Annotated in this window: 55 protein-coding genes (2 of these 55 only partly in view); 25 read left to right on the top strand and 30 right to left on the bottom strand. The window is 62.9% G+C overall.

Annotation, left to right across the window (positions count from 1 at the left end; genetic code table 11):
• The 3 genes from ACP3TE_RS08535 to ACP3TE_RS08525 all read right to left on the bottom strand — a co-directional run.
• Window positions 1–1,849: the 5' portion of a BCCT family transporter gene (locus ACP3TE_RS08535; RefSeq protein ID WP_105662331.1), read on the bottom strand. 23 nt of this gene lie to the left of the window's left edge; only the first 1,849 of its 1,872 coding nucleotides appear in the window; its start codon is at window positions 1,847–1,849; its stop codon lies beyond the left edge, outside the window.
• A 210-nt stretch (window positions 1,850–2,059) separates the two neighbouring features.
• Window positions 2,060–3,274: a formaldehyde dehydrogenase, glutathione-independent gene (gene fdhA / locus ACP3TE_RS08530; protein ID WP_133833949.1), complete on the bottom strand. Its 1,215-nt coding sequence runs from the start codon at window positions 3,272–3,274 to the stop codon at window positions 2,060–2,062.
• A gap of 128 nt (window positions 3,275–3,402) precedes the next feature.
• Complete coding sequence (locus tag ACP3TE_RS08525) at window positions 3,403–4,341, bottom strand: LysR family transcriptional regulator (protein ID WP_400290047.1); 939 nt, start codon at window positions 4,339–4,341, stop codon at window positions 3,403–3,405.
• Window positions 4,342–4,492: 151 nt separating this feature from the next.
• Between ACP3TE_RS08525 and ACP3TE_RS08520 the strand changes: the two genes are divergently transcribed.
• The 5 genes from ACP3TE_RS08520 to ACP3TE_RS08500 all read left to right on the top strand — a co-directional run bounded on the left by ACP3TE_RS08520 (window position 4,493) and on the right by ACP3TE_RS08500 (window position 11,070).
• The gene (locus tag ACP3TE_RS08520) at window positions 4,493–5,797 is read left to right on the top strand and encodes an aromatic ring-hydroxylating oxygenase subunit alpha (protein ID WP_105658918.1); all 1,305 of its coding nucleotides are present in this window, start codon (window positions 4,493–4,495) and stop codon (window positions 5,795–5,797) included.
• On the top strand, window positions 5,794–7,185 hold the full coding sequence (locus ACP3TE_RS08515) for a flavin reductase family protein (RefSeq protein WP_332488080.1): 1,392 nt from the start codon (window positions 5,794–5,796) through the stop codon (window positions 7,183–7,185). Before ACP3TE_RS08520 ends, ACP3TE_RS08515 begins: the two co-directional genes overlap by 4 nt.
• Window positions 7,186–7,227: 42 nt before the next feature.
• The gene (locus ACP3TE_RS08510; RefSeq protein WP_426736034.1) at window positions 7,228–9,747 is read left to right on the top strand and encodes a GcvT family protein; all 2,520 of its coding nucleotides are present in this window, start codon (window positions 7,228–7,230) and stop codon (window positions 9,745–9,747) included.
• 271 nt (window positions 9,748–10,018) lie between these two features.
• The gene (locus ACP3TE_RS08505) at window positions 10,019–10,414 is read left to right on the top strand and encodes a hypothetical protein (RefSeq protein ID WP_426736032.1); all 396 of its coding nucleotides are present in this window, start codon (window positions 10,019–10,021) and stop codon (window positions 10,412–10,414) included.
• Between the two features lie 173 nt (window positions 10,415–10,587).
• On the top strand, window positions 10,588–11,070 hold the full coding sequence (locus tag ACP3TE_RS08500) for a hypothetical protein (RefSeq protein ID WP_332595215.1): 483 nt from the start codon (window positions 10,588–10,590) through the stop codon (window positions 11,068–11,070).
• Between the two features lie 344 nt (window positions 11,071–11,414).
• Here the strand turns inward: ACP3TE_RS08500 and ACP3TE_RS08495 are convergent, their stop codons facing one another.
• The gene (locus ACP3TE_RS08495; protein ID WP_402697664.1) at window positions 11,415–12,302 is read right to left on the bottom strand and encodes a bifunctional 5,10-methylenetetrahydrofolate dehydrogenase/5,10-methenyltetrahydrofolate cyclohydrolase; all 888 of its coding nucleotides are present in this window, start codon (window positions 12,300–12,302) and stop codon (window positions 11,415–11,417) included.
• Complete coding sequence (locus ACP3TE_RS08490) at window positions 12,299–12,949, bottom strand: cyclodeaminase/cyclohydrolase family protein (RefSeq protein ID WP_402697662.1); 651 nt, start codon at window positions 12,947–12,949, stop codon at window positions 12,299–12,301. Before ACP3TE_RS08490 ends, ACP3TE_RS08495 begins: the two co-directional genes overlap by 4 nt.
• A 471-nt stretch (window positions 12,950–13,420) precedes the next feature.
• On the opposite strand from ACP3TE_RS08490, the gene ACP3TE_RS08485 reads away from it, so the two are divergent.
• Entirely contained in the window at window positions 13,421–13,855 is a 435-nt protein-coding gene (locus tag ACP3TE_RS08485; RefSeq protein ID WP_133833942.1) for a MarR family winged helix-turn-helix transcriptional regulator, read from the top strand.
• On the top strand, window positions 13,852–15,249 hold the full coding sequence (locus ACP3TE_RS08480; protein WP_133833941.1) for an MFS transporter: 1,398 nt from the start codon (window positions 13,852–13,854) through the stop codon (window positions 15,247–15,249). The genes ACP3TE_RS08485 and ACP3TE_RS08480 overlap by 4 nt, the downstream gene beginning before the upstream one ends.
• 74 nt (window positions 15,250–15,323) lie before the next feature.
• Here ACP3TE_RS08480 and ACP3TE_RS08475 read toward each other — a convergent pair whose 3' ends face one another.
• From ACP3TE_RS08475 to ACP3TE_RS08415, 13 genes are all read right to left on the bottom strand, one after another.
• Window positions 15,324–15,620, bottom strand: coding sequence for an antibiotic biosynthesis monooxygenase family protein (locus tag ACP3TE_RS08475; protein WP_332488065.1), 297 nt, complete (start codon window positions 15,618–15,620; stop codon window positions 15,324–15,326).
• A gap of 102 nt (window positions 15,621–15,722) precedes the next feature.
• The gene (locus ACP3TE_RS08470; protein ID WP_133833939.1) at window positions 15,723–16,253 is read right to left on the bottom strand and encodes an ASCH domain-containing protein; all 531 of its coding nucleotides are present in this window, start codon (window positions 16,251–16,253) and stop codon (window positions 15,723–15,725) included.
• 71 nt (window positions 16,254–16,324) lie between these two features.
• Entirely contained in the window at window positions 16,325–18,883 is a 2,559-nt protein-coding gene (locus ACP3TE_RS08465) for a sigma-70 family RNA polymerase sigma factor (protein WP_426736029.1), read from the bottom strand.
• A gap of 408 nt (window positions 18,884–19,291) precedes the next feature.
• Entirely contained in the window at window positions 19,292–20,602 is a 1,311-nt protein-coding gene (locus ACP3TE_RS08460) for a hypothetical protein (RefSeq protein WP_133833937.1), read from the bottom strand.
• Window positions 20,599–21,963 carry a glycosyltransferase gene (locus tag ACP3TE_RS08455; RefSeq protein WP_426736027.1) on the bottom strand — a complete coding sequence of 455 codons (1,365 nt, stop codon included), beginning with the start codon at window positions 21,961–21,963 and terminating at the stop codon, window positions 20,599–20,601. Before ACP3TE_RS08455 ends, ACP3TE_RS08460 begins: the two co-directional genes overlap by 4 nt.
• A complete protein-coding gene (locus ACP3TE_RS08450; RefSeq protein WP_133833935.1) occupies window positions 21,960–22,880 on the bottom strand; it encodes an ATP-grasp domain-containing protein in 921 nt (306 codons plus the stop codon). The genes ACP3TE_RS08455 and ACP3TE_RS08450 overlap by 4 nt, the downstream gene beginning before the upstream one ends.
• Window positions 22,880–23,794, bottom strand: coding sequence for a PIG-L deacetylase family protein (locus tag ACP3TE_RS08445; RefSeq protein ID WP_133833934.1), 915 nt, complete (start codon window positions 23,792–23,794; stop codon window positions 22,880–22,882). Before ACP3TE_RS08445 ends, ACP3TE_RS08450 begins: the two co-directional genes overlap by 1 nt.
• 616 nt (window positions 23,795–24,410) lie before the next feature.
• A complete protein-coding gene (locus ACP3TE_RS08440; protein ID WP_426736025.1) occupies window positions 24,411–24,629 on the bottom strand; it encodes an LPXTG cell wall anchor domain-containing protein in 219 nt (72 codons plus the stop codon).
• A gap of 59 nt (window positions 24,630–24,688) precedes the next feature.
• On the bottom strand, window positions 24,689–25,006 hold the full coding sequence (locus ACP3TE_RS08435) for a hypothetical protein (protein WP_133833932.1): 318 nt from the start codon (window positions 25,004–25,006) through the stop codon (window positions 24,689–24,691).
• Between the two features lie 249 nt (window positions 25,007–25,255).
• A complete protein-coding gene (gene allB, locus ACP3TE_RS08430) occupies window positions 25,256–26,638 on the bottom strand; it encodes an allantoinase AllB (protein ID WP_426736023.1) in 1,383 nt (460 codons plus the stop codon).
• A gap of 151 nt (window positions 26,639–26,789) precedes the next feature.
• Window positions 26,790–28,583, bottom strand: a complete 1,794-nt coding sequence (gene gcl / locus ACP3TE_RS08425) for a glyoxylate carboligase (RefSeq protein WP_426736021.1) — start codon at window positions 28,581–28,583, stop codon at window positions 26,790–26,792.
• Between the two features lie 267 nt (window positions 28,584–28,850).
• Complete coding sequence (locus ACP3TE_RS08420) at window positions 28,851–29,762, bottom strand: 2-hydroxy-3-oxopropionate reductase (protein ID WP_426736019.1); 912 nt, start codon at window positions 29,760–29,762, stop codon at window positions 28,851–28,853.
• A gap of 25 nt (window positions 29,763–29,787) precedes the next feature.
• Window positions 29,788–30,591: a hydroxypyruvate isomerase family protein gene (locus ACP3TE_RS08415; protein ID WP_426736017.1), complete on the bottom strand. Its 804-nt coding sequence runs from the start codon at window positions 30,589–30,591 to the stop codon at window positions 29,788–29,790.
• A 365-nt stretch (window positions 30,592–30,956) separates the two neighbouring features.
• On the opposite strand from ACP3TE_RS08415, the gene ACP3TE_RS08410 reads away from it, so the two are divergent.
• From ACP3TE_RS08410 to ACP3TE_RS08400, 3 genes are all read left to right on the top strand, one after another.
• Complete coding sequence (locus ACP3TE_RS08410) at window positions 30,957–31,082, top strand: hypothetical protein (protein WP_286134070.1); 126 nt, start codon at window positions 30,957–30,959, stop codon at window positions 31,080–31,082.
• A 150-nt stretch (window positions 31,083–31,232) separates the two neighbouring features.
• Complete coding sequence (locus tag ACP3TE_RS08405) at window positions 31,233–32,756, top strand: NCS1 family nucleobase:cation symporter-1 (RefSeq protein WP_286134071.1); 1,524 nt, start codon at window positions 31,233–31,235, stop codon at window positions 32,754–32,756.
• Between the two features lie 8 nt (window positions 32,757–32,764).
• Window positions 32,765–33,511, top strand: coding sequence for an aspartate/glutamate racemase family protein (locus ACP3TE_RS08400; RefSeq protein ID WP_105656405.1), 747 nt, complete (start codon window positions 32,765–32,767; stop codon window positions 33,509–33,511).
• Window positions 33,512–33,671: 160 nt separating this feature from the next.
• Here the strand turns inward: ACP3TE_RS08400 and ACP3TE_RS08395 are convergent, their stop codons facing one another.
• Both ACP3TE_RS08395 and ACP3TE_RS08390 read right to left on the bottom strand, forming a co-directional pair.
• Window positions 33,672–34,127, bottom strand: coding sequence for a hypothetical protein (locus ACP3TE_RS08395; protein WP_426736015.1), 456 nt, complete (start codon window positions 34,125–34,127; stop codon window positions 33,672–33,674).
• Between the two features lie 87 nt (window positions 34,128–34,214).
• Window positions 34,215–34,901 carry an SDR family oxidoreductase gene (locus tag ACP3TE_RS08390; RefSeq protein ID WP_426736014.1) on the bottom strand — a complete coding sequence of 229 codons (687 nt, stop codon included), beginning with the start codon at window positions 34,899–34,901 and terminating at the stop codon, window positions 34,215–34,217.
• A gap of 174 nt (window positions 34,902–35,075) precedes the next feature.
• Between ACP3TE_RS08390 and ACP3TE_RS08385 the strand changes: the two genes are divergently transcribed.
• The 6 genes from ACP3TE_RS08385 to ACP3TE_RS08360 all read left to right on the top strand — a co-directional run bounded on the left by ACP3TE_RS08385 (window position 35,076) and on the right by ACP3TE_RS08360 (window position 40,053).
• Entirely contained in the window at window positions 35,076–35,288 is a 213-nt protein-coding gene (locus tag ACP3TE_RS08385; RefSeq protein WP_105656406.1) for a hypothetical protein, read from the top strand.
• Between the two features lie 33 nt (window positions 35,289–35,321).
• Window positions 35,322–35,855, top strand: a complete 534-nt coding sequence (locus ACP3TE_RS08380) for a DUF488 family protein (protein WP_426736013.1) — start codon at window positions 35,322–35,324, stop codon at window positions 35,853–35,855.
• A gap of 347 nt (window positions 35,856–36,202) precedes the next feature.
• Window positions 36,203–37,189 carry a siderophore ABC transporter substrate-binding protein gene (locus tag ACP3TE_RS08375; protein ID WP_332594968.1) on the top strand — a complete coding sequence of 329 codons (987 nt, stop codon included), beginning with the start codon at window positions 36,203–36,205 and terminating at the stop codon, window positions 37,187–37,189.
• Between the two features lie 92 nt (window positions 37,190–37,281).
• Window positions 37,282–38,262 (top strand): ABC transporter permease, encoded by a 981-nt coding sequence (locus ACP3TE_RS08370; RefSeq protein ID WP_181148775.1) that lies wholly within the window; start codon window positions 37,282–37,284, stop codon window positions 38,260–38,262.
• Window positions 38,263–38,266: 4 nt separating this feature from the next.
• Window positions 38,267–39,301, top strand: a complete 1,035-nt coding sequence (locus tag ACP3TE_RS08365; RefSeq protein WP_426736010.1) for an iron chelate uptake ABC transporter family permease subunit — start codon at window positions 38,267–38,269, stop codon at window positions 39,299–39,301.
• On the top strand, window positions 39,298–40,053 hold the full coding sequence (locus ACP3TE_RS08360; RefSeq protein ID WP_105656411.1) for an ABC transporter ATP-binding protein: 756 nt from the start codon (window positions 39,298–39,300) through the stop codon (window positions 40,051–40,053). The genes ACP3TE_RS08365 and ACP3TE_RS08360 overlap by 4 nt, the downstream gene beginning before the upstream one ends.
• Window positions 40,054–40,150: 97 nt before the next feature.
• Here the strand turns inward: ACP3TE_RS08360 and ACP3TE_RS08355 are convergent, their stop codons facing one another.
• From ACP3TE_RS08355 to ACP3TE_RS08320, 8 genes are all read right to left on the bottom strand, one after another.
• Window positions 40,151–40,417, bottom strand: a complete 267-nt coding sequence (locus tag ACP3TE_RS08355; RefSeq protein ID WP_426736008.1) for a hypothetical protein — start codon at window positions 40,415–40,417, stop codon at window positions 40,151–40,153.
• An 86-nt stretch (window positions 40,418–40,503) separates the two neighbouring features.
• Window positions 40,504–41,097 (bottom strand): GNAT family N-acetyltransferase, encoded by a 594-nt coding sequence (locus ACP3TE_RS08350; protein WP_332488720.1) that lies wholly within the window; start codon window positions 41,095–41,097, stop codon window positions 40,504–40,506.
• Between the two features lie 281 nt (window positions 41,098–41,378).
• Entirely contained in the window at window positions 41,379–41,639 is a 261-nt protein-coding gene (locus tag ACP3TE_RS08345; RefSeq protein WP_105656414.1) for a GlsB/YeaQ/YmgE family stress response membrane protein, read from the bottom strand.
• 75 nt (window positions 41,640–41,714) lie between these two features.
• The gene (locus ACP3TE_RS08340; RefSeq protein WP_105656415.1) at window positions 41,715–42,299 is read right to left on the bottom strand and encodes a hypothetical protein; all 585 of its coding nucleotides are present in this window, start codon (window positions 42,297–42,299) and stop codon (window positions 41,715–41,717) included.
• Between the two features lie 2 nt (window positions 42,300–42,301).
• The gene (locus tag ACP3TE_RS08335) at window positions 42,302–42,853 is read right to left on the bottom strand and encodes a DUF6286 domain-containing protein (protein ID WP_332488717.1); all 552 of its coding nucleotides are present in this window, start codon (window positions 42,851–42,853) and stop codon (window positions 42,302–42,304) included.
• Window positions 42,850–43,221 carry an Asp23/Gls24 family envelope stress response protein gene (locus ACP3TE_RS08330; protein ID WP_146112224.1) on the bottom strand — a complete coding sequence of 124 codons (372 nt, stop codon included), beginning with the start codon at window positions 43,219–43,221 and terminating at the stop codon, window positions 42,850–42,852. Before ACP3TE_RS08330 ends, ACP3TE_RS08335 begins: the two co-directional genes overlap by 4 nt.
• Before the next feature lie 5 nt (window positions 43,222–43,226).
• Window positions 43,227–43,403 carry a hypothetical protein gene (locus ACP3TE_RS08325; protein WP_181148776.1) on the bottom strand — a complete coding sequence of 59 codons (177 nt, stop codon included), beginning with the start codon at window positions 43,401–43,403 and terminating at the stop codon, window positions 43,227–43,229.
• A 24-nt stretch (window positions 43,404–43,427) separates the two neighbouring features.
• Entirely contained in the window at window positions 43,428–43,958 is a 531-nt protein-coding gene (locus ACP3TE_RS08320; RefSeq protein ID WP_286134072.1) for an Asp23/Gls24 family envelope stress response protein, read from the bottom strand.
• A gap of 98 nt (window positions 43,959–44,056) precedes the next feature.
• Here ACP3TE_RS08320 and ACP3TE_RS08315 point away from each other — a divergent pair, with 98 nt between their 5' ends.
• The gene (locus tag ACP3TE_RS08315; RefSeq protein ID WP_133833920.1) at window positions 44,057–44,599 is read left to right on the top strand and encodes an RNA polymerase sigma factor; all 543 of its coding nucleotides are present in this window, start codon (window positions 44,057–44,059) and stop codon (window positions 44,597–44,599) included.
• Window positions 44,596–45,171: a hypothetical protein gene (locus ACP3TE_RS08310; RefSeq protein ID WP_332488712.1), complete on the top strand. Its 576-nt coding sequence runs from the start codon at window positions 44,596–44,598 to the stop codon at window positions 45,169–45,171. Before ACP3TE_RS08315 ends, ACP3TE_RS08310 begins: the two co-directional genes overlap by 4 nt.
• Here ACP3TE_RS08310 and ACP3TE_RS08305 read toward each other — a convergent pair.
• Together ACP3TE_RS08305 and ACP3TE_RS08300 are read right to left on the bottom strand one after the other, a co-directional pair.
• Window positions 45,168–46,403, bottom strand: a complete 1,236-nt coding sequence (locus ACP3TE_RS08305; protein WP_332727595.1) for an MFS transporter — start codon at window positions 46,401–46,403, stop codon at window positions 45,168–45,170. The two genes, ACP3TE_RS08310 and ACP3TE_RS08305, sit on opposite strands and share 4 nt — an antisense overlap.
• A gap of 400 nt (window positions 46,404–46,803) precedes the next feature.
• Window positions 46,804–47,586, bottom strand: a complete 783-nt coding sequence (locus ACP3TE_RS08300; RefSeq protein WP_332488708.1) for a carbonic anhydrase — start codon at window positions 47,584–47,586, stop codon at window positions 46,804–46,806.
• A gap of 270 nt (window positions 47,587–47,856) precedes the next feature.
• On the opposite strand from ACP3TE_RS08300, the gene ACP3TE_RS08295 reads away from it, so the two are divergent.
• The 7 genes from ACP3TE_RS08295 to ACP3TE_RS08265 form a co-directional block, all read left to right on the top strand.
• The gene (locus ACP3TE_RS08295) at window positions 47,857–48,492 is read left to right on the top strand and encodes a TetR/AcrR family transcriptional regulator (RefSeq protein ID WP_426736002.1); all 636 of its coding nucleotides are present in this window, start codon (window positions 47,857–47,859) and stop codon (window positions 48,490–48,492) included.
• Window positions 48,493–48,496: 4 nt separating this feature from the next.
• Window positions 48,497–50,101, top strand: a complete 1,605-nt coding sequence (locus ACP3TE_RS08290; RefSeq protein WP_426736000.1) for a carboxyl transferase domain-containing protein — start codon at window positions 48,497–48,499, stop codon at window positions 50,099–50,101.
• Between the two features lie 15 nt (window positions 50,102–50,116).
• On the top strand, window positions 50,117–52,165 hold the full coding sequence (locus ACP3TE_RS08285; RefSeq protein ID WP_426735999.1) for a biotin carboxylase N-terminal domain-containing protein: 2,049 nt from the start codon (window positions 50,117–50,119) through the stop codon (window positions 52,163–52,165).
• The gene (locus ACP3TE_RS08280; RefSeq protein WP_426735997.1) at window positions 52,162–52,686 is read left to right on the top strand and encodes a MaoC family dehydratase; all 525 of its coding nucleotides are present in this window, start codon (window positions 52,162–52,164) and stop codon (window positions 52,684–52,686) included. Before ACP3TE_RS08285 ends, ACP3TE_RS08280 begins: the two co-directional genes overlap by 4 nt.
• The gene (locus tag ACP3TE_RS08275) at window positions 52,679–53,479 is read left to right on the top strand and encodes an HpcH/HpaI aldolase/citrate lyase family protein (RefSeq protein WP_426735995.1); all 801 of its coding nucleotides are present in this window, start codon (window positions 52,679–52,681) and stop codon (window positions 53,477–53,479) included. The genes ACP3TE_RS08280 and ACP3TE_RS08275 overlap by 8 nt, the downstream gene beginning before the upstream one ends.
• Before the next feature lie 66 nt (window positions 53,480–53,545).
• Window positions 53,546–54,049, top strand: coding sequence for a hypothetical protein (locus tag ACP3TE_RS08270; RefSeq protein WP_402697158.1), 504 nt, complete (start codon window positions 53,546–53,548; stop codon window positions 54,047–54,049).
• A 180-nt stretch (window positions 54,050–54,229) separates the two neighbouring features.
• A protein-coding gene (locus ACP3TE_RS08265; RefSeq protein ID WP_332488700.1) for an MFS transporter crosses the window boundary here: on the top strand, window positions 54,230–54,912 show its 5' portion. The gene runs 619 nt beyond the window's last position; only the first 683 of its 1,302 coding nucleotides appear in the window; the start codon lies at window positions 54,230–54,232; its stop codon lies off the right edge, out of view.

Genomic DNA, 54,912 nt, shown 5'->3' with positions numbered 1-54,912 from the left:
CCAGATCAGTTTCGGGCCGCGGCTGCGGTTCGCGCACCGGGGCTTCCAGCTCCTGGGCCACCGGCTCCGGCCGGTCTCCAGCCGGCAGGCCCGACGCGGCCACAATGGAGTTCTCCCTGGTCATCAGGCTGAACTGCTCGCCTTCGTGGCGGTCGATTCCGTCATCCACCGCCTGCTCCAGCACCTCCATCGCCACCTTGCCGCGCAGCACCAGCGGATCACGGCACAGGTCCTTCCACAGCGCCACGCACAGCAGCAGCATCACCAGCACGAAGGGCAGCGCCGAGACGATGGTGATGTTCTTCAGCCCGTTCAGGGCCGCCGCCGGATGGTCCCCGCCGGCCAGCAGCATGACCGCGGCCACCGCTCCCACCGAGACGCCCCAGAAGACCACCGACTTCTTCGAGGGCTCCTGCGCGCCGCGTTCGCTCAGCGCGCCCATCACGATCGAGGCGGAGTCCGCCCCGGTGACGAAGAAGATGGCAATCAGCACCACGGCCAGAGCCATCAGCGCAATGGAGAACCATTCGGGGAATGGCAGTGCGCCCAGCAGCTCGAAGAGCACCGAGTTGAAGTCGATGTCCGGGGCCCCGTCCACCATCTGGGCCAGCGCCTGGCCCATGTCCCCGTTGCGCTCGGCCCGCTCCTGCAGGCCGATGGCGCCGCCGCCGAAGATGGCGAACCAGAACAGCGTGACGGTGGAAGGTACCAGCAGCACCCCGGTGACGAACTGGCGGATGCTGCGCCCGCGCGAGATCCGCGCGATGAACAGGCCCACGAACGGGGTCCAGGAAACCCACCAGGCCCAGTAGAAGATGGTCCAGGAGGAAAGCCAGGCGGCCATGTCGCCGTCCCCGGAAGCCGCGGTCCGCGATGCCATTTCCGGCAAGTCAGCGATGAAGGAGCCCACCGCATTGGGAATCACGTTCAGGATGAACAGCGTGGGCCCGCCGATGAACACGATCAGCGCCAGGATCACCGCCAGCACCATGTTGATATTGGACAGCCACTGGATGCCGCGCTCGATTCCGGAGACGGCCGAGGCCACGAACAAGGCGGTGAGCACCGCAATGATCAGTACCAGGACCCCCGAACCCACCGAGGACAGCAGCCCGGCGGACTGGATGCCGCCGCCGATCTGCAGCGCGCCGAGCCCCAGCGAGCAGGCCGAGCCGAAAAGCGTGGCCAGGATAGCCAGGATGTTGATCGTCTTCCCGCCCCAGCCGTGGACGACCCTTTCTCCGAAGATCGAGGTGAACATCGAGGAGAACAGCTGCGGGCGGCCCAGCCGGAAGCTGCCGTAGGCCATGCCCAGCCCGACAATCGCGTACATGGCCCAGGGGAACAGCGTCCAGTGGAACATGGTGGTGCCCATGGCCGTGCCCACCGCGGCCGAGGTCTGCCCGCCCACGGTTTCCGGCGGCGGAGACATGTAGAAGTACAGCGGTTCGCCCACCCCGTAGAAGACCAGCCCGATGCCCATGCCGGTGGCGAACATCATCGAGATCCAGGAAACCGTGCTGAACTGCGGCTTCTCCCCGTCCTTGCCCAGCGGGATGCGCCCGAAGCTCTTGGCCGCGACCACCAGCACGAACAGGGTGAAAACGGTCGCGGCGATCACGAAGACCCAGCCGGTGTTCGTAATCACCCAGTCGAGGGCCTTCCCGGCCGCGGAGCCCAGCCCTTCGGGCGAAGCGAAGCCCCAGGCGATGAACGCCAGGGCGAGGAGTCCGGCAATGCCGAAGACCCAGTAGTCGGTGCCGGAGGACAGGTATCTTCTGGGCCGGCGCCGGCGAGCCGAGTGCAGCTCGCTGACCAGGTCGTTCACGGGTTGCTCAGTGCGTTTCATTTCGGTTTCCTTCAATAAAGGCAATAGGTGGCGGGCCGGCAGGGGAATGCGGGCGCGCCGAATCAGCCGGGGTCCCGGGGTTGCTCGTGAGTGGTGGCCGGGGCCGGCAAATCGGCCGGGCTCAAGAGCCGGCCGGAAGTGCGCCGTGCAGGCCGGGAATTGTTCCCGGCCGGCACGGCGGGCAGCGGTTAAATGCGCGTCAAGCGCGGGTCAGGCGCTGATCAGCCCGTGCGGGTCGAGCACGAACTTCTGCGCGGCGCCTTCGTCGAAGGCCGCGTAGCCCTGCGGGGCCCGGTCCAAGCCAATGGCCGTGGCGTTGACGTTCTTGGCAATCGAGACCTTGTCCGAGAGGATCGCCTGCATCAGCCCGCGGTGGTACTTCATCACCGGGCACTGGCCCGTGACGAAGGTGTGGGACTTGGCGAAGCCCAGGCCGAAGCGCATGGACAGCGAACCGACCTTGGCCGCTTCGTCCTCGGCGCCCGGATCCCCGGTGACATAGAGCCCCGGGATGCCCAGGCTGCCGCCGGCACGGGTGATTTCCATCAGCGAATTGAGCACCGTGGCAGGCTGTTCCTTGCCAGCGTCGTGCCCGTGCCCGCGCGCCTCGAAGCCCACCGCGTCGATGCCGCAGTCGACCTCGGGCACGCCCAGGATCTGGGCGATCTGCTCGGCCGGGTCGCCCTGCGAGACGTCCACGGTTTCGCAACCGAAGCTGCGCGCCTGAGCCAGCCGGTCGGCGTTCAGGTCCCCGACAATCACGGTGGCCGCACCCAGCAGCTGCGCGGAGGTGGCCGCGGCCAGGCCCACCGGGCCGGCGCCGGCGACGTAGACGGTGGAACCGACGGTGACCCCGGCGCCGATGGCTCCGTGGTAGCCGGTCGGGAAGATGTCCGAGAGCATGGCCAGGTCCAGGATCTTCTCCATGGCCTGGTCGCGGTCGGGGAATTTCAGGGCGTTCCAGTCAGCGTAGGGCACCAGCACGTATTCGGCCTGGCCGCCCACCCAGCCGCCCATGTCCACGTAGCCGTAGGCGGAACCGGGGCGGTCGGGATTGACGTTCAGGCAGATGCCGGTTTGCCCGACCTTGCAGTTGCGGCAGCGGCCGCAGGAGATGTTGAAGGGCACCGAGACGACGTCGCCGACCTTGAGGAATTCCACATCGCGGCCTACTTCCACCACTTCGCCGGTGATCTCGTGGCCCAGCACCAACCCGACGGGCGCGGTGGTGCGGCCGCGGACCATGTGCTGGTCCGAACCGCAGATGTTGGTGGCGATGGTCCGCAGGATGACCCCGTGGTGCACCTGCCGCCCGACGTTTGCCGGGTGGACCCCGGGCCCGTCCTTCAATTCGAATTCGGGGTACGGGGTGTCGATCAGCTCGACCTTGCCTGCCCCGGCGTAGCTTACTGCCAAGTTGCCCATAGCGGACCACTTCCTTGAAATATCAGTTGGATACCAAATCGGATGTGCCCAAGTCTGACCACTGGATGTGATCCATGTCAATAGCCCGGCGAGAAATCCGCCGGGCCCGGCAGCCCGCCAGCGACCGGCTACCCGTCCAGTTCCTCGGCCGAGCGCAGGGAAATGATGTCCTTGGCGGTGCGCTGCAGGATATCCAGGGATTCCTCGATCAGCGGCGAGCCGCGGCTGCCCTTGCGGGTCACCGCCACGATGCGCCGCGAGGGCTTGGCCGCCCCGGAAATCCGGCGGCGCACCACGTTCTGCGCATCGCCCAGGGTGGCCAGCCGGGGCAGCAGCCCCACACCCAGGCCCGCCCCGATGAACGCGATCATGGTTTCCCACTCCACCGCCTCGTGGGCGATATGCGGGGTGACCCCCAGCGAAGTGAAGGCGGCAACGAACAGCGCCCGGTAGACCGACTGCCCGGATTCGGAGATCCACGGGTCATCGGCCAGGTCCTCCAGGGCCACGGACTTGTGCTGCGCCAGCCGGTGCGTGGCGGGCAGCACCACATCCAGCGGGTCATCGAGCAGCACGGTCTGCTCGAACCGGTCCCTGGCGGCAGAACCCGCGGACGTCTGGCTGGCCACGATCACGGCCAGGTCGATCCGCTCCGCGAGCAGCAAGTCCAGGCAGCGCTGCGGCTGCGCTTCGATCAGCTGCACCTCGGTATCGGGCCGAGTGGCTCGCAGGTTCGCGGCCAGCGGGGCAAGCAGCTGCGCGGCAGCGGTGGAGAAACCGCCCAGGCCGAACTGCCCCTGCACCTGCCCGGAGGCGTTGCGCGCGGACGCCGCGAGCAGCTCCCATTGCGTCACAATCCCGTCCAGGCCCGCAACGAAATGCCGGCCCGCGGAGGTCAGCCGCACCCCGCGGCCCTCCTTGGTGATCAGCTTGATGCCCAGGGTGCGCTGCAGTTCGCGCAGCTGCGCGGAGACCGCCGAGGCCGAGTAGCCGGTCAGTTCCGCGGTGCGCGCTACCGAGCCTGTGGAGGAGAAGACCCGCAGGGTGGCGAAGCGTGGATCGATCATGCACCAATTGTGCACGGTTCCGTTCAATTTCTTGCGCTTTTCTTGCCGACTATTTCTTCCTAGTCTCGATTCATGCGGTGACCGGCCTCACATCGGCCCGCGCAACCACAGCCAGAGGACGCCAGCCGCGTCGTGTTCCAAGGAGTAACAGATGACCGCTTCGGTAAGCGCACCGCGCACTACGCGTGGGAAGCTCGCTACGTCGGTGAACCAAGAACAGCTCGCCGAGATCACCGAACTCTTCCGCAACCGGCGCAAGGGCTACTCGCTCGAAGCCCCTCTGTACACCGACCCCTCAGTATTCGATGTCGAAATGCAGGCCATCTTCGGGACCCACTGGCTGTTCGCCGCGAGCATTGCCGAGATCCCCGAGCCCGGGGACTACGTGACCGTGGACTACGGTCCGCATTCGCTGATCGTGCTGCGCACCGAGGAGGGCGGGGTCAACGTGCTGCACAACGTCTGCCGGCACCGCGGCGCCCGCGTGCTCACCGAAGCTTCGGGCAGCACCGGGAACCTGGTCTGCGGCTACCACTCGTGGACCTACTCCCCCGAAGGGGACCTGATCCACGCCTCCGCCCCGGGCGAAGGCAAGTTCGACAAGAGCTGCTTCGCGCTCAAGCGCGCCCACGGCCGGGTCCATGCCGGGCTGGTCTTCGTTTCCCTGGCCCAGGACCCGCCGGCGGACTTCGACGAGGTCGCCGGCATCTTCGAGCCCTACCTGGCCCCGCACGATATCGCCCGCGCCAAGGTCGCCTACCAGCAGGACATCATCGAGGAGGGCAACTGGAAGCTGGTGATGGAGAACAACCGCGAGTGCTACCACTGCGACGGGCACCCCGAGCTGGCCTGCTCGCTGTTCCCCACCTGGGGGCTGAGCGACGACACCGTTCCGCCGCACCTGGAAGAGGTATGGGAACGCAACCAGCAAGCCCAGGCGGCCCTGGAGGAACGCTGCCGCCGCTACGGATTGCCCTACGAGGTCGTGGAGCAGCTGGACACCCGCATCGCCGGCATCCGCATCTCCCGCGAATCCCTGGACGGCGACGGGGAATCCTTCTCCGCCGACGGGCACCGCCTGTCCAAGAAGCTGCTCGGCGAGCTGCGCGACTTCCGGCTGGGCCGCTGCTCCATGCACCTGCAGCCCAACAGCTGGTTCCACTTCCAGTCCGACCACGTAATCACCTTCGCCGCCTTCCCGATCAACGAGCACCAGACCCTGGTGCGCACCACCTGGCTGGTGGCCGATGACGCGGTCGAAGGAGACGACTACGATCTGGAGAAGCTCACCCACACCTGGAAGCAGACCAACCTGCAGGACAAGGCCTTCGTCGAGCTGTGCCAGAAGGGCGCAGCCAGCCCCGCCTACCAGCCGGGCCCGTACATGAAGAGCGAATACCAGGTCGAGGCGTTCATCAACTGGTACACCCAGCGCGTGCTGGAGCACCTGGCATGAGCGCAGGCGCCCAGCTGGCATCGAGCGTAGCGGCCCAGCGCATCCGCGGGCTGGAAATGCCGTGGAACCGGGTCCTCAGTTCCCAGGAAGGCCCGGCGAGCGCGGCCCGCGCGCTGGGACCCTGGCACCCCCAGGAGTTCCTGGCCGAATGCGTGCAGACCATCGAGGAAGCCGGCGGGCTGATGACCTTCGTCTTCCGCCGCGCCGATGGCGCCCCGCTGGCCTTCCGCGCCGGGCAGTACCTGAACATCGCCTTCCCGGTGCATGGCGAAGACCAGGACCCGGTGGACCGCAGCTACTCGATTTCCAGCGCGCCCACCGTGCCCTGGACCTTCAATGTCAGCATCAAGCGCGATCCCAAGGGCCTGGTCTCCTCCTGGGCGCATGAGAACCTGCGTCCGGGCATGGTGCTGGAGATGCTCGGCCCGGTGGGCGCCTTCCACCTGGGCGATTCCGACCGGCGCGCCCGCTACCTGTTCCTTGCGGCCGGAGCCGGGATCACCCCGATCATGTCGATGGTGCGCACCATCCACTCGCTGCCCGGCCAGGCCGATGTGGTGGTGCTCTGCCACGGCACCGTGCCCGGGGACTTCGCTTTCTGGCCCGAGCTGGAATACATTGCGCAGGTCGATTCGCGGATCAAGGTGTTCTACTCGCTGGGCGACCGGGCCAAGCCCAAGAGCTGGAAGGGCTTTGCCGGGCGGCTGACCACGGCGATGATCGACGCGGTGGCCCCGGACGCCAATGGCCGCAAGGTGTTCGCCTGCGGGCCGGAAGGGTACCTGAATTCGGCCACCCAGCTGCTGCGCGAGGCCGGGGTGGATGACACCTCGGTGTTCATGGAGTTCTTCTCCGGGGACCGCAAGACGCTGCTCGAATACCAGGAGGAAATCGCCCTGGCCGGGTCCATCGCCGAGGAGGTGGCCGAATCCGTGGAGGAGTTCTACGAGAGCCAGCCGCCGGAGCTGGGGATGTACGAACCCGAGTACGACCAGAGCGGCACCATCGAGGCCAGCGGCCAGAAGCTGGTGGCGGTCGATTCCAATGCCCCGCTGCCGCCGGCCTCACCGCTGGTTCCCGCGCAGGACTCGCCGGATACCGCTTCCTTCCCCACCGTGGGCGAAGGCGAGCTGACCATGACCTTCCTGCGCACCGCGGTGAATGTCCGGATCAGTTCCCAGGAGCACATCCTGGGTGTCGCCCAGCGGGCCGGGGTGCGCATCGGCGCCAACTGCCAGGAGGGCATGTGCGGCTCGTGCAAGGTCGTCAAGCTCGAAGGCGAGGTGGCGATGAACCACCAGGGCGGCATCCGCGCCCGTGAAATCGCGGCCGGGAAATTCCTGCCCTGCTGCTCCACCGCCCAATCGGATCTGGTCATCGACGCCTAGCGCGCCGGCCACCACCACACCATCAGCTTTCAAGGAGTCCCCATGTCCCGTCTTTCCCCTCGGATCCTCATCATCGGCGCCGGCATCGTCGGCGCCAACCTCGCAGACGAACTGGCCGCGCTGGGCCACACCAATACCCTGGTCATCGAGCAGGGTCCGCTGGATCTTCCCGGCGGCTCCACCTCGCACGCCCCGGGCCTGGTCTTCTCGTCCAACCCGTCCAAGTCCATGACCGAATTCGCGCAGTACACCATCGAGAAGCTCACCGGCCTGGTGGGCGCCGACGGGCGCGGCTCCTTCCTTCCGGTGGGCGGACTGGAAATCGCCACCACCGATGAGCGCCTGGCCGACCTGCATCGCCGTGCCGGCTGGAACCGCTCCTACGGGGTCGACGCCGAAGTCATCGACGCCGCCGCCTGCCTGGCGAAGTTCCCGATGCTCAACCCGGAGAAGGTCCTGGGCGGCCTGTTCACCCCGGGCGACGGGCTGGCCCTGGCCGCCAAGGGCACCGCGCTGGTCATGGAACGCGCCAAGGCCGCGGGAGTCGAGTTCCGCGACCGCACCATCGTCACCGATATCGAGGTCTCCGGCGGCAAGGTCGCCGCGGTCATCTGCGGCGAGGAGCGCTTCGCGGCGGACATCGTGGTCTCCTGCGCAGGCTTCTGGGGACCGAACATCGGCAAGTTGGTGGGCACCTCGATCCCGCTGCTGCCGCTGGGCCACCAGTTCGCCTGGAGCACCCCGGCCCCGTCGCTGGCCGGAGTCAACGAGCTGCCGGCCGGTGCCAGCCGCCCGATCCTGCGCTACCAGGACCGCGACCTCTACTACCGCGAGTGGGGAGATCGCATCGGCATCGGCTCCTACGCCCACCGCCCGATGCCGGTGGACCTGGACACCTTGCAGGCCTACCGCCCGGAAGAGATCACCCACGAGCGGATGCCTTCCTCACTGGAATTCACCCCGCAGGACTTCGCCGCCGAATGGGAAGCCAGCCAGGAGCTGCTGCCGGATCTGCGCAATACCCGGATCCAGCGCGGCTTCAACGGCATCTTCTCCTTCACCCCGGACGGCGGCTCGCTGGTAGGCCAGTCCAGGGAAGTGGACGGCTTCTACGCGGCCGAGGCCGTGTGGGTCACCCACGCGCCGGGCATCGCCAAGGCCGTGGCCGAGCTGATCACCACCGGCACCTCCACGACGGACCTGAGCGACTGCGACCTGAACCGCTTCGAGGACGTGCAAACCACCAAGGAGTACGTCAGCGAGACCTCGCAGCAGAACTTCGTGGAAATCTACGATGTCCGCCACCCGCTGGAACCGCGCACCAAGCCCCGCGCCGTGCGCACCAGCCCGTTCTACTCCCGCCAGCAGAAGCTGGGCGCCTTCTTCCTGGAGGGCACCGGCTGGGAGCGCCCGCACTGGTACGAGGCCAACGCCGCGCTGCTCGATGAATTGCCGGCGGAGTGGGCGGCCCCGGAGCGCGACAGCTGGTCAAGCAAGTTCCACTCGCCGATTGCCGCGGTGGAAGCCTGGAAGACCCGCACCGCGGTGGCCATGTTCGACATGACCCCGCTCAAGCGCGTGGAAGTCACCGGCCCCGGTGCCGGGCCGATGCTCCAGGGCTTGACCACGGCGAATATGCTGCGTGCCCCGGGCATGGTCAGCTACACCCTGCTGCTGGACCATGCCGGCGGCATCACCAGCGACATCACCGTGGCCCGGCTCTCCGAACAGGTCTACCAGGCCGGCATCAACTCCAACGTGGATGTCGCCTACCTGGACCGCGAAGCGCGCAAGTTCAATGAGGCCAACCCGGGCCAGTGGGTGGCAGTTCGCGATATCACCGCCGGGACTTCCTGCATCGGCCTGTGGGGCCCGCTGGCCCCACAGGTCATGGCCAAGATCAGCGACGACGATATGGGCAACGAGGGGCTGAAGTACTTCCGCACCAAGCAGATCTCCATCGCCGGCATCCCGGTCACCGCGATGCGCCTGTCCTACGTGGGCGAATTCGGCTGGGAGCTCTACGCCTCGGCGGATGTCAGCGCCAAGCTCTGGGATGCGATCTTCGAAGCCGGGCAGGAGCACGGCATCATTGCCGGCGGGCGCGAGGCGTTCAACTCCATGCGACTGGAGAAGGGCTTCCGTTCCTTCGGCACCGATATGACCAGCGAGCACGAACCGGAACAGGCCGGTTTGGGCTTCGCGGTGAAAGCCGCCAAGACCGCGGACTTCGTGGGCAAGTCGGCGCTGGCCGAACGTGCCGCGGCGGCCACCAAGCGCCTGCGCTGCCTGACCGTGGATGATGGCGTGTCCATGGTCCTGGGCAAGGAACCGGTCTACGTGGATGGCAAGCCTTCCGGCTACGTCACCAGCGCCGCCTACGGATACACGGTCCGCAAGCCGATCGCCTACGCGTGGCTGCCGATCTCGGTGGAAACCGGTGACCCGGTGGCGATCGAGTACTTCGGCAAGCAGATTGCCGCCACCGTGGTCGATGATCCGCTGTACGATCCGCAGATGGACCGCTTGCGCGGAGTTTCGCTGGCTACTTCGGCCAGCTAGCGGCTAGACGCACATACCCGGGGCCGGGCACCGCTCATGCGAGCGGTGCCCGGCCTGTCGTCGTTAACCTGCGTGGCTGCCTGCACGCCGAGGCGGTACGCCATGCATTCATGCCTCTTAATAGGGATGCCCTGCCGATAGCGGCCGTAGCGCTCTCTGGACTCACTGGCCTCACTGGCCTTCTAGCCGCGTCCGGGAAAAACCAGCTTGTCCATTTGGAGAGAATACATGTAGCCTATCTAATAGTTAGACTTTCTAATTACATTAGGCGATGAAGCAACTCAACACAGCGGAGCAGATGATGAGTGATTCCTTGGCAGTTCCCGCAGAGGCAAGTCCGGTTCACAGCTCAGCCTGGGACACCCGGATCAGCCATGTCGCCGCGCTGGCAACCCGGCTGTGCCAAGAGAAGGATGCAGTCCACTCCGCCTTCTGCAGCATTTCCGGATTCCCGAATGAGCTCATCGTGAATCTGGCCTGCACCGCTACGGGCGAAGAGCATGTCCCAATGATCATGCTCTACGTGAACGACACGTTGCTTCCGCAAATGGAAAGGTCTCTCGGCATCCAGTTCGAGGTGCGAAACCTCCACTTCGCCGTTGCCGGCAGGGAAGTCCATGCTCCCGCAACCGCTGGGTTGAAGGGCTGCTCGCCCACCATGGATTGACTGGACCAGCCATTGACCGAGCCCATCCCTGCCACCTCGAAGGATCCCCGGGGTGCCCACGCGGACCTGACATTGATTTAGCCCCTCCGCCAGTGGAGGAATCCCCTCTCGGGTGGCGATTCCTTCGAGCTTGCTTGTTTTCTTATCCAGCGCAAGAAAAGGAAGTAACTGAAATGGCAGGTCGCATCGCTAGAACCCAAACCGCGCTCAGGGTCGCGGATTTCCTCGCGACGCGCGAGGGCAAAACTCATCTGTCGCAGTACGGATGGGTTCCCGGAATGCCCATCGTGATGACTCGGGCCACAGAATCAGCAGATGACGCCATGGGAATGGTCTCGATCCATGGACGTGCGGCCCTGGTGGCAATGCTCGACCCGCTGACCTCGGAACTGCGGATACTGCATATCACCACCCCGCAGCCTGCACTCAAGAAGGTCCGGGTCTCTCCGGCAGGTCTCACCATGGGGGACTTGTTCGAGCAGCTTGCCTCGACGCTGATCGTCGAATTGCGCGTCAGGTTCTGGAACCACACCGCCGTAGCGCACATCATCCCGTCGTGCCCCGGCATGAAGAATGCGAACGACTCCTGGGGCGCTGCCTTCCCACGGACCCAGCGGCCGCTGGAAACCACTGCCCAGGCAGCTGCCCTCCCCTGATCCGGCGCGACTGCCGGTAACTGGGCGAAGGGATCCAGGAATGGAATCGAAGCCAGTGCGCGCTGGGATCAACTGTGCCTCCTCGCGCTGAATCCCCGCCAGAGAACCTTCCCTGCCCGCCGCGGAACAGCACCCATGGGAAAGCCGCCGCATCATCAACCTCCCAATCGATGATGCGGCGGCGGCACGTGGTGCACCTGGCCGGCGGCAGATCCCAGTTCATGTCCCCGCCGGCGTGCACCGTGCCCGTGGTTCGCTTCGCCATGGCAATTGCGGTTCCGGCATTGAGGGTTCCACTGCCAGCTGGCTTGCCCGCAGCGGAATCCGGAACACCGGCCAGCCAGCTACCGGCGTCCGGCCATGTGCGCTCCCTTCGCCGGGGCCGCCTGCTGGCTTGCCGCCGCGGCCTGCGCGGCATGCAGGACCAGCAACGCCGTCGTCACCGTGCCCACGCCGCCGGGAACCGGGCTCAGGGCCCGCACCAGCGGACGCACCGATGCCGCATGGACGTCCCCCACCAGCTTTCCTTCGGCGTTGACGTTCGTTCCGACATCGATCACCACAGTACTTTCTTCCGCGTCATTGCCGGTGAGCAGGTTCGCCTTGCCCACGGCCATGACAACCACCGCGGCGGACTTCGTGAAATGGGCCAGATCGGCGGTCCTCGAATGGCAGATGCTCACCGTGGCATCGCGCTGCAGCAGCAGCTGGGCCAGCGGCTTGCCCACCACTGCAGAGCGCCCGACCACCGCGACATGCTGCCCGGACAGCGGGATCCGGTAGTGCTCCAGGATCTCGATGACCGAGCGTGCGGTAGCCGGGGCAAAGGCCGGCTGGCCGACACTGAGCCGTCCCAGGCTCAGCGGATTGGCCCCGTCAATGTCCTTGGCCGGGTCGATCAGCGCCACCAGCGCCGCGGCATCCACTCCTGGCGGCAAGGGGGTCTGCAAGATGATTCCGTGCACCGAGCTGTCCTCGTTCAAAGCGGCGATCGCTTCGGACAGCTGCTCCTGGCCGGACCCGGTCAGGTCCACAACCTGGCAGTCCACCCCGAGCTGTGCCGCGGCCCGTTCGATCGAGCGCACATACCAGGCGGTGGCCTCGTTATCGGTGGCCAGCACGACTGCGATCCGGACACTGGTGCCCTCGCTGGCCATGCGCACCACCAGTTCTTCGGTGCGGGCGCGGATCGCTTCAGCCACCGGCTGCCCGGCTAGATTGCGCGCCGTCATGCTGCCACCACCGTATGGGCGTGCGCGCTGAGCTCTTCGGCATGGGCGATCGCCTCGCTGGCCTCGCTGGCCGCCTGGACCAGCCGGTCGCGCTGGGCGACGTCCTTGATTGAGCTGATATTCATTTCCAGGGTGGCCAGCGCGGTAGCCAAGGCCGCCCGGGCAGCTTCGGCCGCGGCGGCCACGTCGCTGAGGACCGATCGGTTGCCAATGGGCAGCAGGCGCTGGCCCAGCTTGATGATCTCAGTGGAGGCCTCAACGGTAGAGACCAGCGGTGCGGCGGCGGCGATGGTGGCGTTTTGGATGGCCGCGCTGCGCTCCGACTTCTGCTCGTCGCTTTCCTTGGGAAGCTTGTACGCGGCACCCAGGGCGCCGAACAGCCTTTCGTCTTCCTCCGCGGCGAAGAGCCCCTGGCGCATCAGCAGCCGGGCATGCTCGGAAATCTGCTGGGCCTGCTCCTGGACGTCCGCGTACCGCGGTCCGGAAGTGAATTCGGCAACCATGGACACCAATGCCGCGGCCTGCGCCGCATGCAGGCCCGCGGCCGCGCCCCCTCCTGGCGTCGGGGCGCCCGAGGCAAGCCGCTCAAGGTAGCTGCTGACAGTTTCATTGGAGATCAATGGGGTTTCCCCTCGTTCGGGACGCATGGAAGTTGATCCCTGCACCGTTCGGCGGGATTTCCGGCGCGCAGGACCACGGTCCAGGCCGCCGGAAACCCTTGGTATCCGACTGGTATATCAGGTTATCTTGAAGCCTAGAGCACCTACCGAACGCGGGTCAAGGGTTTTCTGCCACCCGGAACACCCCGGCATCCAAGCGCCACGCGACCGGATCCCCCACTAGTCCATCTAGGAACTGCACATGCCGGCCAACGGGGCCCGGAAGGCATTTTCCCTGCGGCGCACACGCGGTCCCGGCGAAGGGCCAGGCGTGCGCGGCACGAGCCGGAATCCATCAGGAGTGCACCACAGCGACAACCACTTGCTGCGGTGGCATGCCCGCGAACCGCGGGGCCAAGCGAGCGAGCACCACCTTCTCGCGCCCGATGGATCGGGGCAGTGTCCAGCCTCACGAGCATTCCACAAGAAACTTGTACAAGTTAATTGTATTCTATAGCTATGGAAATTGATCCCGAGCCCGCAGACCTTCCCCAGCAAATGCTCGAGGTGCTTTCACCATTGCTGAGCCTGATACGCACGGCACGATCCATCTCCCCGGGCAAACTGGGAATCCTGCACACCTTGGCCACCGAAGGCCGGGCTAGTGCCGCCCGGATGAGCCAGGCCATCGGGGTCAGCCAGCAGGCCATCTCGCTGACGACCAAGGAACTGGAAGGCCTCGGACTGATCGAGCGGCACCGGGATGAGGCCGACCGCCGCAAGCTCTGGTTCCAGCTCACCGATGACGGCCGCCAAAAGCTGGACCAGGAAATCCTGCTCGGCCGGACCGCGCTGCTCCAAGCCATGGGCGAGAACCTGAGCGAGGAGGACCATTCCCTGATCCGCTCCGCCTTGCCCGCGCTCAAGAAAATCAATACCGCGGTCCGCCCATGAACCGCAACGCACCCAGCCAGAGCCCGCTGGTGCCCACGCTGGTCTTCGCCGCGCTGGCCACGGCAATCGTCTCCTCGCTGGGCATGCTGCTGGTCCCCTCGATTTCCCTGCGGTTCAATGTCGATATTGCCGCCGCCCAGTGGATGCTCACCGTGAATCTGCTGGCCGGCGCCGTGGCAACACCCATCATGGGACGCCTCAGCGATGGACCGCATAAGAAGCGGCTGCTGCTCGTCTCGCTGGCGGCCATGTTCCTGGGTTCTGTCATGGCAGCGTCCGCACCGAGCTTTGGCGTGTTTCTTGCCGGACGCGTGCTCCAGGGATTGTCCTACGGCATTGTTCCGGTCACCATCGCCATCGCCAGGCGCTATGTAGCGCCCGAGCACGTGCAGAACACCATCTCCACCTTGTCGGTGACGGTTGCTTCCGGAATCGGCATCGGCTATCCATTGACCGGCATCATCGCTGGCATTTTCGACTACTCCTACGCGTTCTGGTTCGGTGCGCTATTCGTGCTGGCCACCATCTGCGTGGTGTGGAAAGTTGTTCCTGCAGGCCCCGATACCCAGGCCGAGCAACGCCCCTTCGACTACACCGGCTCCGGCTTGCTGGCCCTGGGGCTCACCTCCCTGCTGCTGGCCATATCCGAGGGCCCCAAGTGGGGCTGGGCTTCACCTGCCACCCTTGTTTTGGGCGGTTTCTCGGTCATCGTGCTGATCATCTGGGTGAGGGTAGAAAACAGCCTTGGCCACCCGCTGATTAATCTGCGCACGCTCAAGCAGGGCGAAGTCCTCCTGGCCAATATCTCGGCCATCGCCCTGGGCGCCGCACTGTATATCGGCATGTCCGTATCATCACTGGTAGCCCAGGCAGATGCGGCAACGGGCTACGGGCTGAGCCTGCCGGTCTTCTGGGCAGGATTTGTCATCTTCCCGCTCTCGGTAGGCAGCTTGGCTGCCAACCGCGTGGTGCGCATACTTGCAAAACGCGTTGGCATCCAGGTCATGCTTCCCATTGGAGCGATCATCATGGCCGCAGCAGGCACCATGCTCTGGCTGCTCCACTCGGCGCTCTGGGAGATCTTGCTGAGCATGCTGGTCTTCGGCATCGGCATGGGCGCAAGCTATGCGGCCATGCCGGCATTGATCGCCCGCAGCGTAGCGACCAAGGAGCTAGGCAGCTCGGTAAGTTTCAACCAGGTGCTGCGTACTGTAGGTTCTTCCTTCGGCACGGCGATTTCCGCGGCCATTATCGCCACCCACCCCGGACTCAATGGCGAGGCCAGCCCGGAAGGCATCGACATGACCTTCTTGATCGGCGCACTGCTTTGCATCGCCTTGGGTGCTGCGTTGCTGGCCGATTCGGCACGGCGCAAGTTCAAGGGACGCAGGTAGGCGAAAGGGTCCTGGATGCAGATAACGCCCCGATACCACGAAGGCATCGGGGCGTTGCCCGCAGGCTGCTGCGCCTAGAATTCGACGATCTCGAATTCGAGAAGTTCAGCGCCGCTGGCCACTGGCTTCTTGGCATCGTTGCCAGCATGGGCCGCATCAGCGCGCTGGGTACGCCAGTTCTCGAAGTCCTCGCGGGTTGCCCACTGGGTGTACACGAAGTACTTGTCTCCACCATTGACCGGACGCAGCAACTTGAACCCTTCGAACCCCGGTGAAGAATCCACTGAATGCTTGCGAGCAGCAAAACGCTTCTCCAGTTCCGGTCCAGCTTCGCCGGGAACCGATAGGGCATTGATGACGACAATCGACATGTTCAACCTTTCTTTTCCGGGCTTCTTTCACGGGAAACCCTCTGTCTCCACCCTACGCCCGCGCGTTCTCGACCGCAGGCCAGCGTGACGAAGTTCGACCGGCTAGTCGGCATGCTCCTGCGGCCAGCAAATTTCAAAGCGTTCCAAGACCAGCTCTCCCCCGGCTTTGGCGGTGTCTTCAGGGTTCCAGTCGATTCCTATGGATTTCTGCGTTCGGCGCCAGAATTTTTCATGTTCTGCGCGCCAGTATTCCAGCGAGAGATCCCCTTCGCCCTCGGCCGCGGCAAACTGCGCGTCTACCTCGAAGAACGAGGAACGCTCGACGGAAAGTACTCGCAAAATTGCTCGCGGCTGCCCTTGCCCATCGCAGACAATGCAGTGGTCTTCAGGTTGCGGGACACGTTCGTTGTAATAGGCATAATCGCTAGCCAGAGATGAAGTCGCTCGCTTGGTTCCGTGCAGCATTTCATCCAGAAGCTCATCGGCAAGCGCAGGATGATCACCGAACGATTCGGCGACATAGTGCGGTGCCTCGGTCCGCGGAATCCCCTTGCTCACCAGGTACGCAGACCACATCTGTTCAGCAGCTTCTGCATTGACAGGCGGCAACACTGGAAGAGATTTTTCAGTCATGGAACGATCCTAGCCGCGAAGCACATTCCGGATGGCCCTGGAATGGCAATGGAAGGACGATTGGGCTGCGTCTAGAGTCCTGGAATCTTGAATTCGAACTTCTCCTTCGAGTTCCCTTGGCTTTCAAATGCAATAGTCCGGCCCCCAAGGAAGTAGAACTGCTTCAGCTTTATAGTCATTGGGCCTTCGCAGCTTAGCCTGAACGAATTAGCTCGCATGTTCGAGGGAACGCAGTTCCCCTTGTACGTCATGTTATCCACCCAAAGCCAGTTGAGCCGCACCTCGAAACTTATTGGATCGCTTTCAGAAGCTCCGCTGATATCGAAGGTGTAATTCGCAAAGAATCCACCTTCCTCTTGTGCCATGATGACCTGGAATCCAGACCCGTCTTGGTCGTCTTCCGGCTCAACTGTTGGTTCCGAGGTTGGTTCCGAGGTTGGTTCCGCAGTCGGCTCCACCGTTGGCTCCGGGGTCGGTTCTGCAGTCGGCTCGACTGAAGGCTCCACCGTAGGATCCACCGTTGGTTCCGGGGTTGGTTCAGGAGTCGGTTCCGAGGTCGGTTCTGCAGTCGGCTCCACCGTTGGTTCCGGGGTTGGTTCAGGAGTCGGTTCCGGAGTTGGTTCCGGAGTTGCTTCCGGAGTCGGCTCCACCGTTGGTTCCGGAGTTGGTTCAGGAGTCGGCTCCACCGTTGGTTCCGGAGTCGGCTCGACTGTAGGCTCCACCGTTGGTTCCGGAGTCGGTTCCGGAGTTGGTTCCGGAGTCGGCTCCACCGTTGGTTCAGGAGTCGGCTCCACCGTTGGTTCCGGAGTCGGCTCGACTGTAGGCTCCACCGTTGGTTCCGGAGTCGGTTCCGGAGTTGGTTCCGGAGTCGGCTCCACCGTTGGTTCCGGAGTTGGTTCAGGAGTCGGCTCCACCGTTGGTTCCGGAGTCGGCTCGACTGTAGGCTCCACCGTTGGTTCCGGAGTCGGTTCCGGAGTTGGTTCCGGAGTCGGCTCCACCGTTGGTTCCGGGGTTGGTTCAGGAGTCGGTTCCGGAGTTGGTTCCGGAGTCGGCTCCACCGTTGGTTCCGGAGTTGGTTCCGGAGTCGGCTCCACCGTTGGTTCCGGAGTCGGGTCGACTGTAGGCTCCACCGTTGGTTCCGGAGTCGGTTCCGGAGTTGGTTCCGGAGTCGGCTCCACCGTTGGTTCCGGAGTTGGTTCCGCAGTCGGCTCCACCGTTGGTTCCGGAGTTGGTTCAGGAGTCGGTTCCGGAGTCGGTTCCGGGGTTGGTTCAGGAGTCGGGTCCGCAGTCGGTTCCACTGTTGGTTCCGGAGTCGGTTCAGGAGTCGGCTCGATTGAAGGCTCCACCGTTGGCTCCGCAGTCGGCTCAAAAGTAGATTCAGAGGTCGCTTCAGGCGACGGTCTTGCCGCTGGCATATGTGACAGCGGGAAAAACGGCTTCGTGGATGGCGATTCCACTTGGTTTGTGAATTCTAATTCGTCTTTCGCATCAGGAACAGTTCGTCCAGTCAGGTCCCGCAAGAACATGGCACGGCTCATGACGGCAGATGGCTCGGCCCCAACAATCGGGGCTTCGACTCCTTCCAGCTGGGGCTGGACTGCGCTTTCGGGTGCGGCCCATTCTCTTTCATCATGCACGATCAGTTTCGGTATCAGACCGATGGCGGACGCTGTTACGGCGACACCCACCAAGCCAACGCCTAAAGTAACTGCCAGGCTACTACCTCCTGCAATACTCACACCGGCCCCCGAAGCAACAGAAGCTGCTGTCCCGGCAGTAGCTCCACCAGCAGCCGTTGCCGTGGCTGCCGAAGCTCCCATTCCTGCAATACCTCCCGAGGCAGGAATCCCCAGCGCAGTAATCCCTCCAACGACCAGAGGAAGGACGAAAGCACGCAAAGTAGCACCGATTTCGTCCAGTTCCCCGAACACTACTGCGCAATTCGCGCACGACTTCAAGTGCACCTTGACTCCACGCTCGTTCCGGCTCCCCAGCGTTCCACGGATAAAGGCCGGCAGATGTTCACGAATATCGGAACAACTTGCGGGCAACCCTGACTGGCCATTCATATGCGCAGCCAAGTAGGCTTCGCGCAGTCCCTCTCGCGCACGTACTGCCAATGCGGAAACCGCATTGGGTGTCATGCCGAGCATTGGCGCAACGTCTCTCGGCGGCAGTTCCTCTACTTCGGTGAGCCACAGGACCGTCTTCCAGCGCTCGGTCAAGGCCTTGAACGCGAGGATGGCAAAGGTGGATTCATGGCGTTCCATCGCCTCGTCCGCGTGCGCATCGCCTGGCAGGAAGTCCTGGACGTCTTCGACGGTAATCTGCTTTGAGGCTGATTTGTTCCTGGAAAAGGCTTCGCGCGATACCGCAGTCAGTAAATAGGCGCGGAAGAACTCATCAGGCCCTGCCCCACGTTCGATGATACGGAAGACCCGCAGGAAAGCTTCGGAGACGACATCCTCGGCATCGGAAGGAGAGTTCGTATGCCTAAACGCTACGTTCAGCGCCACTTGCCTGTGCCGTCGATACAGGTGGTCCTGGGCCTCGCTGCTTCCGTTCCTAACGCCACGAATTAAATCTGCATCGCTGACGTCAGCAAAGCGTGCCCCAGAATCTATTGTCATTACGTCCCCATAACGTTTCACGCGACAGCGCCGGTACCCGCCGCCGATCGCCCCAAGGATTCCCCAATCCCCGGAGCCGGCAATCGGCAACCAATGCCCCGTCGACAATGCCGCCCGACTTTGGACGGCATTTTCATCCTTTAGAACCTATCAGGATTTTTCCAATATCTCTATGAAATGGGTTCGAAAATCCTGAAAGGTGGGCGAGCTCCATCCCCCAAGCTTGCAACTCGCCCACCCGTCAGCATCTTCCCCATAAGACAACTGGACGTCTCGAAACCTCATAATTCCTTGTTGCCCAGTTCAGCGCGTACATCACTTAGATACGCGGAAAAGGGAATCATGACGCAAGAATCCGGATTAATCTGAAATTTTTTCTTCGAGCCGGAATTCGCATAGATTCCGCGATTAGTCCGCACCCGGGCGAGTAGCAGGAACCTGGCTCCAAGCACCCTCCAATGCGGACCATATGCTGTCGTCCATTAACGAAGTGGGGGTAACGGAGACATGCAGCAATGAATGGTCCTCGGCATTCAGCAGTTCCTTGCTCACGGAACTGCTGTCCATGGAGCCTGCGCCTTCCCAAAGCCCGATTTCCAAGGAATACTTTTCAGGTTCCTGCTTCATGTACCGCTGTACCAATTCGTCTGTCGAAACCCGATTGGACGATGCGATGCCCCGAAAATTCCAGATGTTCAGGCGGTCAACCACGTTCAGAAGCTGCCCGTAGTCTTGGCCGGAATCAGGGCGTCCCCTTGGATCTCCGTTGGCAGGTGATCGCACATCCATGGTGAGCACCGGACCGGTTTCGTCCAGACTTCCAGCCACTTTCTTCATGATCGAGGTGACTGCGTTTGACCGCCATAGGTAGATTTGCTCTGACGTGGAATCAATCGTTCCGTCAGCAGACCTCGGCCAATCAGGGCGCTCGCTGAACTTCGCAAAGTTCTCCAAGTCATCCTCGCCGAACGTGTAGCTGGGAAACATCAGCTCCGTGACGTTGATGCCATCGGGTGCATAGCGCCGAACGGCTTCACTAACCAGCTCGACAAGCCTGGTATCAAGTCCATCCTCTTTCCACGCCGAGATACTTGCCCAGTTCTTGGAAGGATGCCCCTCGGAGTTGATTCCTGCTAGCGATGGACGGCGCTCCAGCTCTCTGCCCAGCAACGTATCGATATTCAAGTAGATTGTTCGAGGTCTACCCTGCTCATCGCAGCGGAAGGCACTAATCGCTTCAGCAACATAGTCCCGCCCGGTTTGCGTGACTTCGCTGGATTCGACATCGCGTTGGGCTGGCCAGGGGAAAGCCACCCAGTCGAGACGTCCAATGGAGAGCGATACTCCTGTCGCCCTGACCGAATTTAATCGACGGGCAATTTCCGGGATACGGGCAGGATCTTCGGCGGTAATATCTTCAAAACCGACGTTCACAACTCTGGAAAATCGGGGAAGTTGGGTGTCTGTCTTGGAGTGGCGCATGCCGAGGTTGTCTCCTGGGGAACTGGTGCCCTCTGCGCGAGGGGAATCTTGGCAGGCATGCTGCGGAGGCATCGGCTCGACCACCGTGGGGTCCGGCGTCGGGGTCGGTTGATGCGCTGCAGAAGTGGGGAATCTGGTCATGTAGCAAGCAGCCGCCAGCAAAAGAAAAGTCACCAAGCCCGCTATGGCTGCCATTGCCAGTTTCCGGCGTTGACGCTGCATCTTGGCCGCGCTCATGATCCGCTTCCAAGAATGGCAGAGAACTCACCGCTGGAAATGACACCGGTTCTTTGCAGCTTGTTCCATTTGGCGGGCCTCCCGCGGATCTCAAACGCTACCGCTGCGAGCATGGTGAGCCCCATCCCCGTGGCATAGAACGGCCATAGCGGTAGGGTCCACAGGTTCGCCAAATCCCTCCATGCAGTGTTCAGCGCAATGCCAAGAACCACCGAAGCCAGCGTGATTCCGATGCCAATCCAACCGACCACCATCGCGGTGCGACCAATTAAGGTTGCTTCTTCTTCGCCGCCGAAGGTAATCAGCCCGGCCGGGATGAAATAGAGCAATCCGGCAAGCACCAGGATCTGAGCCAGTGGCACCACCACCATCGTGAGAAAATTGAACAGCAGGAACACTCCGAACGGCCCGAACCGGGGGTTGCCGTGCATCCGCCAATGTATCTTGATCGATTGCAGCAGGCCCCGTGCCCAGCGGACTCGTTGCTTCCACAGCGCCTGCAGCGTAGAAGGTGACTCCGCCAAGACAATCGCGCGTGGTTCAAAAGCCACACGATACCCGGCACCATAGAAGCGCCAGGTCAATTCCAAGTCCTCTCCAACCGTATCGGTGCGGAACCCGCCAAGATCCCTGACCAGATCAGCACGGAATGCACCTATATTCCCGGAAACTACCGGCAAGCAATGAATCAGGGACAACGCCCGCCGAACAACCCCCGTTCCCAGATGCGAAAGGACCGAAAGCATCTTGGTCAGCACCCTATCCAGGTTTACAGGCCGGTCGTCACCGCAAACCGCCCCCACCTTCACATCGCGGAATCCAGTGAGCAACCACGGAATAGTCACCGGCGAAAAAATTCCGTCGGCATCGACAAAAACCAGTATCTCTCCAGTCGCGAGGGCAATTCCACGATTAAGTGCCGCGCCTTTGCCGGCATTCTCCTGGCTGATGGCCTGCACCAGGCGATGCTCTTGAGCTAGCTCACGCATCAGCCGTGCGGTGCCATCGGTGGATCCGTCATCGACAATCACCACTTCAGCGAGGTTTCCCTTGCTTCGGACAATTGATTCAACGCAGGCGCGCAATACCACTTCCTCGTTATAGGCCGGGATGATTACCGATACCCTGTAGTCCGGGATCTGCCCGAAATGCCTCGACGCCCGGGTTCGACGGCGGGGCCGCAGAATAGTGTTTGCCGGGCTGCCAGGAGGCACTGACGACAGCTTCCCGTAGCGGGTGAAAAGCAGACCCCGGCGGCATTCGAAAAGCAACGCCAAGGGGATCAACCCCAGCTTGAGCACACCGACGGAAAGGATGACTGCGGTCAGTGTGTAATAGCCAAGAACGAGTGCCGAACTCATGCACAGCCAACTTGCGCTGTGGACGCCACCCCGAGCAAGCGCAATGCAGCATCCAGCAGTTCCGGCGCGGACTGGCTATTGGCTCCGAAACGGGCATTGACCTCGAGCACCACCGGTTGCCCATCGCCACCCAGGCGCACGTCCATGTCTACCGGCCCGACCAGCTCCAGCGACTGCACTGCATTCTTGGCCACCCACGCAACATGAGCGGCTATTGGATCATTCGACTCGCAGCGGCGCACCGATACTGCGTTGCCCACGAGCCCCTCGCGCAGCTCGGTCTTCTCCACCACCACGCAGACCTCGATCTCCCCGGAATCAGGGTTCCTGAAGATCATCGGCGCGAATTCGCGTCCGGGGGCAAAGCGCTGCACAAGATCCCGCGTACCAGCCGGTACGCGGCCTGCCCCGAGGTCTCCTGCCGTAGCCAAGCGGACGCCCCGTCCTCCGCGCGATACGCGTGGCTTGATGATGATCTGCTCTTCCGGGCTGAACTGCGCCAAGGCTTCGCCACTGCCAGCGTTGATCCGGGCAAAATCGGGGACGGGCACGTTATCCCCTCGCAAAGTCAGCATCGTGTAGTACTTGTCGTCGCTGATCAGCACGGATTCTTTCGAGGAAATCAATAATCGGGCTCCGGCCGATTCCAGCAGCTCTCGGATACTCTCTGCCGAAAGCACCGGGAGTTCTTCGCTGACGGTCGGGATAACCAGTTCAGCTGAGTGCTGGAGAACAATCTCTTGAAGCCGAGTGGGGTACTGCTGGTGACCGGCTGCTGGCACCTGGTGGAAGGCGTCGAGCAGCGGATCAGTTATTGGCACCATGTCAGCGCCGATGACGCTATGTCCTCGCGCGTGCAGCTGGCGCGCAAGCGAGCTTCCTGCTGGACCTCCGACCCCGGTGACTAGGATCTTCATTAGAAATCTCCCACTGTGGTTGATACGAGGCGCATTACTTCAAATCCTTCGGCCCGCTGCTGCTTGACCTGGTTGCCACGGAAAGTAGCCATGGACTCGATCCGCGCACGGGTCATATAGGGCTTGTTCCGCTGATCGGCATGTAGCTTGATGGCTTCGACCTTGACGTCGGTGTAGTTCTCGACGTCAACGAAGAAGCTTGGAGAGAAATCATTGCCCACCGAGGGGCTCTCGAAGCAGAGTATGGAGGGCAGTCGCCTCCCGGCGCGCATTACTGCACGGTGCACCGCCTCATGGTCTTGGTGGATATCAGTAGCAGAATGAGTCAGCACGACATCCGGTCCGAAAGCAGCGATTTCCTCCTCGATCGCTGCAACCATCAGGTTGGAATTCTCCGACAGCCGCGTATCGCAAAAGGACCGCACCGTATGGGACTGGGCACCCAGGTAACCGGCTCCGCGTCGGGCTTCTTGAATCCTGCGAGGAGCATGTCCGCCACTTTCACCCTGCGACATGACCACGATACGAACATCATGGCCGGCATCCACCAATTTCGCGATGGTCGCACCGCAAGCCAGCTCGACATCATCAGGATGTGCTCCGACTGCCAGGAAGCGTCTCGGACGGGTGTTGTTCTGAGGCCTTCGTTGCAGCGTCAACATGGACAGGCAGAAAATCAACAATGAGATGGCCATCATTATGGCCACGACTGCCCCGATGTCCGACTGCCCTTGGAAGAGAAGATGCCAGCAGGCCGCGGCTACGAACACCAAGTTGCCAGCAATCCAAGCAACAAGGATGGTCTTGTAGTGCGTAAAGTCACGCACCAGCCATCGTCGTCCCCGCCGGCTCAATGCACTGAAGATCGCGGTTATAGAGGCCACAATGCCGAAGATTGCGAGTGACATACTCATGACGTTCTCTTTCTATGGAGCGTTCAGAAGCGGATCCTTTGCGTTCTTGGCTCTGGTCCTCCTGATAGCGAAGAAAGCCGCATCCCCATGCTGCGCCCGGATTGCTGGGAGATTCCTAAAGCGCATGCTTTCATGCCATCAACGAGTGTCCATTCGATGGATCCATAGAGTTAGAGGGCGCCTGGGTTCACTTCGTGACGGCACTTTCGCAGGAAATCCGAAACTGCGTGTCGGCGAGCAAGCAATACCGATGGCAGTGAGAGCTACAACTGTTAGCTCACTAATGGTTTCAACCGAGGTCCTAGATTCTGGTGACTCATCGCTGCAGGTTCACAGTGCGGAGGGAACCAGACCGGCGAAGTTCAGATGAGAACACCGGGCGGAGAGGCCATCAGCAACGCACCAAATAATCCGGCCGGTTGAGTCAAGCTCAGGACGGTCTGAAACAGCTGCCCGTTTTTTGCACATCGTCCAGATACGCAAAACGCCCGACCGGAAAATTAATTCCAGTCGGGCGTATGCGCGAACTATCTGCAAGAGCCTAGACGATCGGTCCTACGACGATCGCAAGAGCCTGCTCCGCGAACAGTTCACAGCCTCATTCGAATCCTAGGCTTTAGCCATGTCGGCGGTTGCTGCGCCGAGAAATCAGCACACCAGCAGCTGCCAAAAGGAGTCCAGCGATCAACACGTACATCGCAGTGAAACCTGTGTCCGCAAGCTTGTCATCCTTTTCAGATGGCGGCGGAGCTTCGGCTGAGCCTTCAGCCGGAGCTGCCCTCTGAACGAGATCTTCCTCGGCTTCATCGGATTCAGTAAGTTCCGTAGGATCCACAGTCGGCTCAGTCAGGTCAACTGGCTCAGTCGGGTCAACAGTCGGTTCCGAAGGCTACCTCATCTGCTGTCCTCTAAACCGCGGTTCAAGGCCCCGGTCCGGCGCAGGTCCCCGAGCGCCGAAAGCACTTCAATCCGCGGTGCTGGGAGTTGACGGGTACCGCTTGCTGGACTCGGAGCCTCATCACGCTCGGCCGGACGCTGATCAGCTGGAGAACCGTTGGCATGCCGGCGCCAATGGGCATAGGTCTTGAGCCCGAAGGCAAGGAGCACAGCCATGAGGATTGCGCCGAAGACCAGCGACACCTGGACCACTTCGCCCAACGCCAGATCGTCGACTTCTTTGCTCATAATCGAAGCAGCAGTAATCGCGTTCATACCCATTTCCTGTATTCAGAGTGACGGCTGCTCTATCCCCATAGTGCTGACAGTCTATGAGCTGGGCAGCCCAATCCTTTAACGCCACATCCAATCGATACCTGTTTGTTATGCGCCAGGGAAATAGCCTGCGTACCACCGGTGAATACGCTGCGAATCTGCGGTAGCCAAAGCACGCCGGGGCTATCATTGCCCACGGCGCGGCAGAGCCCCCGTCCTGCGGACAGGGGCTCTGCGAGGTACCGGTTCCTAGCTCTCGCGGCGGATCAGCTGACCCGTTGGATTCTGGAAGTCCACGTCGGTCCCGGCAATGATGGACCGGCGGACTACGCCGTTCAGGGTCTTGCCCTGGTACGGGGAAATCGGGTTCTTGTGGTGCAGCTTCTGGACATCCACCTCGAAGGTGTCCTCCGGAGCGAAGACCGCGAAGTCCGCGTCCTTGCCTACCTCGATGCTGCCCTTGGCGCCCAGTCCGGCAAGCTTCGAGGGATTCACGCCCATCCACTGCACAACCTGTTCCAGCTTCAGTCCGCGCTTCTTCGCCTCGCTCCAGATCAGGGGCAGGCCCAGCTGCAGCGAGGCCACCCCGCCCCAGGCCACGCCGAAGTCGCCGTTCTCCACATCCTTCAGATCGATGGTCGATGGGGAATGATCCGAAACGATGCAGTCGATGACGCCTTCCTCCAGGCCCCGCCACAGCAGCTCGCGGTTGTCGTTCTCGCGGATCGGCGGGCAGCATTTGAAGGCGGTGGCGCCGTCGGGGATTTCCTCGGCCAGCAAGGTCAGGTAGTGCGGGCAGGTTTCCACGGTGAGCAACACGCCCTCGGCCTTCGCTTCGCGGATCATCTGGAGCGCATCCGAGCTGGACAGGTGCAGCACGTGGGCGCGCACTCCGGTGGTGCGGGCGCGTTCGATCACCTGCGCGATGGCGGTGTTCTCGGCATCGCGCGGGCGCGAGTCCAGGAAGCCGGCGTACTTGCCGCCCACCGGCTGCGGGGAGTTGCCGATAATATCGGAGTCCTCGGCGTGCACGATCATCAGCGAGTCGAAGGAGGCCAATTCGGCCATGTCCTCTTCCATCTCGCCAACACTCAGGGACGGGAACTCGTCAACTCCAGAATGCAGCAGGAAGCATTTGAAGCCGAAGACTCCGGCTTCGTGCAGCTCGCGCAGATCCTTCTTGTTGCCCGGGATGGCACCGCCCCAGAAGCCGACGTTGACATAGGCGTTCTTGGAAGCGGCCGCGCGCTTGATTTCCAGCGCTTCGAGGTTCACCGTGGGCGGGATGGAGTTCAGCGGCATGTCCACGATGGTGGTCACCCCGCCGGCAGCGGCGGCCTTGGTCGCCGACTCGAACCCTTCCCATTCGGTGCGTCCTGGCTCGTTCACGTGCACATGGGTATCAACGAGTCCGGGCAGCAGGACCTCGTCGGAGGCCACCTCGATGACGCGCTCTGCGGCCAGTCCGGCACCCAATTCCTGCACGGCGACGATCTTTCCGTCGCGCACGCCGATTTCGCGCGGGCCAATGCCCTGCGCGGTCAGCACTTGCTGGCCACGCAGCACCAGGTCATAGGTGGTTCCGGTGGCGGTCGGGGACGATGTGCGGCCAACAGCTTCGTTGATGCTCATGAGGTGTTCCTACTCGTTAATTGCTAGGTGCTCTTGGGGCTCGGCAGCTCTATGCCAAGTCTAGGTTGTTGTGGCGCGGGGCACACCCGTATTGGTGAACCGGTGCCCCGCGCCAAACTTTGCGGGTTGCAGGTCAGCGACGACTGCCCTTTCACGCACCCACGGTGGCCGAGGCTGCCATCGGCACCAACGCGGTTGGTGCATCGGCGGCGTCCAAAGCCAGGTCTTCGAATTCATTGACGGCATCCAGCTGCGCGCCCATGGCGATGTTGGTGACCTTTTCCAGGATCACTTCCACCACAACTGGCACCTGGTGCTCTTCGGCCAGCGCATTGGCCTGCGCGAATCCGGCAGCCAGCTGGCTCGGATCCTCGACGCGCACGGCCTTGCAGCCCAGGCCCTCGGCGACCTTCACATGGTCCACGCCGTAGCCGTTGGTTTCCGGGGAGTTGATGTTATCGAAGCCCAGGGACACGTGGTAATCCATCTCGAAGGCGCGCTGCGATTGGCGGATCAGTCCGAGGTAGGAGTTGTTGACCACCACGTGCACGTACGGCAGCTTGAACTGGGCGCCGACGGCCAGCTCCTCGATCATGAACTGGAAATCGTAGTCTCCGGAGAGGGCCACGACCTTTTCCCCCGGCTTGCCGCGCACGACGCCCAGGGCGGCCGGTCCGGTCCAGCCCAGCGGGCCGGCCTGTCCGGCGTTGATCCAGTTGCGCGGCTTGTAGACATGCAGCATCTGCGCACCGGCGATCTGGCTGAGCCCGATGGTGGACACGTAGGTAGTGCCCTGGCCGAAGGCGGCGTTCATTTCCTGGTAGACGCGCTGCGGCTTGATCGGCACGTTCTCGAAGTTGGTCTTGCGGTGCCCGGTGGACTTGCGGGCGGTGGCCTCGTTGGCCCAGGCCGAGTAGTCCGGCAGGGTGCCGGCGGCCTTGCGCTCGCGCACGACTTCCAGGATGGCCTCGATGGCGGCCCCGGCATCCGAGGTGATTCCCAGGTCCGGGGAGAACACCCGGCCGATCTGCGTGCCTTCGATATCCACGTGGATGAATTTGCGTCCGGCGCGGTAGGTGGCCAGATCCCCGGTGTGGCGGTTGGCCCAGCGGTTGCCCAGGCCCAGCACCATATCCGATTCCAGGAAGGTCTGGTTGCCGTACTTGGTGTGCGTCTGGATGCCGACCATGCCCGACTGCAGGCGGTGGTCATCCGGGATGGCGCCCCAGCCCATCAGGGTCGGGGAGACCGGGATGCCCAGTTCCTCGGCGAGTTCGACCAGCTGCGCGCTGGCGTTGGCGTTGATCACGCCGCCGCCGGCAATGATGATCGGCTTGCTTCCGGAGAGAAGCAGGTCCACGATCTTCTCGGCCTGGCCGCGCGTGGCCTTCGGCTTCTGGACCGGCAACGGCTCATAGGCATCGATGTCGAAGTCGATCTCGGCCATCTGCACGTTGATCGGCAGGTCGATCAGGGCCGGGCCCGGGCGGCCCGAGCGCATGATCTGGAAGGCCTTGGCGAAGGTGCCCGGAACCAGTCCCGGCTCCAGCACGGTCGAGGCGTACTTGGTCACCGGCTTGGCGATGGACTCGATGTCCACGGCCTGGAAGTCCTCCTTGTGCAGCACATTGGTCGGGGCCTGCCCGGTGATGCACAGCATCGGGATGGAGTCGGCGATCGCGGCGTACAAGCCGGTGATCATGTCGGTGCCGGCAGGACCGGAGGTGCCCAGGCACAGGCCGATCTTGCCAGTGGCCCGCGAGTAGCCGTCGGCGGCGTGGCTGGCCCCCTCGACGTGGCGGTGCAGGGTGTGGCGGATGCCGCCGTGAGCCTTCATGGCCGAGTACAGCGGGTTGATCGCGGCTCCTGGCAGGCCGAACGCCTCGGTGGCGCCCTCCTTGGCCAGGATCTGGACGACGGCGTCGATTGCGCGCATCTTAGGCATGGGAATACGTCCTTTGGAACGAGAAGAAGAAAAGAAGGATACCTACGGCGGGAAGCCAAGGTGCATGAGTCACCACAACTCCGCTCCCTTGAGCACCAGCTAGCGGCGATGAACTGGAACAAAGCCCATTGCGCAGCGGATACGGCGCGTCGGGCCCCTGCCGTGTACCAGGGGTCCGGCGGCACCGGAGCGTAGCCGGTATTGCGCGGCCGCTAGCTGAAGAAGCGGGTTACCTAGTTGTCCCCGCCGTAGGAAGATTTGGCGACGCTAGGCCGGGACCGGGGCCTCGATTTTGCCGGCCAGGCGCTGCACCCCGCGGAAGAGGCCCGAATGGTCCAGCGCCCCGTCGCCGGAAGCCACGGTGGAGGTGACCAGCTGGGCGACCAGTGCGCCCAGGGGCAGCACGACACCGGCTTCGCGGGCCGCGGAGGTCACGATGCCCATGTCCTTGTTGTGCAGGGCCAGGCGGAAGCCCGGGGCGAATTCGCGGTCCAGGATCTTCTGGGCCTTCTGGTCAAGCACCTTGGAGCCGGCCAGGCCGCCGCCGAGGACCTTGATGGCCGCGTCGGTGTCCACGCCATAGGCTTCGAGGAAGAGCACCGCTTCGGACAGGGCCTGGATGTTGGCCGCGACGATCAGCTGGTTGGCCGCCTTGACGGTCTGCCCGGAGCCCGAAGGACCCACCAGCACGATGGTCTTGCCCACCGCTTCGAGCACCGGCTTGGCCGCCTCGAAGTCAGCTTGCTCGCCGCCGGCCATAATGGACAGCACGCCCTCGATGGCGCCGGCCTCGCCGCCGGAGACCGGGGCATCGAGCGGGCGCAGTCCGGCGTCGCGGGCCGCGGCCGCAAGCTCGACGGCCACGTCGGGACGGATCGAGGAGTTGTCGATCCACAGCGCTCCGGCCTTCGCGTTGGCGAAGACGCCCTCTGCGCCGAGGGTGACGGCTTGGACGTCCGGGGAATCCGGGACCATGGTGATGACCACGTCCGCATTGGCCACGGCTTGCGCGATGGAGGCGGCCTTGGTTCCGCCAGCGGCGGCCAGCTCATTGCCGGCCTTGTCGCTGCGGTTGTAGCCGGTGACGTGATAGCCGGCGTTGACCAGGTTCTTGGCCATCGGCAGGCCCATGATGCCCAGTCCGATGAAGGCGATGTTCTGCGACATGTGATTCTCCAAAAATTCTTGTGCGAAAAGGTGTTCTCTAGACTGCGGCGCTGCTGCTGGCGCTCTGGAGCCAGTCGAAGGCGGTGGCCGCTTCCTGCTTGTACTCCAGGGCGACCTTGCCGGTGTAGCCCAACTCGCGCGAGCGCTTGATCCAGTCCTGCAGCGGCAGGTCCCCGGTGCCCGGAGCTCCGCGGCCCGGCGCATCGGCGATCTGGATATGGCCGAAGTCCTTGGCATGCGCTTCAATGACGGCGGCGACGTCATCGCCGTTGACTGACAGGTGGTAGAAGTCGGCCAGCAGCGCGATGTTCCCTTCGCCCTGGACCTTGACAGCCTCGATGACCGCAAGCGCCTGGGCCGCAGTTTTCAGCGGGTAGGCTTCCGTGCCGGAGACCGGCTCGATCAGCACGGTGCCGCCGACCTTGGCCACACCCTGGGCCGCGGCCACCAGGTTCTCCAAGGCCAGCGCATCCTGGGCCGCCGGGTCGGCGCCTTCGATGCGGTTGCCGTACAGGGCGTTGAAGGCCTTGCAGCCGGTAGCTTCGGCGATCGCCACTACCGCGTCGACATTGTCCTTGAATTCGGACTCGCGCCCCAGCCATGAAACCAGTCCGCGGTCGCCTGCCGGCATGTCTCCGGCGAAGAAGTTCAGTCCGTCCAGCTGGACGCCGGCGTTGGCCAGCGAGGCGAGAAATTCGTCGACCTGCTTGCCGGAGGGGGCGGCTTCGCCAAATGGCCACCAGAATTCGACGCTGTCGAAACCCGCCTGCTTGGCGGCATCCGCGCGCTGCAGCAGCGGCAACTCGGTGAGGAGGATCGAGCAGTTCAGAGTGTAGGACACTGGATTTCCCTTCAAGAACACCTTCCAAAGATTCCGCTTTATGGAAGTTAGCTTTTGCTTTATGAAAACTCTAGGACGAGACGCCAATCACTGTCAAGAAGGTTTCGGGACGAAGTGCCGATGCGCGCAGAGTCGCACAGAAGGGCGCTGCAGTGGCATCAGGACAGGAATGGCGCCCGGTGCGATCCTGATAAAAGCAGGCTCATCAGCGGATTCCGAGAATGGAATAAAAGGCTCCGGAATCCGGCCAAAATACCATCTGGTGAAATTATCATTTTCTATTGCGGGAATGTGATCCAGTGCATACAGTGGTGGTTACTCACCTGGCACATATCTCGGAGTGACTTCCTAGCTCAGGAGCAGCCATGCTTTTTCCACCGTGCATCACGCACAGCGCACAGCGGCTTGCCGTTGCGCCGCGCCCGGCCATGCCGCTTCTCGGCTCGCCGGCCGAGTTCTACGTTAATTTCGGACAGCCGATCTACCCGTAAGCGGGCCCGCCTACCTGTCCTGCGTCCCCGCAGGCAGGCACGGGCCGTTCCCCTGAACGCTCCGCTTCCCCAGATCTGTCATCTTCCCCTGCCGCAGTGCGCCCGAATGCGCCTGCCCGGATGCATGACCCTTTGACAAGGATGTCCATCATGTCGCAAAAGACCCCTGAAATGGTGCCCGAGGCCGCACCGCAGGAAAACCGGCCCGCTATCGACCGGGCCAATCCCTTCGAGTTGAGCGCGTCGCTCTACAACCAGGACCTGGCACCAACCACCCGCTCCGGGCGCACCTGGAGCTCTTACAGCATCTTCACCCTGTGGGCCAACGACGTGCACTCGCTGGGCAACTACACCTTCGCCATCGGGCTCTTCGCGCTGGGCATGAGCGGCTGGCAGATCCTCGGCGCGCTGGGCATTGGAGCGGTCCTGCTCTTCGCGCTGCTGAACTTCTCGGGGTTCATGGGCGAGAAAACCGGTGTCCCTTTCCCGGTGATGAGCCGCATCGCCTTCGGCATCAACGGCGCCCAGATTCCCGCGCTGCTGCGCGGGGCCGTGGCCATTGCCTGGTTCGGCATCCAGACCTACCTCGCCGCCCAGGTCCTCGCCGTCATGGTGATTGCCGTGGCCCCGGGGTCCGCAGCCCTGGAGCAGACCAGCTTCCTGGGACTGAACGCCCTGGGCTGGATCTGCTTCGTCGCCCTCTGGGCGGTGCAGCTGGTCATCGTCAGCTACGGCATGGAGATGATCCGCAAGTACGAGGCCTTCGCTGGCCCGGTCATCCTGGCCACCTTCCTGGGCCTGGCCATCTGGATGCTCTTCGAATCGGGTTTCAACGTCTCGATGAGCACCGGCGAATCGAAGACCGGCATCGAGATGTGGACCGCGATGTTCGGCGCAGCCGCCCTGTGGGTCTCGATCTACGGCACCTTCGTCCTGAACTTCTGCGACTTCACCCGTGGCGCATCCTCCAAGAAGGCGATCGTGAAGGGCAACTTCTTCGGCATCCCGCTGAACATGATGTTCTTCGGCGCCATCGTGGTGGTCCTGACCGGTACGCAGTTCTCCATCAACGGCCAGGTCATCACCTCGCCGTCGGATATTGTGGGCGCGATCCCGAACACCTTGCTGCTATTGCTGGCCTCCGCCGCCCTGCTGGTGCTGACCATCGCGGTGAACCTGATGGCCAATTTCGTGGCACCGACCTACGCATTGACCAACCTGCTCCCGAAGAAGCTGAACTTCCGCACCGCCGCACTGATCTCCGGAGTCATCGGCCTGGTCATCCTGCCCTGGAACTTGTACAACTCCCCCGAGATCATCAACTACTTCCTGGGCGGCCTGGGCGCGCTGCTTGGCCCGCTGTTCGGCATCATCATGGCCGACTACTGGCTGATCCGCAAAGCCCGGATCAACGTCATGGACTTGTACCGCTCGGATGCCGAAGGCACCTACTACTTCACCCGCGGCGTGAACTACCGGGCCGTCGGGGCACTGGTGATCAGCTCGGTGATCGCACTGGTGCTGGCCTTCGTCCCCGCCTTGCACGTGGTCGGCCCGTTTGCCTGGTTCCTGGGTTCGGGCGCCGGTGCCCTGGCCTACTTGGCCTTGGCCAAGCGCCAGCACGATCTGGCAGACATCGATGGCGAGCCGATCGCCGTGGCACCAACCCACTAGGACAACTCATGCGCATTCTGATCCTGAACGTCAACACCACGCAGTCCATGACCCGCGCCATCGGGGATTCCGCACGGCAGGTCGCCTCGCCCGGCACCGAGATCGTCGAGCTGACCCCGGATTTCGGGGCGGACTCCTGCGAAGGCAATTTCGAAAGCTATCTGGCGGCCATCGCCGTAATGGACAAGGTGGTCCGCTACACCGAGCCATTCGACGCGGTCATCCAAGCAGGCTACGGCGAGCACGGCCGCGAGGGCCTGCAGGAACTGCTGGATGTCCCGGTCGTGGACATTACCGAAGCCGCCGCCTCCACGGCGCAATTCCTCGGCCACAAGTATTCGGTGGTCACCACGCTGGACCGCACGGTGCCGCTGATCGAGGACCGGCTGAAACTGGCCGGCCTGACCGACCGGCTCGCCTCGGTGCGCGCCAGCGGGCTGGGCGTGCTGGAACTGGAATCCGATCCGCAGCGCGCGGTAGCGGCCATCGTCGAGCAATCCCGCCAGGCAGTGGAGCACGACAAGGCCGAAGTGATCTGCCTGGGCTGCGGCGGCATGGCCGAGCTGGAGGAACAGGTGCGGCTGGCCACCGGCGTGCCAATTGTTGATGGCGTGCGCGCAGCGGTGACCATCGCGGAGTCGCTGGTCCGCATGGGGCTGAGCACCTCCAAGGTGCGCACCTACGCTCCCCCGCGGCCCAAGACCGTGACCGGCTTTCCCATGACTCCGGCGGCCGTCGTTCCGGCGGGTCTCTGAATGCCAAGCCAAATGGCAGGCTCAGCCCAGCGCGCTCACAGTCAGCCGTCCTAGAGTTATAAGTACCTCATGAAGGTGCGAGTGATGACAAAAGGAAACCCCGGTGCTTCGGCACCGGGGTTTTCTTCTTGCCCTACTCTCCATCGAGGACCGGATTGGCCTAGGAGAATTCAGGCACCTTCGGCAACGCCATGTTCTTCGAGAAGAACTCGGCCAGTTCCGCGCGGGCAGTCAACGGCAAGACCTGGGCGACATACATGTCCGGGCGGACGACAACCAGGGCTCCGGGCCGGTCGATCTTGCGTTCCGTGAAGATATCCTGATGCGGGATCGCGGCATAGACCTTCTCCCAGTCGGTGATCTGGACCTGGCCCAGCTCGGCATTGCCCGCACCCGGTGCAATAGCGCCCAGCACGAGGGCCGGATCCACGGCAGACCAGCCGATATCGTGCAGCAGCATGGCCGGCAGCACGATATTGGCATCGGCTTGCGGGTGATGGCCCAGCAGCTGCTGGGCCAAGGACACCGAATACAGGGCGTGCGCATCATTGCTCCGGACCGCGAGAAGCTCCTTGGCGTCCTCCCACCGCTTTCCCGCGGGCAGAAGGCTCCGCATCCACTCAGTGGAAGCCGCAGAACTTTCATCCGCAGACGCAGAACAGCCCTGCCCCCGTTGCGGAGGCAGGGCTGCGGCTGCGCATTCCTAGACGATCGCTTCCACGATCGGCATGTTGCCGTTGTAGAAGTTCACGGTGGAGCGGCGTGCTGCATTATTGGCCACCACATGGGTGATCACTTCGGCGACGTTCTCGCGCGAGGTCTGCGATGCCTCGCCTTCAACGTCTGCTCCGTTCACCTTGCCTGCCTTGTCAGCCAGCACCACGCGCTGGCTGGCCGGTTCCAGGGTCAGCGCCCCCGGGCCCAGGATCGTGTAGTCCAGCTCCGTGCCGCGCAAGTACGCGTCGGCGTCGTGCTTGGCCTTGGCATAGGTGTAGAACGAGTTGGCCGGATCCAGGCTGTCCACATCCACCAGGGCGCGGCTGTAGGAGACCATCACGAAGCGGTCCACGCCGGCCTGCTTGGCGGCCTGCATGGAACGCACCGCGGCGTCATAGTCCACAGCGCGGGTGCGATGCTCGTTGCCGCCACCGGCACCTGCGGAGAAGACGATGGCGCTGGCACCGGAAAAGGCCTGGGCCAACTGACCCACGCCAGCGCTTTCGATGTCGATGACTACTGGGGTGGCGCCCGTGGCGCTGATGTCGGCTGCATGCTCCGGGTTGCGGATCAGCGAGTTGACCGCGTAGCCGCGCCCAACCAGCTTGGGCGCTGCCAGCAGGGCAACCTTCCCATGTCCGCCAATGAGAACTACTCGATTTTCTTCAGCCATGAACTGCTCCTTCTGATCGATGCTCGTATTCGGCACAACAAGGCCTGCCACGAGCCTATTCCCGGCGAGCTTCGGCGACGACTTTCTGAGTGCCAGCTTGATAGCGGTCATTTCGGCTGGCAATGGGCGTACGCTCGGGTTCATAGAATTCGCACTCGACCCAGGATGAAGCTCATGAAGCAGAGAACCTTGAACTTGGAACTGAGCAATGACCAATTCGCGGACCTGGCCAATGCGCTGGAGGACCACCGGGACTATTTCAAGAAACGCGCCGATGAAGCAACGCTCGGCTTCGGGCTCGATACCGGCTACTGGCAGTCCCGTGCTGCCGAAGTCGAAGAGCTGCTCCAACTAGTCCTCAGCTCCGCCAAGCACGATCAGCATTAGCCCCGCCCCTTCCCCACCCAAGGAGCCAGCATTTTGCCCGCTGGAATTTTCACCATTGGACATTCGGCACGATCCATCGAGGATTTCCTCGCACTGCTAATGCAGTACGGAGTCACGAATGTTGTGGATGTCCGCAAACTGGCCGGCTCCCGCAAATTCCCGCAGTTCAATGCGGATGCCTTGGAAGCCTCCTTGAGCACAGCAGGAATCAGCCTGCACCGCGAGGAAGCGCTGACCGGCAGGCGTCCTGTGAGCCGAAGCGTCGATTTCGCAGTCAACGCATGGTGGACGAACCGCAGCTTCCATAATTACGCCGACCATGCCCTCGGGGACGATTTCCTGCAGGCGCTCCAGCGGTTGCAGGCGCGGGCCGCCGGCCAGAAGACCGCGATCATGTGCGCCGAAGCTGTATGGTGGCGTTGCCATCGCAGGATCATTGCTGATCATCTGCTGGCCCGCGGTGCCGAGGTATTCCACATCATCGATGGGCATCCGGCCAAACCTGCCGAGCTGAGCCCGGGCGCGGTGATCGACCAGCAGTCGCGGATCACCTACCCGGCAGCCTGATACCGGCGCGCAAAACGGGCATCAATGGCAGCATCTGCGCCATGGCTCGGCTCATGCAATGAGCTGGAGGTGCAATTCATTACGCTGCCTGACGCAGCTTCCTCCATGCCTTCGGCACTAATTAAACAAGGCCGATGATCGTTATTTCTCCCTGAAATAGCCCAGTCAGCTGGGGCAAGCCTCATCAAGAGCCGCATTTGCGGACGGTTCCGGCCTTCAACTCGCGCATTTGGGTGACCTAGCTAACATAAGAGCCGTTTGGCTTAATTCGCTCAGATAAGGCTAAGCTAATTATCAGATCACTCAATAGCGCAACCAACGCCGGTTGCTGTCCGAAGAAGGAATACATGTCCTCCATGAAGCTTCGCGCTGCCGCACTGCTGAGCATCGCCGCACTGTCCCTGACCGCTTGCGGTTCCGCTACCGATACGGCAGCTGAGGCCAAGGCTGGCGACACCAAGACCGTCACCATCACCGACAATGAAGGTGAGAAGAAGATCGAGGTTCCCGCGAAGTCTGTCGTTGCCACCGACAACCGCACCTTCGAGACCTTGGATTCCTGGGGCATCAAGCTCACCGCAGGCGCTGTCTCGCTGATGCCGGACACCATCTCCTACACCAAGGACGAGAAGGTCCTGGACTTGGGCAGCCACAAGGAACCGAACCTGGAATCAGTTGTCACCGTCGACCCTGACCTGATCATCAACGGCCAGCGCTACACCCAGCACGCGGCGAAGTTCAAGGAACTGGCTCCGGAAGCCGCCATCATTTCGCTGGACCCACGCGAAGGCGAGCCATTTGACGCTGAGCTGGAACGCCAGGTCACCACCCTGGGCGAGATCTTCGGCAAGCAGGCCGAGGCCAAAAAGCTCGTTGAGGACTTCGAAGCCGCCGAGAAGCGCGTCACCGATGCCTACGACAAGGACCAGACCGTCATGGGCCTGATCGCCTCGGGCGGCGAGCTGGGCTACTCGGCTCCTACCACCGGCCGCACCGTCGGCCCGATGTTCGACTTCCTGGGCCTGACCCCGGCGCTGAAGCTCGACGAATCCTCCACCGACCACGAGGGCGACGACGTTTCGGTCGAAGCCATCGCCAAGTCCAACCCGGACTGGATCATCGTCATGGACCGCGACGCAGCGGTTGAAGCCGACGGTGCGGACTACCAGCCGGCAAAGGACCTGCTGGAGAAGTCCGAGGCGCTGCAGAATGTCACCGCCTCGAAGGAATCCCAGGTTGTCGTCATGCCTGCTGACACCTACACCAACGAGAGCATCCAGACCTACACCGAGTTCCTGAATACTTTCGCTGACGCGCTGGAAGCTGCCAAGTAGCATTCCGGACACCCCAGCCAGCTAGTGGCGAAGCCGTATTCCGGCTTCGCCACTAGAGCTGTTTTCCCACCACTTATTTCCACGGCGGCATAATGACAAGCACGACCTCCCCAGCCCGGACCAAGAGCAAGGCCCTTTCCGGAAAACTCGCATTGGGCATCCTCGCAGTACTGGTGCTGCTGGCGTTCTCCCTGTTCACCGGCGTCTACGACATCTTCGGCATGGACGACGGCGCCATGATGTTCGCCGTCACCCGCATTCCGCGCACCCTTGCGCTGGTACTGGCCGGAGCGGCCATGGCCATGAGCGGATTGGTGATGCAGCTGCTGACCCAGAACCGCTTCGTGGAGCCGACCACCACCGGCACCACCGAATGGGCGGGCCTGGGCCTACTGACCATGCTGGTACTCTTCCCCAGCGCGTCGCTGCTGGCCAAGATGAGCGTCGCGATTGTCTTCGCCTTCATCGGCACCATGATCTTCTTCCTGTTCTTGCAGCGCATTTCGCTCAAGGCCTCGCTGACCGTGCCGATCGTGGGCATCATGCTCGGCTCGGTAGTCGGCGCCTTCTCCACTTTCTTCGCGCTGTCCACCGACAAGCTGCAGTCCATGGGCATCTGGCTGGCCGGTTCCTTCACCTCGGTGATCCGCGGGCAGTACGAGGTGCTGTGGATCGTGGCCATCGTCGCCATCGCCATCTACATCGTGGCCGACCGCTTCACCGTGGCCGGCCTGGGCGAGGAAATCGCCACCAACGTCGGCCTGAACTACCGCCAGGTGATGCTGCTGGGCACCGCGCTGATCGCGGTCGCTACCGGCGTGGTCACCGTGGTCATCGGCAACCTGCCATTCCTCGGCCTGATCGTGCCGAATATCGTCTCAATGGTCCGCGGCGACGACCTGCGCAGCAACCTGCCCTGGGTCTGCCTGCTGGGCATCGCGATCACCACGGTGTGCGACCTGATCGGCCGCACCATCATCATGCCGTTCGAGGTCCCGGTCTCCCTGATACTGGGCGTGCTCGGCGCGGCCGTCTTCATCTTCCTGCTTCTGAGGCAGCGTAAAGTTGGCTAATCTCATGACTCACCCCGCTTTGGGCATGCACCACTCCGGCCGTTCTGCCGGGCCGTTGCCCACCAAGAAGGTCCGCAAACGCTACTGGATCACCCTGTCCATCATGATCGGGCTGGCCCTGTTCTTCGGGATCGGCTTGCTCGCCTGGGATAACCCCATGCCATTTGGCTCCGACGGATTCTGGATCATCGCCAAGCTGCGCGCCAGCAACATCCTGACCATGGTGATCGTGGCCGCCTGCCAGTCCATCGCCACGGTGGCTTTCCAAACGGTGACCAACAACCGCATCATCACCCCGTCGATCATGGGCTTCGAAGCCTTGTACCGGGTGGTGCAGACCGGTGCGATCTTCGTGCTGGGCGTTGCCGGGGTGACCTTCTTCACCGGTGTCAGCCAGTTCGTCCTGCAAGTGGCGATCATGGTGGGCCTCTCGGTGGCACTGTACGGCTGGCTGCTTTCGGGCAAACTGGGCAACATCCAGATCATGCTGCTGGTGGGCATCATCATCGGCACCGGACTGGGCTCGATCTCGACCTTCATGCAGCGCCTGCTGACCCCGAGCGAATTCGATGTCCTCACCGCGCGCCTGTTCGGCTCGATGGCCAACGCCGACATGAGCTACATGCCGGTGGCTATCCCGCTGGTGGCCATTGCCGGCGGCTACCTGGTGCTGTCCTCGAAGAAGATGAACATCCTGGCCCTGGGCAAGGAAACCACCATCAACCTGGGGATCAACCACCGCCGCGAGGTCATGAAGACCTTGTTCTTCGTATCGATTCTCATGGCGGTCACCACCGCACTGGTGGGCCCGCTGACCTTCCTCGGCTTCCTGGTGGCCACCTTGGCCTACCAGCTGGCGGACACATACGACCACCGCTACATCTACCCGATGTCCTTCCTCATCGGCTTCGTGGTCCTGGCCGGCGCCTACTTCGTCATGAAGAACATCTTCTACGCAGAAGGCGTGGTCGGCATCATCATCGAGGCCGTCGGCGGCATTACATTCCTGATCTTCATCCTGCGAAAGGGCCGGCTGTGATTACCCTCAATTCCGTCAGCAAGAAGTACAGCTCCACGGTCTCCATCGGCCCGGTCAGCTTGGAAATCCCCACCGGCGGCATCACCGCCCTGGTAGGCCCGAACGGCGCCGGCAAGTCCACCATGCTCACCATGGTCGGGCGCCTGCTGGGCATCGACCAGGGTTCCATCGAGGTCTCCGGCTACGACGTATCCAAGACCAACTCGAAGGATCTGGCCAAGATCGTCTCGATCCTGCGCCAGGAAAACCACTTCGTGACCCGCCTGACCGTGCGCCAGCTGGTGGGCTTCGGCCGCTACCCGCACTCCAAGGGCCGGTTGACCCAGGCCGATGAAGAGATCATCTCGCGCTCCATCGACTTCCTGGACCTGGGCGAATTGGAAAGCCGCTACCTCGATGAGCTCTCCGGAGGCCAGCGCCAGCGCGCCTACGTGGCCATGGTCCTGGCCCAGGACACCGACACCGTGCTGCTCGATGAGCCGCTGAACAACCTGGACATGAAGCACTCGGTAGTGATGATGCAGCACCTGCAGCGCGCTGCCCGCGAGCTGAACCGCACCATCGTGATCGTGCTGCACGACATCAACTTCGCCGGCCACTACGCCGACTACATCTGCGCAATGAAGCAGGGCAAGGTCGTCGAGTTCGGCACCCCTGATGAAATCATGTGCGATGAGGTGTTGACCAAGGTCTTCGAAACCCCGGTAAAGGTCATCCCGGGCCCCAATGGCCCGCTGGCGGTTTACTACTAGGCAACGCCATGAACACCAAAAGTTGAGCCCCGTGAACGACAACTAGTTCATGGGGCTCAACTGCATCCATTCACCCGCACTGCGGGCCCTGCTTTTGCTATTGCTTGGACTTCCCCAGCGCATTGATCGCGTCAACCATCGTCATGCCCGGATGCTGACGGCGGTATTCCTTCACATCCCGGGGTGAGAGCCCCTGTGCATCGACGGTGATTTCCTGGGGCTTCGGACTGCCAGTCCAACCCCAAAGCATCAAGGTCCAGCTGCCTACGAGCAACCCCCAGGTAGGTTCCTCCGACAGCGCCATGAGCAGAATTGCGGCGGTTGCCAGCGCCAAAAGAACACTGGTGCGCGTTGATTTGCCCATGGGACCGCCTAGCTCGCTGGGGTGGTGCTGTTCTCTTCCAGCCTTTCAAAGAACACACCGGCGATCAAGGATCTATCCCTCATCCTTTAGCAGGAGGCCTGGGCCGTCCATTCCTCAGCCAACAGCGCGTAGCCCATGGAATCCATCCATTCCCCGCTGCGATGCAGGCTGTCCTTGCGGCCATGGAATTCCTTGCGCATCCCCAAGCGCTCCATCAGTCTCCATGATGGCTCATTGGCGGCAAAGCATTCGGCAGTAACCCTGCGTAGGCCAAGCGGGCCGAAGCACAGGCCCATGGCAGCGGCAACGGCTTCGGTGGCGTAGCCCTTGCCACCGAAGGAGGGATCGAAGCTCCAGCCGAGGTTGCCCTCAACGCCCTTGGCGTGCTGCTCAATTTCGCTTTGCCCCCAGCCATCCACGATATCCAGCATGACCGTGCCAATCAGCTGGGTCCCCTGCCCGGTGTCCAGTTCCACAGCCAGGTTCCTCAGCGGATAGTCCTTCGCGAAGAACAGCGAACGGAATTCTTCCAGGGTTGCTGGGCCAGCGGTAATCCACTGGGTGACATCGGCAAGCTGCCGGTAGCGCCAGAGGTCTCCCGCATCAGCCGAATTCACGCGACGCAGGGACAGGCGTTCAGTGCGTACCGGCCAGCTGATCTTTTTCAGCGCATCTTCCATTCCCTAAGCCTAGCCCTACGGTTTCCAGGCGGTCCTGGCCGCCACGTTCGCTCGACTGGGATCTGCCTGGTCCTGTCGATGATGGACTTAGTGGAGAGGGCGCCTTGCATGCCAAGCTGGATGATTCGCGCAGCACCTGGCCCCGCACTGTCCTGGGCACTGCTGGTTCCCACCGGCATCATGCAGGCGTTGCGGCAGAGGAAAACGGGCGGGATCCATAAGGATCCCGCCCGTTCCCATTAGCCAGCGCCATCAGGCTGCAGGCAGTTCACCGCATGCCCCTAGTCGCGCTTGCTGCTGACAAAACCCCAAATGACCAGGACCAGCAGCGAGCCGCCGATGGCCAGCAGCCAGGTGGACAATGACCAGAACTCGCTCACTCCGACACCGAAAACTGCCGAGCCAATCCAGCCTCCCAGCACCGCCCCGACCACGCCGAGCAGCAGCGTGGCAAGCCAGCCGCCTCCCTGCTTTCCGGGCTTGATTGCCTTCGCGATCGCACCGGCAACGAGGCCAAGGATGATCCAACCGATTATTCCCATGTATTCCTACTTCCCCAAGAGATGCGGCACGATGCCCGTGCCGTTAATGGCTATTTCTTGTTTTCCTGGGCCGGCTCAGATGAGCACGGCCTTATTCGAATCCTGCTTTTCCGGCTTCTGGAAGCTGAACGAGATGTGCTTGCGGGAGAAAGGCACCCCCAGCACCATTTCAAGGTCAGGTACCACGCGGCCATTGACCAGCTCGATCCCTCGATTCGCCGGAGCGTCGGCGCGCAGGGTGAATCGCGCATAAAGCACGGGTTCAGCTGCATTGCCGCCAATTCGAACGTTCGCATCCACGATTTCCGGTTGCGTTCGAGCGGCCGTTTCCGCGGCTTTGGCTATTACCGAAGTCTCGATCTCGCTGACTCCTTCGCTGCTCGATTCGTATCTGAATTCATGCGCCGATGGGCGGCGCGGAATGGCAGTGATCAGCACCGCCAGCGAGAGCACGATGCCGGCAATTCCGAGCGCGAGTCCCAGTGGCAGCAGGTACTGCTGATCGATCGGCAGGCTGCTGGCAATCCGGGCTTGGCCGAGGCCAGCGCCTTGGCCAAGCCCCCACCAGACTGCTGCGAGGCCCGAGGCACCGGCCGCCAGCAGGACCAAACCGAAGATCGCCAGAATAAGTCGTTGGCGCACCACATGCGTTCTGAACATTTCTAGTTTCCCCCTCGGCGTTGCACTGAGACCTTGACCTTGGGAGCGCGCTGCAATGGCAACCCGTCGATCACGCGCTGCGCCCGCGCCTGCGCGTTTTCCCGCACGCGCTGAACCGAGTGGGCTGGAGTCTGCACGGTAACCTGGACCAGGGCCGGGCTGGTTTTCACGCTCGCGCGGGTCACCGAATCGGTTCGCTCGACCTCATGCCCCACCAAGGTTGATATTCCACGGCATGAGATTGCCTGTTCCGACCCCGCTGAAGGATCATCGGTAGTCAGCAGGATGCTCTGCCGGGGCCCTGGAATGAGCGCGCTGAGCAACAGCAGCAGACCGAGCACCGTAAGAACCACCATGGCGATCACTGCCAGGTTGTCATTGAAGCGCAAGTTGCTGACCGCGTTAATGCCCTGCTGGGCAAAACCGGGCCATTGTCCGCTGGTCAAACGCAGCAGGCAGGATAGCGCCAGGAGAATGCTCGTGGCCAACACGACGATGAAGCTGATCATCAAGGCCAGGGTGCGGGCACTGCGAACGTGCCAGAACCTGCTCATCGCAGCCTCCTGTTGCTAGTTCCTTCATCCGGCGTTGACATCCAGCTCACCCGTATATCGGTTTGCACCTGCTCAACGCCCAGATACTTGCGCAGATCAGCCGCAACCATGTTCCGCACGTCTTCGCAGGCTTGCTGGACATTGCTCGGATAGCTCAATCCAAGGTCCAAATCGACCACCACTGCACTTCCAAGCACCTCGGCCTTGGCCTTGGGCCGGCTGTCAAAATCCTTGTACTTCCCCAACCCCAGGATCCCACCCGCGGCAGAGCCGACAACTGGCACCTTATAGGCTGCTTGGGCAGCGATTTTTGAATAGACGGCCGTGTTCACCGTGGTGCTTCCACGGCTAGAGGACAGCTCTGCCATCTGCTTCACCGCCGACGTTTGCTGAACACTTGGCCGAGGTCAACCCTGTCCTGCAAAAGCCATCCGACTCCAGCGCCGATGATGGCGAAGAATGCCACCACCACGAACTGCGTGAATGATCCGAAGGCAATCAGCAATCCGGCTAGGCAGCCGATGGCCAAACCCCACTTGACGTGTAACATGTTCTGCTCCTTAGATGAGGACAGTTATTTCAGGCCATCGCGGGGCTCGGCGTCATCGTCATCGTCTTCTGGCAGGTGCACGTCGGTGACTTCAATGTTTACCTCGATGACTTCCAGACCGGTGGCGCGTTCAACCTGGGCGATGATATTCGAACGGATCTCGTTGGAGACCTCAACGATCGAGAACCCGTAGGAAACTACGATCGACACGTCGATGGCGGTCTGCTGCTCGCCCTTTTCGACGCTCACGCCTCCGGCCGCGTTGGCTTGGGCACCGGGGATGCGTTCGGCCAGCGAGTTGAAGGTCCGGCGGGCGGCGTTGCCCATGGCGTATACGCCGGAAACTTCGCGGGTGGCGATGCTGGCAATCTTCTGGACCACACGGTCTTCGATGGTCGTCTTGCCCAGTTCGGTGTGCAGCGGACCGCGCAGCTCTTCGTGGACCGGCGTGTCATTTGCGGCCTTTGCCTTGGCCTGGCGTTCCAGCTCTTCGCCGGTTGGCTTGATGATTGGCCCTTGTGAATCGCGTTGCACCATGATGGTCTCCTCATTCATTGAACGGATATTTTTGTGCCTTACACTCATACAGACGAGAGCTACAGATTAATCCTCACACATTATGAGTGTGATATAGATCACTTAAGGAGGGGTGTTTGGAACCGACCCGGTTGACCGTGCTTGTTGGTCGTTCAATGGAGGGGGACCCCGAGGCCTTCGGCGAACTCGTCACCGCACTGACACCCGGCCTGCGCCAATACTGCAAGACTTTTTTCAGCAGCTGGCACGATGCGGAGGATGCCACCCAGGATGCCTGGATCCGCGCGTGGCAGTCATTGGGCTCGCTGCGCGAACGTGCCGCGTTCAAGACTTGGCTCTACCGCATGGCACGAAATATTTGTCTTGATCGCATCCGCCAGCGTGCCAATGACCAGCAAACCGTGGATGATGAAGTGCTAGAGCAAACCCCAGTCCCTGACCGTGAATTGCCAGAAAACGTCGCCGTGCAACGCGGCGAGATTGCCGATGCCTGGCAGATCATCAACGGATTGCCTTCGGCGCTTCGCCAGGCGTTCGTACTGGTCGCGCTCCAAGGCATGAGCTATAAGGAAGCGGCCCTGGTGACCAACGTTTCAGAATCAACTGTGCGAGGGCGACTCGCACGGGCACGCAATGCAATCAGCGAGGCGGTGTCATGAAAACCCTTCCCTGCGGACGTACTACCGAAGACGTTTTGCTGAACCTGGATGAACCTGCAGATCTGCACGAATTGCAGTGCCGGTGGTGCCACGCCGAACGGCAGCGGCTCAAGGACCAGAACGGATTCATCACCCAACTGCTGCACAGCTCGACCCCGGAGCACCAGCCTGAAGCATTCTCGCAGCGAATATTGGGCAAAATAGCCGAGCACTCGCCATTCCAGCGGATGTGGGATGTGCAAGATGCGGGCACGGGACTGGCCAAACGCGTATCGTCCCTGGAATTGATCAAGGCGATTCGAGCGGCATTTTCCGAGTCGCCGACATCGCAATTGAACTACACGGAGATCAAGGCGACTGACACGCAGATTCCCCACCTTAACTGGAGGGTGCAATGCCATGTCAGCATGGCTGGGGATAGTTCGGTTCAGGTTATCGAGCAGCAAGTCCTTGACTATGTTCGCTGTGCCATCAGCCCGTTGATCAGCTGGAGGGAACTGGTAGTTAATCTGGTCATTGAAGACCTGCACGGAGAAGCCATCGAGTCCATCACGCTTCGGGGCGAAAACTAGCTACGGCTTCCTTGCTCCCCTGTTCCATCGCTCCGCGGGCTTTTTCCACGCAGCACTGGCGAGCAAGCAAGCACCACAAGTCCCGCAATGGGGAACACCATCAGGGCCATGCGCAACCCGAAGTTCTCGGCAAGGAAACCCACTAGCGGCGGGGAGAACAAGAAGCCCAATCGCATGAGCCAGGAGACGATGCTCAGCCCAGTTCCCGGAGGCAGGCCGGGCAGCTTGTCGGCCTGGTCCATCACCGCCGGGACCAGGGTTGCCGAGCCGAATCCAGCCGCGGCAAATCCCAGCAGCGTGCCCGGAACCGTGGGGAAGAACAACGCCAGACCCATACCGATTGCTATTAGCGCTCCCCCGAACTGGGCCATGCCGCGCTGGCCAAAGCGGTTGACCATGCCATCGCCGAGAATTCGGCCAATGAACTGGGCCCCGACCAGAGCGATGAACCCGCTGGCCGCCAGCGCCGCTGGCGCCCCCAGCTGGCCAAGATACAGCGTGGACCATGAATTCCCGGCGTCTTCAACCATTACTCCGGCTACGGAGATCAAGACCAGGGCGCTCATCATCAGCAGCAGCCGTCCGCGGGATCCTGCGGGGGCCGCGGCCCGGGCGGTTCCGGGTGCAGGTGGCGCAACAGGTTCTATGACCGCCAGTTCGGCGGATCGAGGCAGGCAGAATTTCAGGGCAGTCAGTGCCACCGCGGCGAAGAGCACCATCGATATGCCCAAATGCACTGGCAATGCCAAGTTCATCTGGATCGCTCCAGCGGCCATCAAACCGCCGATCACCGCTCCGACAGACCACAACGCGTGGAAGGAATTCAGTATCGAACGCCCATAGCGCCGTTGCACCACCAGCCCGTGCGCGTTCTGCCCGACATCCGTAATCGAATCCATGGCGCCGCCCAGGGCAAAAGCCAGCACGACCAAGACCACGCCCGGCGCGCTGCCGGCGGCCAGCAAGGCCGCACCGGTAACTATCGTGCCCACGACGGCAACCTGCGCGGAACCAAAACGGCGCACCAGCGCACCTGCAGCCAACCCTGCAAGTATTGCCCCAACAGGCCATGCGGTGACCAGCAAGCCGTAGCCGGCGGTGTCCAATTCCAGTTCCCGCTTCAGCTCGGGAAGGCGCGGCGCCATATTGGCAAAGAGTGCTCCGTTTGTGAGGAACAGGGCCGCGACTGCAGCGCGGGCGCGGGAGTTGACGCTGGATTCGCTGGCTGCCATGGGGCCTTTCACTGCACGTGCATGCGGATTCTTCACGGGGAATGCTTCACTAGCATCCAGCGTCGAGAGTACCAGTGCACCTGCTGGCAAATCCCGAAACCGTGCCGAAAGGCCCGGGAATGGGTGTTTTGCGTCTGACCAGCTGCATCAGGATAGCGGCGAGCTGGCCATCCGCCGGTATTCGCGTTTCGGCTGCAACCTTGGAAGCCCAGCTGGTCCAGTAGCTGGATCGCCCCGTTCGCCAGATGCCCTGCCGCCGTGGAGCCTGCGCTCAGCGTGGCCATAGGCATTGTCAATATCGTAGAAACAACCTCAGCGAGGGTGCGAGTGATGATCGCAGAAGTTCCCGCCGGTTCCACCGGCGGGAACTTCTGGTTAATTCGCAACCGGAAAATCGGAGCTAGCCATCGAGCCAGCGCACTTCTCCGCTGTCCAGGTCGTAGACAGCTGCCACCACCCGGGTCCGCTTTTCCTGCACTGCCTCGCGAATGATGGCAGATCGCTCCAGTAGCTGCTCGGTGACGGCACGGGCATTGGCCTGCACCACTTGGTCCACCTCTTCGCTACCCGAACCTTCAACTTTTGCCTTGCGTGCAACAGGAGCAATCTGTTCAGCGAAGTCGACCATCTCGCCGGGCAATTGCGGATTCTTGGCATCTTCTTCCATCGCTTTCAAGGTGCCCGCCACCGCACCACAGGCCGTATGGCCGAGGATCACCAGCAACGGGACCGAATAGGGACTGGAAACAGCGAATTCCATGCTGCCAACCAAGGTGTCATCGAGCACTCCGCCGGCGGTCCGGGTGACGAACAGGTCTCCGATCCCCTGGTCGAACAGGAGCTCGGGGGTCACGCGGGAATCCACGCAGCCGTGGATCAGGGCGAAGGGGTTCTGGTGCTCGGCCTGCTCGCTGCGCCGTTCAGTTGCTTGATTGGGGCGTTCTGGCATGCCGTCGGCGTAGCGCTGGTTCCCGGCGCGCAGTACCTGCAGCACTTCATCGGGGGTCTGCGGGGGTCCGGCGAGGTTTGCCCTGTCCGCGCCCGTGGCCGGCGGTGATGCGCAGGCTGCCAGTCCGGCCAGGGCAATGAGCCCGGAGGCACCGGCGAGCAGGCCGCGGCGCGACGGTCCGGCTGGGGTTGGGTTTTGACGGTTGAGGAAACGTGGTTCAGGTTGCGGCATCATGCCTTCCAGTGGCGTCTGATCAGCTGCCCAGCAGAATTAACTAGAGCTTGACAGTAAATAACATCAAGCAGTCTAGTGTTTTGCATTTGATTCATAAATAGCAAACGTCATATTTCGGCCCCTTTTAACATGAGCGTTGCATGAGGTGCGGATGGCAGCGCCACTCGGTGTCCCCGTCCGCGGAAGATGGTGATTGACACCACACTTTTTCTTCGGTTGGATGGAAGCAGTCAATCGATTGATTGGCTCTTGAGTCACAGGGTGGTGTCCATGGAACTGGGAAAGGTCCAGCAAGCAGCCGTAGCCTGCTTTGCCCAGCGCGGTTTCGCCGCCACCGGCATCCGCGAACTAGGCAGTGCCGTAGGACTGAACTCGGCGACCCTCTACCATTACGTCGGCGGCAAGGAAGACCTGCTGGTGGGCATCATGAACGACTGCCTGGCCGCCATGATCTCCGGCGCCGAGCAGGCGCTGGCCGGCAGCAAGGACCCGGTACGCCAGCTCGCGTTGCTCGTGGCCTTCCACGTGGGGTTCACCGCCACCAATCCCAGCACCGCACGTGTCACCGAATACGAGATGCGCGCGCTATCGGCCAAGGCCCGCGAGCAGATGCAGGAACTGCGCGACGCCTACGAGCAGCTCTTCGCCGACGCGCTTCAGGCCGGCGAGCGCCAGGGCAGCTTCAGCACCGTGGACCCGGGCATCGCCCGCTTGGCACTGATGGAAATGGGCACCGGTGTCTCGCACTGGTACCGCAAGGACGGCCGGCTCACACTGGCCCAAGTGCAGTTGAACTTCATTTCCCTGGCCATGCGCATCCTGGCCGTGCCCGACGAATTCCCGTTGCCTGCGCAGCAGCTGCCCGTACCCCGGGTGATCGCCAGCGAACCGACCAGCAAGGACTGACTTCGTGAAGACCCTCTCCTCCCACTTGAACCCCGAGCAGTTCGAGCGCAACGCCGCCGACCAGGCACCACTGCTGGCCGAACTGCACGAACGGCTCGAACGCGCTGCGCGCGGCGGCTCCGAGAAGTCCCGGCAGCGCCATGTGGATCGCGGCAAGCTGCTGCCCCGCGAACGCGTAGACGCGCTGCTGGACGACGGCTCGCCCTTCCTGGAAATCGCACCGCTGGCCGCCGAGGACATGTATGACGGCGCCAGCCCCGGCGCCGGAATGATCGCCGGCATCGGCCTGGTGCACGGCCGCCACGTGCTGGTCATCGCCAACGACGCCACCGTCAAGGGCGGCACCTACTTCCCGATGACGGTCAAGAAGCACCTGCGCGCCCAGGAAATCGCGCTGGAGAACAGCCTGCCCTGCATCTACCTGGTGGATTCGGGCGGGGCGTTCCTGCCCATGCAGGACGAGGTCTTCCCGGACCGCGAGCACTTCGGGCGCATCTTCTACAACCAGGCGCAGCTCTCCGCGAAGAAGATCCCGCAGCTGGCTGCGGTGCTCGGTTCCTGCACCGCCGGCGGCGCCTACGTTCCGGCAATGAGCGACGAGACGGTCATCGTGCGCAACCAGGGCACCATCTTCCTGGGCGGACCACCGCTGGTGAAGGCCGCCATCGGGGAGATCGTCACCGCCGAGGAGCTGGGCGGCGGCGACCTGCACGCCAAGACCTCGGGCGTGGTGGACCACCTGGCCGAGAACGACGAGCACGCGCTGATGATCATCCGCGATATCGTCTCCACCCTGCCGGCCAACCCGGCCCCCGCGTGGACCATCGAAAGCCAAGTGGCCGAGCCGCTCTACCCGGGCAGTGAACTGGCCGGGGTGGTGCCGGTGGATGTCAACGCGCCCTACGACGTGCACGAGATCATTGCCCGCATCGTCGATGCCAGCGAGTTCCACGAGTTCAAGGCCGACTACGGCACCACCCTGGTCACCGGTTTCGCGCAGATCCACGGGCACCGGGTAGGCATCATCGCCAACAACGGCGTGCTGTTCTCCGAGTCCGCGATGAAGGGCGCGCACTTCATCGAGCTGTGCGACCAGCGCGGCATCCCGCTGCTCTTCTTGCAGAACCTCGCCGGATTCATGGTGGGCCGCGACTACGAAGCGGACGGCATCGCCAAGCACGGGGCCAAGATGGTCACCGCCGTGGCCACCGCCCGGGTGCCCAAGCTGACGGTGGTCATCGGCGGCTCCTTCGGCGCCGGCAACTACTCGATGTGCGGCCGGGCCTACTCCCCGCGCTTCTTGTGGATGTGGCCGGCCGCGCGGATCTCGGTGATGGGCGGGGCCCAGGCCGCCTCGGTGCTCTCCACGGTCAAGCGCGACGGAATCGAGGCGGGCGGCGGCAACTGGAGCGCCGAGGAGGAGGAATCGTTCAAGGCCCCGATCCGCGAGCAGTACGAAACCCAGGGAAACCCCTACTATTCCACCGCCAGATTATGGGACGACGGGGTCATCGACCCGGCAGATACCCGCCGGGTGCTCGGCATGGCCCTGGATGTCTGCGCCCGCCAGCCGCTGCCGGAGACCAGCTTCGGCCTCTTCCGGATGTAGTACGAGGAAAACACCATGACTACGAAGCTCTTTGACACTGTCCTGATCGCCAACCGCGGAGAAATCGCGGTGCGCATCATCCGTACCCTGCGGGCGCTGGGCATCGAATCGGTCGCCGTCTACTCCGATGCCGATGCCGGGGCGCTGCATGTGTCCGAAGCCGATCGCGCGGTGCGCATCGGCGCGGCTGCGGCCAATGAAAGCTACCTGGATATCGACGCGGTGATCGCCGCTTGCCGGCACACCGGTGCCCAGGCGGTGCACCCGGGCTACGGGTTCCTCTCCGAGAACGTGGACTTCGCCCGTGCGCTGGAGGCTGCCGGCATCACCTTCATCGGCCCGCCGGTGAACTCCATCAATCTCATGGGCGACAAGATCCGTTCCAAGAACCATGTCCTCTCCCACCAGGTGCCGGTGGTTCCCGGCATCGCCGAACCCGGCCTCGGCGATCAGCAGCTGCTCGCCGCTGCCGCGGACGTCGGCTTCCCGCTGCTGATCAAGCCTTCGGCCGGCGGCGGCGGCAAGGGCATGTTCGCCGTGGATTCCGCCGCAGAACTGCCCGAAGCGCTGGCCAGCGCCCGGCGCACCGCACGCAATGCTTTCGGCGATGACACCCTGTTCCTCGAGCGGCTGGTGCGCAATCCGCGGCATATCGAGGTGCAGATCCTGGCCGATGCGCATGGGAACACCGTGCACCTGGGCGAACGCGAATGCTCCTTGCAGCGCCGCCACCAGAAGGTCATCGAGGAAGCCCCGGCTCCGCTGTTCGAGAATCTGGAGCACGGCGCGGCGATCCGCGAGCGCATTGGCGCCGCCGCGGTGGCCGCTGCGCAATCGGTGGGCTACGTCGGCGCCGGAACTGTCGAGTTCCTGGTGAGCGACCAGAACCCCGACGAATTCTTCTTCATGGAAATGAATACCCGCTTGCAGGTGGAGCACCCGGTCACCGAGGAAGTCGTGCGGGTGAACGGCGCAAAGCTGGATCTGGTGCAGTGGCAGGTGCGCATCGCGGCCGGACACGCACTGGACTTCACCCAGGACCAGGTGGCGCTGGAAGGCCATGCCATCGAGGCCCGGCTCTACGCCGAAGACCCGTCCTCCGGCTTCCTGCCCTCGGTGGGCACCGTGCTGCACGTGCGCGAGCCGGAGAATGTCCGGGTGGATTCCTCGCTGCGCGACGGCCTGGAGATCAGCGCCCACTACGATCCGATGCTTTCCAAGCTCATCGCCTGGGGCCCGGATCGCACCGAGGCGCTGGCCCGCTTGGATAAGGCACTAGCCGGCACCGTGGTGCTGGGCGTGCTGACCAACAGCGAATACCTGCGGCTGCTGCTGGCCGACGAGGATGTGGCCGCCGGGGCCCTGGACACCAACCTGATCGAGCGGAAGATGGACAAGTTCGCCTTCCGCCAGGTCGGGGCCCGCGAACTGGCACTGGCAGCGCATCTGGAGGATCGGCGCATTCCAGCCGCGAATACCCCGTGGGGCCTGCGCGACGGATGGCGGGACCAGCATCGCCGGGCCAGCATCGGGCACTTCGACGTCGAGGCCGCCGAGGGCAGGACCGCGTTGCTCAGGGACCCCGATTCGAGCCGGGTGCGCGTGGGCGCCGAAGAATTCACCGTGCGGCAGGAACCGGATGGAACACTGTCCGTCAACGGCCAGCGCACAGCACTACAGCACGCCTTCGCCGCCGATGGCACGCTGTGGCTGTGCGAGGAAGGCTGGACCGCGGCGGTGCGCAAGCTGCCCCGCGAAGAAGTCCTCGAACGCCAGCTGGCCACCATCGCCAAGCAATCCGGGACCTTCTCCCCGCATGTCCTCTCGCCCATGCCCGGCACCGTGATCAACGTGCAGGCGGCCGATGGCGATGCGGTCGCCGAAGGCCAGCTGCTGCTGAGCATCGAAGCGATGAAGATGGAGCACCAGCTCTTCTCCCCCGCGGACGGCATCGTGCGCATGACCGGGTTGAAGACCGGGGATCTGGTCAAGGCCAAGCAGGTCGTGGCCACCGTGGAAGCAACTCCGTCAACCGAAGCACAGCATCAGGAGCAGGACGCATGAGCGAGCAAACCCCCAAACGCGTCGAGCAGCGCGGCCTCTACTTCGATGAGCTGCAGCTGGGGGCCACCTACGTGCACAAGCCCGGGCGCACCCTGACCGAAGCGGATAACGTCGCGTTCACGACGATGACCATGAACAACCAGGGCCTGCACCTGGACGCCGCTTGGGCTTCCACCCAGCCTTTCGGCAAGCCGCTGGTCAACTCCCTGCTGACTCTGAGCACCATGATTGGGCAGTCGGTGGGCCAGCTGACCGAGGGCACCATCGTGGGGCAGCTGGGCATCAATGACGTGCGCTTCCCGCACCCGATGTTCCACGGCGATACCCTCTACACCGAAACCGAGATCACCGCACTGCGCGAATCGAAGTCCCGCCCCGGGCAGGGCCTGGCGTCCATGACTCACACCGGCCGCAACCAGCACGGCGACATCGTGGCCACTGCCACCCGCACCTGCCTGATGTGGACCCAGCAGGCGCACTTGGATTCGCTGGAACCCAAGGGGGAAAGCTCCAATGGCTAGCTTCCTGATGGGTCCTTCCCTGCTGTTCTGCCCGGCCGACCGGCCCGAGCGCTACGCCAAGGCGGCGCAGCGTGCCGATGCGGTCATCATCGATCTGGAAGACGCTGTGGCTGCCGGGAACAAGGACGCGGCCCGCCGCGCCTTGCTGGATACGCCGCTGGATCCCGCGCGGGTCATCGTGCGCGTGAACCCGGTCGATAGCGAGCACTTCGCCAAGGACCTGGCAGCGCTGGGGCAAACGGCCTACCGCACCGTGATGCTGCCCAAGTGCGAATCGGCGGCGCAGCCGGCCGCGCTGGCAGGCTACGACGTGCTGGCACTGTGCGAATCCGCCAAGGGCATCACCAATGCCTCGGACATTGCCGGGGCGCAGAATGTCGTCGCGCTGATGTGGGGCGCGGAAGACCTGATCGCCTCGCTCGGCGGCACATCCTCGCGCGGCCACGATGGCAGCTACCGCGAGGTGGCACGGTTCGCGCGGTCGCAGGTGCTGCTGCATGCGGTGGCCCAAGGCAAGGCCGCAATTGATTCCGTGTACCTCGATATTCCAGATCTCAAAGGCCTGGGCGAGGAGTCCCGCGATGCCAAGGCCTCGGGATTCGCCGCGAAAGCCTCGATCCACCCGAACCAGATGCCGGTCATTCGCGAGGCGTTCGCACCGACCGAAGCAGAACGGGAACGTGCCCGGCGGATCCTCGACGCCGCGGAGGCGAATCCCGGAGTTTTCGCTTTCGAAGGGCAGATGGTCGATGAGCCGCTGCTGCGCCAGGCCCGGGCCACCTTGGGCAGATAAGCTGTTTCCTGCCATGGGCTACAGTGTGTAGCAATGACCGCCGACAGCTGGCCAACGGAGGTTCAAATGCCTGTCGTGAAGAAACCCGGAGCCGATACCCTGGTGTATTTCTGGTTTGCGGTGGGGTTGGCCGTGCTCGGCATGGTCATCCAGCAAATCGGCGCCGTCATGATGCTCAACGGCTCGCTGGAGCTGAACGTCCTTGAAGTGACCACGCTTCACCTGGTCGCCTGGGGCTGCTATGCCGGATCGGCCATCTTCACCATCGTGGTCATGCACAAGGCCCTGGCCATGCTGATTTATCTCGTGCACCATCGTCGTCCGCTGCCGCCACGCAGGATGCCGGTCATCCGCGATGCCCCGGTGACGGCCCAAACCGCCGAGGCAGCCGCAACAGGCCAAGCCTCCGCTGCCCCATCGTCCATGGCCGATCCGCTGGACCAGGACGAACCGCCTTCCGGGGCCAAGCTAAAAACCTTTCCGCGGCAGGCGCTGGGTGCGCCGGCCCCGCAGGACCGGCACCCTCGCAGCCGGCGCCAGAACCCCAGCAACGGCAACGACCCCGCATAGCGAATAAGCAGAGCCGATCAGGCGCAAAAACTGAGTCTGCCGCGCTTCGCCATGCACAGCTAATCCCGGCGCGGCAAGGCGCTCCACCTGTTTCGGACATCAATATTTGTTCTTCGCACGTCACGAACTCCAACGCCTGTTAGCACCGGTGCAATGTTTAAAGCAACACCCAGAAGGAGCATGCGATTGAACTCCCCGAAGCCATTGCGGATCCATCGAGCCTGGCTGGTCGCCATCGTGACCACGCTGGCGCTAGTCGCCACGGCGGCGTTCCGCTCGACCACCGGCGCGTTCTTTGAACCACTTGAATCCGAATTCGGCTGGCTCCGCTCCCAGTTATCGACCGCGGTGACCATCAACCTGGTGGTCTACGGCCTGGCAGCTCCTTTCGCCGCGACTTTGCTGGAACGGTATTCCATGCGCAAGGTGGCTGCCATCGCTCTGGCATTGGTGGCCTCCGGAGCCGGATTGTCCGTGTTCATCAGCCAGATCTGGCAGTTGTGGGCGCTCTGGGGTGTGCTGGTTGGACTGGGCACCGGGGCGATGGCGTTGGTTTTCGGTTCTGTGGTTGCCAACCGCTGGTTCTGCGAACGGCGCGGCCTGGTGATGGGCATCTTCTCTGGCGCGAATGCCGCCGGCCAGCTGGTGTTCCTGCCAAGCATTGTACTGATCATCGAGCAGTACTCATGGAGGGCCGCGGCTCTGGTTGTTGCGGTCTTCGCGGTGCTGATCATCCCGTTGCTGCGCTGGCCCTTCGCCAATTCCCCTGCCGAAGCCGGTGTACTGCCTTACGGCGGGGCCGGAGCTGCAGCCGCGCCGGCATCCGGAACGCAGCAGGGTTCGATGGCTGCCGCGACTCTCAA

The sequence above is a fragment of the Glutamicibacter sp. 2E12 genome (assembly GCF_050030965.1).
GTDB lineage: Bacteria > Actinomycetota > Actinomycetes > Actinomycetales > Micrococcaceae > Glutamicibacter.
Note: the sequence above shows the minus strand (reverse complement) of the source record. Positions and strands in the feature narration are given on the sequence as shown.

What these genes read in the sequence shown, in the direction of transcription:
- fdhA (WP_133833949.1), bottom strand. Translation starts at nt 3,274, where the DNA reads ATGGGCAACTTGGCAGTAAGCTACGCCGGGGCAGGCAAGGTCGAGCTG.
- ACP3TE_RS08525 (WP_400290047.1), bottom strand. Translation starts at nt 4,341, where the DNA reads ATGATCGATCCACGCTTCGCCACCCTGCGGGTCTTCTCCTCCACAGGC.
- ACP3TE_RS08520 (WP_105658918.1), top strand. Translation starts at nt 4,493, where the DNA reads ATGACCGCTTCGGTAAGCGCACCGCGCACTACGCGTGGGAAGCTCGCT.
- ACP3TE_RS08515 (WP_332488080.1), top strand. Translation starts at nt 5,794, where the DNA reads ATGAGCGCAGGCGCCCAGCTGGCATCGAGCGTAGCGGCCCAGCGCATC.
- ACP3TE_RS08510 (WP_426736034.1), top strand. Translation starts at nt 7,228, where the DNA reads ATGTCCCGTCTTTCCCCTCGGATCCTCATCATCGGCGCCGGCATCGTC.
- ACP3TE_RS08505 (WP_426736032.1), top strand. Translation starts at nt 10,019, where the DNA reads ATGAAGCAACTCAACACAGCGGAGCAGATGATGAGTGATTCCTTGGCA.
- ACP3TE_RS08500 (WP_332595215.1), top strand. Translation starts at nt 10,588, where the DNA reads ATGGCAGGTCGCATCGCTAGAACCCAAACCGCGCTCAGGGTCGCGGAT.
- ACP3TE_RS08495 (WP_402697664.1), bottom strand. Translation starts at nt 12,302, where the DNA reads ATGACGGCGCGCAATCTAGCCGGGCAGCCGGTGGCTGAAGCGATCCGC.
- ACP3TE_RS08490 (WP_402697662.1), bottom strand. Translation starts at nt 12,949, where the DNA reads ATGCGTCCCGAACGAGGGGAAACCCCATTGATCTCCAATGAAACTGTC.
- ACP3TE_RS08485 (WP_133833942.1), top strand. Translation starts at nt 13,421, where the DNA reads ATGGAAATTGATCCCGAGCCCGCAGACCTTCCCCAGCAAATGCTCGAG.
- ACP3TE_RS08480 (WP_133833941.1), top strand. Translation starts at nt 13,852, where the DNA reads ATGAACCGCAACGCACCCAGCCAGAGCCCGCTGGTGCCCACGCTGGTC.
- ACP3TE_RS08475 (WP_332488065.1), bottom strand. Translation starts at nt 15,620, where the DNA reads ATGTCGATTGTCGTCATCAATGCCCTATCGGTTCCCGGCGAAGCTGGA.
- ACP3TE_RS08470 (WP_133833939.1), bottom strand. Translation starts at nt 16,253, where the DNA reads ATGACTGAAAAATCTCTTCCAGTGTTGCCGCCTGTCAATGCAGAAGCT.
- ACP3TE_RS08465 (WP_426736029.1), bottom strand. Translation starts at nt 18,883, where the DNA reads ATGACAATAGATTCTGGGGCACGCTTTGCTGACGTCAGCGATGCAGAT.
- ACP3TE_RS08460 (WP_133833937.1), bottom strand. Translation starts at nt 20,602, where the DNA reads ATGAGCGCGGCCAAGATGCAGCGTCAACGCCGGAAACTGGCAATGGCA.
- ACP3TE_RS08455 (WP_426736027.1), bottom strand. Translation starts at nt 21,963, where the DNA reads ATGAGTTCGGCACTCGTTCTTGGCTATTACACACTGACCGCAGTCATC.
- ACP3TE_RS08450 (WP_133833935.1), bottom strand. Translation starts at nt 22,880, where the DNA reads ATGAAGATCCTAGTCACCGGGGTCGGAGGTCCAGCAGGAAGCTCGCTT.
- ACP3TE_RS08445 (WP_133833934.1), bottom strand. Translation starts at nt 23,794, where the DNA reads ATGAGTATGTCACTCGCAATCTTCGGCATTGTGGCCTCTATAACCGCG.
- ACP3TE_RS08435 (WP_133833932.1), bottom strand. Translation starts at nt 25,006, where the DNA reads ATGAACGCGATTACTGCTGCTTCGATTATGAGCAAAGAAGTCGACGAT.
- allB (WP_426736023.1), bottom strand. Translation starts at nt 26,638, where the DNA reads ATGAGCATCAACGAAGCTGTTGGCCGCACATCGTCCCCGACCGCCACC.
- gcl (WP_426736021.1), bottom strand. Translation starts at nt 28,583, where the DNA reads ATGCCTAAGATGCGCGCAATCGACGCCGTCGTCCAGATCCTGGCCAAG.
- ACP3TE_RS08410 (WP_286134070.1), top strand. Translation starts at nt 30,957, where the DNA reads ATGCTTTTTCCACCGTGCATCACGCACAGCGCACAGCGGCTTGCCGTT.
- ACP3TE_RS08405 (WP_286134071.1), top strand. Translation starts at nt 31,233, where the DNA reads ATGTCGCAAAAGACCCCTGAAATGGTGCCCGAGGCCGCACCGCAGGAA.
- ACP3TE_RS08400 (WP_105656405.1), top strand. Translation starts at nt 32,765, where the DNA reads ATGCGCATTCTGATCCTGAACGTCAACACCACGCAGTCCATGACCCGC.
- ACP3TE_RS08395 (WP_426736015.1), bottom strand. Translation starts at nt 34,127, where the DNA reads ATGCGGAGCCTTCTGCCCGCGGGAAAGCGGTGGGAGGACGCCAAGGAG.
- ACP3TE_RS08390 (WP_426736014.1), bottom strand. Translation starts at nt 34,901, where the DNA reads ATGGCTGAAGAAAATCGAGTAGTTCTCATTGGCGGACATGGGAAGGTT.
- ACP3TE_RS08385 (WP_105656406.1), top strand. Translation starts at nt 35,076, where the DNA reads ATGAAGCAGAGAACCTTGAACTTGGAACTGAGCAATGACCAATTCGCG.
- ACP3TE_RS08375 (WP_332594968.1), top strand. Translation starts at nt 36,203, where the DNA reads ATGTCCTCCATGAAGCTTCGCGCTGCCGCACTGCTGAGCATCGCCGCA.
- ACP3TE_RS08370 (WP_181148775.1), top strand. Translation starts at nt 37,282, where the DNA reads ATGACAAGCACGACCTCCCCAGCCCGGACCAAGAGCAAGGCCCTTTCC.
- ACP3TE_RS08365 (WP_426736010.1), top strand. Translation starts at nt 38,267, where the DNA reads ATGACTCACCCCGCTTTGGGCATGCACCACTCCGGCCGTTCTGCCGGG.
- ACP3TE_RS08355 (WP_426736008.1), bottom strand. Translation starts at nt 40,417, where the DNA reads ATGGGCAAATCAACGCGCACCAGTGTTCTTTTGGCGCTGGCAACCGCC.
- ACP3TE_RS08350 (WP_332488720.1), bottom strand. Translation starts at nt 41,097, where the DNA reads ATGGAAGATGCGCTGAAAAAGATCAGCTGGCCGGTACGCACTGAACGC.
- ACP3TE_RS08345 (WP_105656414.1), bottom strand. Translation starts at nt 41,639, where the DNA reads ATGGGAATAATCGGTTGGATCATCCTTGGCCTCGTTGCCGGTGCGATC.
- ACP3TE_RS08340 (WP_105656415.1), bottom strand. Translation starts at nt 42,299, where the DNA reads ATGTTCAGAACGCATGTGGTGCGCCAACGACTTATTCTGGCGATCTTC.
- ACP3TE_RS08335 (WP_332488717.1), bottom strand. Translation starts at nt 42,853, where the DNA reads ATGAGCAGGTTCTGGCACGTTCGCAGTGCCCGCACCCTGGCCTTGATG.
- ACP3TE_RS08330 (WP_146112224.1), bottom strand. Translation starts at nt 43,221, where the DNA reads ATGGCAGAGCTGTCCTCTAGCCGTGGAAGCACCACGGTGAACACGGCC.
- ACP3TE_RS08325 (WP_181148776.1), bottom strand. Translation starts at nt 43,403, where the DNA reads ATGTTACACGTCAAGTGGGGTTTGGCCATCGGCTGCCTAGCCGGATTG.
- ACP3TE_RS08320 (WP_286134072.1), bottom strand. Translation starts at nt 43,958, where the DNA reads ATGAATGAGGAGACCATCATGGTGCAACGCGATTCACAAGGGCCAATC.
- ACP3TE_RS08310 (WP_332488712.1), top strand. Translation starts at nt 44,596, where the DNA reads ATGAAAACCCTTCCCTGCGGACGTACTACCGAAGACGTTTTGCTGAAC.
- ACP3TE_RS08305 (WP_332727595.1), bottom strand. Translation starts at nt 46,403, where the DNA reads ATGGCAGCCAGCGAATCCAGCGTCAACTCCCGCGCCCGCGCTGCAGTC.
- ACP3TE_RS08300 (WP_332488708.1), bottom strand. Translation starts at nt 47,586, where the DNA reads ATGATGCCGCAACCTGAACCACGTTTCCTCAACCGTCAAAACCCAACC.
- ACP3TE_RS08295 (WP_426736002.1), top strand. Translation starts at nt 47,857, where the DNA reads ATGGAACTGGGAAAGGTCCAGCAAGCAGCCGTAGCCTGCTTTGCCCAG.
- ACP3TE_RS08285 (WP_426735999.1), top strand. Translation starts at nt 50,117, where the DNA reads ATGACTACGAAGCTCTTTGACACTGTCCTGATCGCCAACCGCGGAGAA.
- ACP3TE_RS08280 (WP_426735997.1), top strand. Translation starts at nt 52,162, where the DNA reads ATGAGCGAGCAAACCCCCAAACGCGTCGAGCAGCGCGGCCTCTACTTC.
- ACP3TE_RS08275 (WP_426735995.1), top strand. Translation starts at nt 52,679, where the DNA reads ATGGCTAGCTTCCTGATGGGTCCTTCCCTGCTGTTCTGCCCGGCCGAC.
- ACP3TE_RS08270 (WP_402697158.1), top strand. Translation starts at nt 53,546, where the DNA reads ATGCCTGTCGTGAAGAAACCCGGAGCCGATACCCTGGTGTATTTCTGG.